General features: G+C 71.7%; 40 protein-coding genes and 1 pseudogene (2 of these 41 only partly in view). 18 read left to right on the top strand and 23 right to left on the bottom strand.

Features of this window, described 5'->3' with window-relative positions:
- Positions 1-48 carry the 3' end of a hypothetical protein gene (locus ABZS66_RS03780; RefSeq protein ID WP_354754805.1) on the top strand. Its footprint begins 282 nt before the window's first position, so only the last 48 of its 330 coding nucleotides appear in the window; its start codon lies beyond the left edge, outside the window; its stop codon occupies positions 46-48.
- 153 nt (positions 49-201) lie between these two features.
- Here ABZS66_RS03780 and ABZS66_RS03775 read toward each other — a convergent pair whose 3' ends face one another.
- The 14 genes from ABZS66_RS03775 to ABZS66_RS03710 form a co-directional block, all read right to left on the bottom strand.
- Entirely contained in the window at positions 202-1260 is a 1059-nt protein-coding gene (locus tag ABZS66_RS03775) for a glycosyltransferase family 2 protein (protein ID WP_354754803.1), read from the bottom strand.
- Positions 1257-2099 (bottom strand): glycosyltransferase, encoded by an 843-nt coding sequence (locus tag ABZS66_RS03770; protein ID WP_354754801.1) that lies wholly within the window; start codon positions 2097-2099, stop codon positions 1257-1259. The genes ABZS66_RS03775 and ABZS66_RS03770 overlap by 4 nt, the downstream gene beginning before the upstream one ends.
- 44 nt (positions 2100-2143) lie before the next feature.
- On the bottom strand, positions 2144-3631 hold the full coding sequence (locus tag ABZS66_RS03765) for an O-antigen ligase family protein (protein ID WP_354754799.1): 1488 nt from the start codon (positions 3629-3631) through the stop codon (positions 2144-2146).
- Complete coding sequence (locus tag ABZS66_RS03760) at positions 3628-4620, bottom strand: hypothetical protein (protein ID WP_354754797.1); 993 nt, start codon at positions 4618-4620, stop codon at positions 3628-3630. The genes ABZS66_RS03765 and ABZS66_RS03760 overlap by 4 nt, the downstream gene beginning before the upstream one ends.
- A gap of 30 nt (positions 4621-4650) precedes the next feature.
- A complete protein-coding gene (locus ABZS66_RS03755) occupies positions 4651-5934 on the bottom strand; it encodes a glycosyltransferase family 4 protein (protein ID WP_354754795.1) in 1284 nt (427 codons plus the stop codon).
- A complete protein-coding gene (locus ABZS66_RS03750; protein ID WP_354754793.1) occupies positions 5931-6758 on the bottom strand; it encodes a sugar transferase in 828 nt (275 codons plus the stop codon). The genes ABZS66_RS03755 and ABZS66_RS03750 overlap by 4 nt, the downstream gene beginning before the upstream one ends.
- 63 nt (positions 6759-6821) lie before the next feature.
- Positions 6822-7949 carry a DegT/DnrJ/EryC1/StrS family aminotransferase gene (locus tag ABZS66_RS03745; protein WP_354754792.1) on the bottom strand — a complete coding sequence of 376 codons (1128 nt, stop codon included), beginning with the start codon at positions 7947-7949 and terminating at the stop codon, positions 6822-6824.
- A 32-nt stretch (positions 7950-7981) separates the two neighbouring features.
- On the bottom strand, positions 7982-8998 hold the full coding sequence (locus ABZS66_RS03740; RefSeq protein ID WP_354754791.1) for a Gfo/Idh/MocA family oxidoreductase: 1017 nt from the start codon (positions 8996-8998) through the stop codon (positions 7982-7984).
- A 405-nt stretch (positions 8999-9403) separates the two neighbouring features.
- On the bottom strand, positions 9404-10684 hold the full coding sequence (locus tag ABZS66_RS03735) for a hypothetical protein (protein WP_354754790.1): 1281 nt from the start codon (positions 10682-10684) through the stop codon (positions 9404-9406).
- A gap of 38 nt (positions 10685-10722) precedes the next feature.
- Positions 10723-12033 carry a glutamate-1-semialdehyde 2,1-aminomutase gene (locus ABZS66_RS03730; RefSeq protein WP_354754788.1) on the bottom strand — a complete coding sequence of 437 codons (1311 nt, stop codon included), beginning with the start codon at positions 12031-12033 and terminating at the stop codon, positions 10723-10725.
- 7 nt (positions 12034-12040) lie between these two features.
- Positions 12041-13618, bottom strand: a complete 1578-nt coding sequence (locus ABZS66_RS03725; RefSeq protein ID WP_354754786.1) for a lipopolysaccharide biosynthesis protein — start codon at positions 13616-13618, stop codon at positions 12041-12043.
- Positions 13619-13638: 20 nt separating this feature from the next.
- The gene (locus tag ABZS66_RS03720; protein WP_354754784.1) at positions 13639-14598 is read right to left on the bottom strand and encodes a glycosyltransferase; all 960 of its coding nucleotides are present in this window, start codon (positions 14596-14598) and stop codon (positions 13639-13641) included.
- A 3-nt stretch (positions 14599-14601) separates the two neighbouring features.
- Complete coding sequence (locus ABZS66_RS03715; RefSeq protein ID WP_354754783.1) at positions 14602-15786, bottom strand: class I SAM-dependent methyltransferase; 1185 nt, start codon at positions 15784-15786, stop codon at positions 14602-14604.
- The gene (locus ABZS66_RS03710) at positions 15783-16814 is read right to left on the bottom strand and encodes an NAD(P)-dependent oxidoreductase (RefSeq protein WP_354754781.1); all 1032 of its coding nucleotides are present in this window, start codon (positions 16812-16814) and stop codon (positions 15783-15785) included. Before ABZS66_RS03710 ends, ABZS66_RS03715 begins: the two co-directional genes overlap by 4 nt.
- A gap of 188 nt (positions 16815-17002) precedes the next feature.
- Here ABZS66_RS03710 and ABZS66_RS03705 point away from each other — a divergent pair, with 188 nt between their 5' ends.
- The 3 genes from ABZS66_RS03705 to ABZS66_RS03695 are packed head-to-tail and all read left to right on the top strand — an operon-like array spanning position 17003 to position 19718.
- Positions 17003-18271 carry a class I SAM-dependent methyltransferase gene (locus tag ABZS66_RS03705; RefSeq protein WP_354754779.1) on the top strand — a complete coding sequence of 423 codons (1269 nt, stop codon included), beginning with the start codon at positions 17003-17005 and terminating at the stop codon, positions 18269-18271.
- 8 nt (positions 18272-18279) lie between these two features.
- Positions 18280-19089, top strand: coding sequence for a sugar phosphate nucleotidyltransferase (locus ABZS66_RS03700; RefSeq protein ID WP_354754777.1), 810 nt, complete (start codon positions 18280-18282; stop codon positions 19087-19089).
- Positions 19086-19718 (top strand): PIG-L family deacetylase, encoded by a 633-nt coding sequence (locus ABZS66_RS03695; RefSeq protein ID WP_354754775.1) that lies wholly within the window; start codon positions 19086-19088, stop codon positions 19716-19718. The genes ABZS66_RS03700 and ABZS66_RS03695 overlap by 4 nt, the downstream gene beginning before the upstream one ends.
- A 91-nt stretch (positions 19719-19809) precedes the next feature.
- On the opposite strand, the gene ABZS66_RS03690 is transcribed toward ABZS66_RS03695, so the two are convergent.
- The 5 genes from ABZS66_RS03690 to mce all read right to left on the bottom strand — a co-directional run bounded on the left by ABZS66_RS03690 (position 19810) and on the right by mce (position 26575).
- A complete protein-coding gene (locus ABZS66_RS03690) occupies positions 19810-21171 on the bottom strand; it encodes a hypothetical protein (RefSeq protein WP_354754774.1) in 1362 nt (453 codons plus the stop codon).
- Between the two features lie 79 nt (positions 21172-21250).
- Positions 21251-23026 carry a hypothetical protein gene (locus tag ABZS66_RS03685; RefSeq protein WP_354754772.1) on the bottom strand — a complete coding sequence of 592 codons (1776 nt, stop codon included), beginning with the start codon at positions 23024-23026 and terminating at the stop codon, positions 21251-21253.
- Positions 23027-23150: 124 nt separating this feature from the next.
- Positions 23151-24392 carry a cell division protein DivIVA gene (locus ABZS66_RS03680; protein ID WP_354754770.1) on the bottom strand — a complete coding sequence of 414 codons (1242 nt, stop codon included), beginning with the start codon at positions 24390-24392 and terminating at the stop codon, positions 23151-23153.
- Between the two features lie 222 nt (positions 24393-24614).
- The gene (gene ccrA, locus ABZS66_RS03675; protein WP_354754768.1) at positions 24615-25964 is read right to left on the bottom strand and encodes a crotonyl-CoA carboxylase/reductase; all 1350 of its coding nucleotides are present in this window, start codon (positions 25962-25964) and stop codon (positions 24615-24617) included.
- 149 nt (positions 25965-26113) lie between these two features.
- The gene (gene mce, locus ABZS66_RS03670; protein ID WP_354754767.1) at positions 26114-26575 is read right to left on the bottom strand and encodes a methylmalonyl-CoA epimerase; all 462 of its coding nucleotides are present in this window, start codon (positions 26573-26575) and stop codon (positions 26114-26116) included.
- A 72-nt stretch (positions 26576-26647) separates the two neighbouring features.
- Here mce and ABZS66_RS03665 point away from each other — a divergent pair, with 72 nt between their 5' ends.
- From ABZS66_RS03665 to ABZS66_RS03610, 12 genes and pseudogenes are all read left to right on the top strand, one after another.
- Positions 26648-27835, top strand: a complete 1188-nt coding sequence (locus ABZS66_RS03665; protein ID WP_354754765.1) for an acetyl-CoA C-acetyltransferase — start codon at positions 26648-26650, stop codon at positions 27833-27835.
- Positions 27832-28836 (top strand): methylmalonyl Co-A mutase-associated GTPase MeaB, encoded by a 1005-nt coding sequence (meaB, locus tag ABZS66_RS03660; RefSeq protein ID WP_354754763.1) that lies wholly within the window; start codon positions 27832-27834, stop codon positions 28834-28836. The genes ABZS66_RS03665 and meaB overlap by 4 nt, the downstream gene beginning before the upstream one ends.
- A 97-nt stretch (positions 28837-28933) precedes the next feature.
- Entirely contained in the window at positions 28934-31966 is a 3033-nt protein-coding gene (locus ABZS66_RS03655; protein WP_354754762.1) for an FtsX-like permease family protein, read from the top strand.
- Positions 31963-32805 (top strand): ATP-binding cassette domain-containing protein, encoded by an 843-nt coding sequence (locus tag ABZS66_RS03650; RefSeq protein ID WP_354754760.1) that lies wholly within the window; start codon positions 31963-31965, stop codon positions 32803-32805. The genes ABZS66_RS03655 and ABZS66_RS03650 overlap by 4 nt, the downstream gene beginning before the upstream one ends.
- The gene (locus tag ABZS66_RS03645; RefSeq protein ID WP_354754758.1) at positions 32802-33452 is read left to right on the top strand and encodes an ATP-binding cassette domain-containing protein; all 651 of its coding nucleotides are present in this window, start codon (positions 32802-32804) and stop codon (positions 33450-33452) included. The genes ABZS66_RS03650 and ABZS66_RS03645 overlap by 4 nt, the downstream gene beginning before the upstream one ends.
- 83 nt (positions 33453-33535) lie before the next feature.
- Positions 33536-34252 (top strand): Asp23/Gls24 family envelope stress response protein, encoded by a 717-nt coding sequence (locus ABZS66_RS03640; protein WP_354754756.1) that lies wholly within the window; start codon positions 33536-33538, stop codon positions 34250-34252.
- A gap of 129 nt (positions 34253-34381) precedes the next feature.
- Positions 34382-36055, top strand: a complete 1674-nt coding sequence (locus ABZS66_RS03635) for a methylmalonyl-CoA mutase family protein (protein ID WP_354754754.1) — start codon at positions 34382-34384, stop codon at positions 36053-36055.
- A gap of 86 nt (positions 36056-36141) precedes the next feature.
- Positions 36142-39105 (top strand): FtsX-like permease family protein, encoded by a 2964-nt coding sequence (locus ABZS66_RS03630; RefSeq protein ID WP_354754752.1) that lies wholly within the window; start codon positions 36142-36144, stop codon positions 39103-39105.
- A complete protein-coding gene (locus ABZS66_RS03625) occupies positions 39102-42128 on the top strand; it encodes an FtsX-like permease family protein (protein ID WP_354754750.1) in 3027 nt (1008 codons plus the stop codon). The genes ABZS66_RS03630 and ABZS66_RS03625 overlap by 4 nt, the downstream gene beginning before the upstream one ends.
- Entirely contained in the window at positions 42125-42997 is an 873-nt protein-coding gene (locus tag ABZS66_RS03620) for an ATP-binding cassette domain-containing protein (protein WP_238008176.1), read from the top strand. The genes ABZS66_RS03625 and ABZS66_RS03620 overlap by 4 nt, the downstream gene beginning before the upstream one ends.
- A gap of 4 nt (positions 42998-43001) precedes the next feature.
- Positions 43002-43898, top strand: a complete 897-nt coding sequence (locus ABZS66_RS03615; protein WP_354754747.1) for a tetratricopeptide repeat protein — start codon at positions 43002-43004, stop codon at positions 43896-43898.
- A gap of 11 nt (positions 43899-43909) precedes the next feature.
- A pseudogene (locus tag ABZS66_RS03610) lies at positions 43910-44809 on the top strand (arginase family protein); the annotation flags it as partial.
- Between the two features lie 980 nt (positions 44810-45789).
- Here the strand turns inward: ABZS66_RS03610 and ABZS66_RS03605 are convergent.
- The gene (locus ABZS66_RS03605; protein WP_354754746.1) at positions 45790-50664 is read right to left on the bottom strand and encodes an NAD-glutamate dehydrogenase; all 4875 of its coding nucleotides are present in this window, start codon (positions 50662-50664) and stop codon (positions 45790-45792) included.
- A gap of 194 nt (positions 50665-50858) precedes the next feature.
- Between ABZS66_RS03605 and ABZS66_RS03600 the strand changes: the two genes are divergently transcribed.
- Positions 50859-52748: a penicillin-binding transpeptidase domain-containing protein gene (locus tag ABZS66_RS03600; RefSeq protein WP_354754744.1), complete on the top strand. Its 1890-nt coding sequence runs from the start codon at positions 50859-50861 to the stop codon at positions 52746-52748.
- Positions 52749-52811: 63 nt separating this feature from the next.
- Here the strand turns inward: ABZS66_RS03600 and ABZS66_RS03595 are convergent, their stop codons facing one another.
- Both ABZS66_RS03595 and ABZS66_RS03590 read right to left on the bottom strand, forming a co-directional pair.
- Entirely contained in the window at positions 52812-53759 is a 948-nt protein-coding gene (locus ABZS66_RS03595; protein ID WP_354754742.1) for a type IV toxin-antitoxin system AbiEi family antitoxin domain-containing protein, read from the bottom strand.
- 544 nt (positions 53760-54303) lie between these two features.
- Positions 54304-55755 carry a glycoside hydrolase family 3 N-terminal domain-containing protein gene (locus ABZS66_RS03590; RefSeq protein ID WP_354754741.1) on the bottom strand — a complete coding sequence of 484 codons (1452 nt, stop codon included), beginning with the start codon at positions 55753-55755 and terminating at the stop codon, positions 54304-54306.
- Between the two features lie 183 nt (positions 55756-55938).
- Between ABZS66_RS03590 and ABZS66_RS03585 the strand changes: the two genes are divergently transcribed.
- Positions 55939-57111 carry an ROK family transcriptional regulator gene (locus tag ABZS66_RS03585; protein ID WP_354754739.1) on the top strand — a complete coding sequence of 391 codons (1173 nt, stop codon included), beginning with the start codon at positions 55939-55941 and terminating at the stop codon, positions 57109-57111.
- Here the strand turns inward: ABZS66_RS03585 and ABZS66_RS03580 are convergent.
- Positions 57108-57671: the 3' portion of an ABC transporter permease subunit gene (locus ABZS66_RS03580; RefSeq protein WP_354754738.1), read on the bottom strand. Its footprint extends 435 nt past the window's final position; 564 of the gene's 999 nt are visible here — the last part of the coding sequence; the start codon falls outside the window, past its right edge; it ends in the stop codon at positions 57108-57110. The genes ABZS66_RS03585 and ABZS66_RS03580 overlap by 4 nt on opposite strands.

Raw genomic sequence — 57671 nt, 5'->3', positions numbered from 1 at the left:
CGCACGCCCAATATCCAGCGGTCCCGCAGCGCTCCCCGCTACGGCTGAGCTGCGCCGGCGATCGTCTTGGCGGCAGCGCCGCGCTCGGGGGCGTGCCGCGGGGTTGGCAGTCGAACGGCGGGCGAGCAAGGGGAGTGCCGTCGGAAGGTGACGGCAGTCCCCTTGAGCTGCCTCAGGTGGTGTGCGTCCGATTGAGCCGCCTCAGGGGCGGGGTGCCTCCGACGACGACGCGGCCGGGGCCGCCGGGGCCGTCGGGGCGGCTGGTGCGGCCGAGATCGGGGACGGCAGGGACTGGGTCGGCAGGGACTGGGCCGGCACCGTTGCCCGGGCCTGCGCGGGCTGCGGGGAGTGTGCCGGGGCCGGCCAGCCGGCCAGCCACGTGGCGCGCTGGCGCCAGACGTCGCGCCAGCTCTTGCCGGCCACGGCGCGCAGGAGTACACCCGCGGACAGCAGCAGGCGGGCGGTGCGGGCGCGGCCGGCGGGCCAGCGGAGGCGGACGTACGTGGTCTTGCCGCGCAGGACCATGATGCGCTTGTTGACCGTGCTGGAGGCGGCGCCGCCCACGTGCAGGAGCTGGGCGTCCGGGACCAGGAACGGGCGGGCGCCGAGAGCGCGGGCGCGGGCGCTGAGGTCGATGTCCTCGCTGTACATGAAGTAGTCGGGCGTGAAGCCGCCCAGCTGCTCCCAGAAGGGGCGGTCGACCAGCAGGAGGCAGCCCGAGACCGCCGGGACCTCGCCGCCGATCGCGCGGTCCAGGCCCGGCAGCTCGTCCGGGTTGAAGCGCGGCGACTTGCGGAGGACCGACGAGAGGGCCGTCGCGAAGCAGACGTAGCCCCACAGGCTGGGCAGCGCGTGGACCGAGTGGCCGTCGTCGGTGCGGTCGGCGCGCAGGGTGCGGCCGGTGTAGATGCGGTGGTCGGGGTGCGTCGCTGCGAACTCGACCAGGGTGCGGATCACGTCGCCGATCGGCTCGGTGTCCGGGTTGATGAGCAGGATCCAGCGGCCGCGGGCGTGCGAGGCGCCCAGGTTGACGGCGTTGCCGAAGCCGACGTTCGTCGGGTGCTGGATGACGCGGACCTCCGGGTACGCGTGCTGGATCGCCGCCGCCGAGTTGTCGGTCGACGCGTTGTCGACCACGATCACCTCGATCGGGACCACCGTGCCCGCCTGCAGGGCGGCGAGGTTCTTGAGCGTGTGTTCGCGGGTGTTGTACGAGACGAGGACGACGCTGACGAGCGGGTCCTGCTTGCTGGTGTTCACTGCGAGACTCCGACGCTTGTACGGGTGGACGAGTCGTGGCCCCAGCCGACCTGGCTCCGGCGGGCGGCACGCGAAGCGGCGAAGGTCAGAGCGACGTAGCCGACGGCCGCCGGCAGCAGCCAGGGCCGGGGAAGGACCACGTCGCGCAGCCACGAGGAGCGCGCCGCCGGGCGGGCGGCACCCGCGGCGCGCAGGGCGGCATTACCCGCGCGCACCCGGGCCAAACGTCGAACCAGATCGGACGTGCGGCGCGGGGTCTCGACCACCGCCACCACCGCCGGCGTCTCGGCCTTCTCGCCCGGCCCGAAGAGGCCGTCGAGGAACAGGTCGTCGGCGACGACCTCAGGGAAGGCGCCGAAGCGGGCGCGCCCCTCCTCCGAAAGCATCGCCACACCGCGGCCGTAGAGGGCGTCCTTGTACACCGGGAGCCGCCCGTTGACGGCGCTGTGCGCCTTCACGAGCAGCGGCCGCCCGCGCGTGTCGAGCTTCCGGCTCGCGGTCGCGGCCAGCAGGCCCGGCGTCGACGTCAGGAACGCCGCCAGGGCGCGGACGTCGTCGGCGGTCAGCGGGATGTCGGCGTCGAGGTACACCCGGGGAAAACCGACGGCGACCGCGTCACCGGCGTTGAGGGCGGCCGACTTGCCCGGCTCGGGACGGTCGACCACCCGCACCCCCGGGCGCGACGCGGCCACGGCGGCGGTGTCGTCGGTGCAGCCGTTGGCCACGACCGTGATGTCGAGGTCGGGGGCGAGCAGCCCGTCGAGGCAGCGGCCGATGACGGCGGCCTCGTTGTGGGCGGCGATGACAACCGAGATCGAGGGCCGCAGGCTGCGATCCAAATTGGAAGGATCAGCGATCACTGGGAGGCTCCAGGGGAAGAGGGTCAGCGACGATTGAGCGCGCCCACCGCAGCGCCGCGGGTGGTGCGCGCCGGGTGGGTGAACCGCCACATCGCGCCGGCGGCGCCGAGCTGCAGGCCGAGCACCACGACGAACGTGCTGAACGAGAACGAGTCGAACGTGAGGCCGGTCAGCGCCGCGACCAGCGGCACGGACGCGATCGCCGCGCACAGGTGCCGGTCCACCTCGGTCTCGGCCCGGCGGAACGCGATGATCGCCAGGAAGACGCCGGCGAAGTGCAGGACGACCATCGCGGCGATGCCGATGTAGCCGTTGTTCATCAGCGTCATCAGCCACTGGTTGTCGAGGTAGCGGTACAGCTCGGGGATGAACGTGCCGGTGCCCCGGCCCAGCCACGGCCGCTCGGACGCGTACTGGAAGACGACGTCGTAGTCCTCTGTGCGGCCCTTGATGGACGGATCGTCCTCCGCGTTGCTGAACAGCGAGCGCAATGTGCCGAGCAGCCCGGGCCGGACCACGGACAGCACCGCCAGCAGGCCCATCGTCACGACCACGACGTTGAACCGGAAGCGCCAGTTCCAGGCCGGCCACATGCAGACGATGGCGACGACCACGGCCAGGATGCCGGTGCGCGACAGCGCCAGCGGGATCGACCCGGCGATGATGATCGTGCAGAGCAGGAACAGCCGGCGCTCGAACTGGGTGGCGGCGTAGCGGGCGTAGTGGATGCCCAGCGGGACCGCGAACGCCATCACCACACTGAACTCGATGTAGTGCCCGGTGGTGCCGGCGACCCGGATCAGGCCGCCGCCGCCGCGGTCGGCCAGGCCGACCAGCTCGCCCTGGAGCGTCAGGCCGGGGATGACGATGTTCTGGGTCAGGTCCTTCTTGGTGATGAACTGCAGGATGCCGAGCACCGAGTTGATCGCAGTGCAGTACACCAGCACGCGCTGCACGTCGTCGAGCCGCTCCCGGGTGGGCACGCCGTCGGCGGTCATGAAGATGATGCCCATGAACGCGAGCGCGCCGAGCAGGGCGCGGTCGGCCGAGTTGGCCTCCAGCGTGGGCATGCCGCGGAACTGGCCGGCGGCATACGACAGCAGCAGGGAGAGCAGGTAGACGACGAAGGCCCAGCGCATCGGCTGCGGGCCGATCATGGCCAGCCGCGGGTGCAGCTTGGACAGCAGCCACCAGACCGCCAGCAGCAGCCCGACGAGCAGGCCGGGCCGCCCGACCGAGGTCAGGTCGGGCACCACCAGCCGGGACGGGAGCAGTTGGATGAGCACGATGACCAGGATCAGCAGCGACGCGGCGTCGACGTGGCTGTGCCGCCGGCGCGACGCGTAGGTGCGGTCGTCGACGAGGACGGGCAGCAGGTCCGGGGACGGACGATACGCGGCCGGCCGCTTCCGCTTCGGCTTGCGCTTGAAGATGCGCAGGTCGTCAGGCGCCACCGGCGTCGGCGGCGCCTGAGCGGTGCGGGTCTGCCCGGCCATCGTGCTCGACGTCAACGCTTGCGCGCCTCGGCGTCCGCGTCCCGGCCCTCACGGCCGGCCCACGGGGTGTTGCCGAGCGGCAGGATGATCGTCGCGTCGTCGGGCTCGACCCCGCGGCGGTCGTCGTCGGGCTCGGCCGACTTGTACGAGACCGTGAGGCCCGAGCCGTTGGTGTCCGTGACGGCCTTGGACGGTGTCTTCTTGGCCTTGGTGCCGTTGGTCGTGACCACGGTCGTCGGCTCGTCTGAGACGTTGATCGCGCGGCGTGGCTCGTTGCCGTTGACCGGTCCCGGTATCCGGTTCTTGCCCGTCCGGTCGGTGTCGGCGATGACGTCGGTGTCCGTGTCGGGCTCCAGGTCGCCCTGCGCGGCCAGCGCGGCGGCGATCTGGCGGGCCCGGGCCCGGCGGCGCAGGATGTTGTCGCCCACGATGGTCACCGCGGCGGTGAGCAGCAGACCGACACCGACGATGACGACGGCGGCGCGCTTCACCTTCGACGAGACGACCTCGATCGTGTCACCCGGGTCGAGCACCTGCGTGGTGATGGCGCGGCCGGGCTTCGGCTTGTAGCGCGCCTGCATGTTCTCGACCTCTTGGGTGATCTGCTTCTGCAGCCGCTGCACGGCGGCCTTGGCGGTCTCCGCGGTGGCGGCGGTCGCGGTCACCGTGAGGATGCTGGAGCGGTCCTCGGCGACCACCTCGAACGCGGGGGAGAAGCCCTCTGTCGCGATCTCCTTCTTGGTGGCGTCGGTGTTGAGCGAGATCGCCACCGCCGTGGCCATGATGTCCTCGCCGACCTCGACCCAGGTGTTGGTCGAGGCGAGCTCAGCCTGCGTCAGGGGCGTGCGGTCGGCCGGCGGGATGAGCATGATCGTGCCGGTCGACGTGTAGTCGGGCTTGATCGTGACGAGCGCCCATGTGGTGGCGGCCAGGGTCAGCAGGATCATCGGTGCCATCAGGTACCACCGGCGACCCATGAGCTTGGCGAGATCCCAGAGGTCCACGTCATCCCCTCACACAAGCGCTGGCGCTCGTCACTGTCGGTGCTCTGCCTGACTGACCTCGACGGGTCCGCCGGGCCCAGCTTGCCGAACGATTGAAGTCGTTTTGTACCTGGCCCGACGGGTCGACAGCAAGTCGTCCCAGAGCCGGATGTAGGCAGCCGCCTGATGTTCCCAGGCGAGAGTGTTACGGAACCGGGCCAGCGCGACATTTCGCATCGACGCGCGAGCTACGGGGTCGTCGAGGAGGCGGTGCAGGACGGCGGCGAACTCTTCGGGGGTGCCGTGTTCAACGTAGACCCCCGCGTCTCCGGCGCTGCGGCGGGTCTCCCGCATGTCAACGCCGACGACCGGGAGACCGCGCGCCAGATATTCGACGGTCTTGGCCATTGTCGACACCTCGGCGTGGGCACTGCGCGGATCTGGCTGCAATCCGACCGAAGCAGTGCGCAACAACCGATCGATCTCCTCGACTCCGAGCCACCCGGTGAACTCGACCACGTCGTCGAGCTTCCGTTCGGTGGTCAGTGCCCGCAAACTCTCCAAACATTCCCCGTCGCCCGCGACAACCAGGCGCCAGCCGAGCCGGCCGCGCAGCTCGACGAGCTTCTCGGCGGCCAGGATCGCGTTGTCGACGCCGTCCTGCGCGCCGAGGACCCCGAGGTACACGATGGTGTGGTCGTCGACGTCGGCCGGCGCGCTCTCGACCGGCTTGACCTCGCTCGCGGAGGGGCCGTTGCGCACGACCACGACCCGGGCGGGGTTGCAGCCGCCGCGGCTGATGGCGAGCTCACGGTAGGACTCGTTGGTGGAGACGACGGCCGAGGCGCTGCGCTGCGACCACTTCTCCAGCTTCAGCAGGATCCGGTCCAGGGCGGAGCCGGGGCGGCCCCCGCGCGCCTGGTAGACCTCGGGCGACAGGTCGTGGTGGTCGAACACCCACGGCCGGCCGATCGCGCGCATGGCGAGGGCCAGCGGCCAGAAAACGTCCGGCGGGTTGCAGACCTGGGCCGCGACCGCGCGATCCCGCAGTACCGCCGCCGCCAGATGCCAGCCGATGCACATGAACGACCAGGCGAACTCGACCGCGAACGAGACGGCACCGCCGGTGGACTCGTACATCTTGTAGGAGCGGATGCGCGCGTCGAGCGTCCCGGGCACCTGGGTGAGCTTCTGCTTGCCCCGCGGGCAGATGACCGTCACCCGGTAACCGGCCGCCTCCAGCGCCTTCACCTCGCGGATGACCCGCCGGTCGCGCTCGACCGGCAGGTTCGCCACCGCGATGACGACGTGGAGACGAGGATCCTTCTTGCTCACCGGGCCACCGATCGGTTGAAGACCACGCCGACCGTTCGGCAGAGGATCTTGATGTCGTACCACAGCGACTTGTTCTCGACGTACAACACGTCGAGGTCCAGCGCGGCCTTGAAGTCCAGGGTGCTGCGGCCGGACACCTGCCAGAGCCCGGTCATGCCGGGGCGGGCCGCGAAGCGGCGCTCGGCCTCCGGCGGGAACAGGTCGGCCTCCCAGGCCAGCACCGGGCGGGGGCCGACGAGCGACATCTCGCCGCGCACCACGTTCCACAGTTGGGGCAGCTCGTCGATGCTCGTGCGCCGCAGGAAGCCGCCGATCGGGGTGATCCGCGGGTCGTTCACGAGCTTGTAGACGCCCTGCTCGCCACCGTTGACGTCGTCGTTGGTGGTGAGCATCTTCTTGACGAACTCGCGGTGCTGGGCGTCGCTGTTCTTGTTCGACATGGTGCGGAACTTGATGATCTTGAAGGTGCTGCGGTGCAGGCCCAGCCGTTCCTGCCGGAACAGGACCGGTCCGGGGCTGGTCCACTTGACCGCCAGCGCGACCACGATCAGCACCGGCGACAGCGCGGCGAGGATGCACAGCGCGGCGAGACCCTCGACCAGCTGCCGCAGCGACCGCCGGGGGATGAGCGAGCGGCTGTCGCGGTGGCCCTGGATCAGGCCCCACCCGCTGCCCACGACGCGCAGGACGCGCTGCGGCATCGGGATCTCGATGGTCGCGTCGTCGGCGAGCTCGACGGCGGGTTGCTTGGGAAGAGACGAGATCTCAACGGTTGCGTCGGCAGTGTCGACGACTGAGTCGGGAACAGCCTGGGGCGCTGTCAACAGCGAACCTCCTCACTGTGCGTTGGTGCGACAACGAACGAGCGAGCACATTGGAGCCGGCGGCTAGACGGTGGCGATCGCCTTCGCGAGGTTCTCCGCGACGTAGGCGACTTCGTCGTCCCGCATATGTGGGAAGAACGGCAGGGACAGGATCTCGGTGGCGGCCCGTTCGGCCACCGGCAGGTCAGGCGTACGGTCAGTCAGGTAGGCGAGCTGGCGGTGGCACGGCACCGGGTAGTGCACGCCCGTGCCGATGCCGGCCTCGTTGAGCAGGCCGCGAACGGCCTCCCGGCCCGGGACGCGGACGACCAGCAGGTGCCAGGCGCTGTCCACGCCGGGCAACGGCGAGACCAGCGGAATGCCGTGCGCGGCCAGGGCCTCCGTGTAGACCGACGCGACGCGCCGGCGCTGCACGTTGGCCTCCGGGAGGTCGGTCAGCTTGCGCCGCAGGACCATCGCCTGCAGGGCGTCGAGCCGGCTGTTCCGCCCGATGTACCGGTGTTCGTAGTGGTCCGTACCCTCGGTGCGGCCGTGGTTGGCCAGCGACCGGATCCGCGAGGCGAGGTCCGCGTCGTCGGTGACGACGGCGCCGCCGTCTCCCCACGCACCGAGGTTCTTCCCGGGATAGAAGCTAAACGTCCCGGCGACGCCGTACGAGCCGGCCCGGACCTTCTCACCCGAGCCGTCATTCGGGGCGTCGGCGCCGTGCGCCTGCGCCGCGTCCTCGACGATGACCAGGTTGTGCCGCTGGGCGAACGCGAGCACGCCCGCCGGCGGCACCATGTGCCCGAAGAGGTGCACCGGCAGGATCGCGCGGGTGCGCTCGGTGAGCCCGGCCTCCAGCGTCTCCGGCGTGACGAGCAGGCTCTCGGGGTCGACGTCGACGAAGATCGGCGTCGCGCCGGCCGCCGCCACCGCCGAGGCGGTCGCGATGAACGTGTTGGCCGGGACGAGGACCTCGTCGCCGCCACCGACGCCGAGCGCCCGCAGGGTCAGCTCGATCGCGTCGGTGCCGTTGGCCACGCCGACCGCGTGCGCGGTGTTGCAGAAGGCCGCGTACTCCTGCTCGAAGGCCTCCACCGCCGGACCGCCGATGAACCGCGAGTTGGCGGCCACGGCCCGGACCTCGGCGACGACCTCCTCGACGATCGACGCGTGGGGGGTGGCGAGGTCGTTGAACGGGATGCGCACGAAGAGGGGTCCTTTCCAGCTGGATCAGCAGATTACGCGAGGACGGTTTCGGTCGCCGGAGTGAGCTGCACGGTTCGGCCGGTCGCCATCGACTCGGCGGCCGCCTCCAGGACCTCCACCACAGCCAGCCCGCGCTGCCCGTCGACGGCCGGCCGGCGGCCGGTGACGGCCGACTCCACGAAGTCGCGGTCGACCTCGGCGAGCGGCTCGGTCATCGGGATGTGCGGCGAGACGATGCCGCCGTAGCGGTACGACATCGGCACGGTCCCGTCGAGCGGCGCACCCTGGACGCCCTTGTCGTAGATGCGCAGCCGGCCCTCGTCGAGCATGTCGTCGTAGACGGCCATCCGCTGGCTGCCCACGACCGTCACGCGCCGCACCTTCGAGGGGTCGAGCCAGCTGACGTGGATGTTCGCGGTCGCACCGATGTTGCCGTACTCCAGGCGCAGGTAGGCGACGTCCTCGAAGGGCGTGCCGGCGTGGCTGGTGCCCCAGGCGCTGACCGCGGTGGGCGTGCTGCCGAGGACCATGTTGATGATCGAGATGTCGTGCGGCGCGAGGTCCCAGACGACGTTGACGTCCGGCTGGTACAGGCCGAGGTTCAGCCGCGCGGTGTCGATGTAGTAGATCTTGCCGAGCTCGCCGCCGGTGACCATGTCACGCAGGTGCTTCACGACGGCGTTGTGCTCGAAGGTGTGGCCGGTGGCCAGCGTCAGGCCGTTGCCGTCGGCCAGCGCGACCAGCTCCCGCGCCTCCGCCGCCGAGGCGGTCATCGGCTTCTCGACCATGACGTGCTTGCCGGCCTGCAGCAGCCGCTTCGCCAGGGGTGCGTGCGACCGCGGCGGCGTGGCGATGATCGCCGCGTCGATGAGGTCGATGACCTCGTCGAGGCTGGTGACGCAGAGGGCGCTCGGATACATCCGGCGCAGCGGCTCGATCCGCTCGGGCTGGGCGTCGATCGCGACCACCAGTGACACGTCTGGCAACGACGACAGCACGCGAACGTGCTTGGCTCCCCAGTAACCGCAGCCGATGACGCCAACCTTCATGACCGACCCTGCTCCCGAAGAAGAAATCATCGCGCGCCCCCCACGGGCAGTCGCCTAGGAACCCTCGCGGATGTGGCACTCGCGAGGCAAGTGGGCACCGGCAAACTTGCCGTGTCGCATTTTTTACAACCCGTCTTTTAACGGAGCATGAAATGCGGCGAGCGCCTTTCAGATCGTCCAACACCGACAATTTACATTTTTGTTACCTACGCCTCGAACCGGACAGACGCGATCTTTCTCCGCGCTGCTCAGGCCGCCTGTGGCCCACGGTTCACTCTTGTTCCGTCGGGTTGGCGTCGCCTCGATCGTTCCGCCGGTCCGGACTGACCGAACGGACGACTAAATGAAGGCTTTAACCGCTGGACGCCGTTCGAAAGGATCATAACGGGACACGGAAATGTCACGTCAATTTCTGTCTACATGGTCACAGGGCAGGATCACGTGCCAGCCGGGCGGGGCCAGCGGCGGCGTCTCGATCTCCACCGTGCCGCCGGGCCGCTGCTCGCAGGCCACCCGAGCCGATTCAAGCCCGTCGTCCCACGCCGGTCCGTCGGCTCGGGCGTTGTCCACCCGGAAGTTCACCACGAGCACGACCGCGAACAGCAGCGCGAACACGGCCAGCGGCGTGCCCTCGCCGGTCTCGTGCGGCAGCAGCAGGCTCACCACGGCGACGAGCAGCAGCAGCGCGGGCGCCACGTTGTAGCGGGGGGTGGCGATGCCGCTCAGCGTCACCGGCAGCACGTACAGGCCGACGCTGTGGACCGCGGCGGCCAGCGCGAACCACCAGCGCGCGGTCGTGAACCCGCGCCAGGCCAGCAGCAGCACGGCCGCGAGCACCAGCAGGGCCAGGCCGGTGAAGATGAGGCTGCGCGTCGTGACCTGGGTGCCGACCCACCGCTCGCCGAAGAAGGCGTTGGGGACGGCCCGGAACACGTAGCCCTTGACGCCCAGCACCGGGTCCGGCTCGAGCCCCTCGCGCTCGCTCTGCCCGGTGAGCAGGCCGAGGACCTGCAACCCGAACGGCACCGCGAAGGCGACGGCCTTCACCACGGCGTAGCGGTCCCGGTGGAACCAGATGACGAACGCGGCCAGCGGCACGTAGATCGCCGTGAGGATGTCGCTGCCGGCGACCAGGACGATGCCGGCGCAGGCGAGCACCTTGCCGGTCATCGTCGGCGGGCGCGACACCAGGAGCCAGAACAGCAGGTACAGCCCGGTCCAGTGCAGGTTGGCCGGCGAGTTCAGCACGTCGCCCTGCGACATCGGCAGCAGCGCGACCGGCGCCGCCACGAGCACCCGGGCGAGTTGGGACGGCAGGTACTCGGCGCTGAGCCGGTAGACGGCGACCGCGAACAGCGTCGTGACCAGCGCGGCACCGAGCGCGAGCGTGGCCGCCGCCCAGCTCGCCGGGAGCACCGCCGCGATCCCGGCGACGATCCGCGCCACGAGGTGGTAGTAGCCGGCGTACGAGGTGGTGAAGGCGCCGACGCCCTTGTCGACGGCCTGGGTCAGGAAGATCTGGCCGTCCTCGGCCCAGATCGTGTTCAGGGCTCCGGCGCCGCCCTGACGAAGGATGCCGGCCGCCGTCCCCACGACGGTCACGGCAGCGATGCCGAGCGCCGTCCGCCAGGGCTGGCGGGGCGGCGCGGTGGTCGATTGGGCCTGTTCCCGCTCGGTCAGGGCCATCTGCACCAGTTCCTTACGTTTCCTCGGGCCACGGCCTTCTAGACGTACGGGCGGAAGACCGGCTTCACCGGCCGACCGACGAGGTACCCCTCCACGCCGTCGCTGAGCGCCTTGGCGTAGACGGCGAGCGCGCCGTCGACGGCCTCGATCGTGCGGTCGATGTCGGCGTCGGTGTGCGAGTAGCTCATGACGAACGAGGGCGCGATGACCCCGCGGCGGATGAGCTCCTGGAGGAACAGCGTCCGGAACGGCTGCGACCGCTCGCCGCCGGCGTCCTTCGTCAGGTAGATGAGGTTGCTGTCGCGGCCGGCCACGTCGACGAACTCGGCGACGCCCTGGGCCTCGGCCGCCGCGCGGACCCCCGCGGCCAGGCGCGCGCCCTGCCGGTGCAGGTGCTCGATGACCGGCTCCTGTTCGTACACGTCGAGCACTGCCATCGTCGCGGCCAGCGTGTGCGTGTCGGCACCGTAGGTGGTCGACAGCAGGAACACCCGCTCGCGGTCGGTGCGCAGGCCGCCGAGCTCCATCAGCTCCGGCCGGCCGACCAGCGCGGCCACCGCGAAGCCGTTGCCGAGCGCCTTGCCGTACGTCGTGAGGTCGGCCAGCACGCCGTGGACGTGCGAGGCGCCGCGGACGTGCCAGCGGAAGCCGGTGATGATCTCGTCGAAGACGAGCACGATGCCGTGCCGGTCGCAGAGCGCCCGCAGGCCCTCCAGGAATCCCGGCGCCGGCGGCTCGGTCGTTTCGACCTCCTGCACCAGGCAGGCGATCCGGCCGGGGTGCTCGTCGATGAGCGCTTCCACGCTCGCCAGGTCGTTGTAGCGGTACTTGAGGGTCAGCGACCGGATCGCGTCCGGGATGCCGGCGGGCATTCCAGTGGTACCGATGAACCAGTCGTCCGTCGAGAAGAACGGGTGGTCGCCGCAGATCGCGACCAGGTCGCGACCCGTCGCCGCGCGGGCGAGCTTGACCGCGGCGCTGGTCACGTCGGAGCCGTTCTTCGCGAACTTCACCATGCGGTCGCCTTGGCCCAGCGTGCTGCGCAGCCGCTCGGCCGCGGTCAGCTCGATCGCGCCGGGGCGGCTGAAGTTGAGGCCGTGCTCCAGCTGCGCCGCCGCGGCGGCGACGACCGGCGCGTAGGCGTGGCCGAGCGTGACCGCGCGCAGCCCCATGCCGTACTCGACGAACTCGTTGCCGTCCACGTCCCACACGTGGCAGCCGGAGCCGCGGACGATGAACCCCGGTGCCTCCTCCGGGAACTGGTCGTCGCCCTTGGCGTAGGTGTGGGCGCCGCCGGGGATGACCGCGTGCGCGAGTGGCCGCAGCCGGTTGGACTCCTGGAACCGCAACGTTCTCCTACGCTTTCTTCAGCAGGGGCCGGATCTTGCCCATGACCATCCCCGACAGACGCCGGTCGAGCGCCAGCAGCACGCCGCCGGAGATCGCCGTGGCGAGGACCCCGTAGACCACGAACTTGAGCGTCCACGGCCCGCCGACGAGGCCGAAGCGGTCGACGCTCCAGGTGATACCGAAGCCGAGCAGGCTCGCGAACAGTGCCGGCAGGGTCGGCCGGAAGACCCGCCAGCTGCTGACCTTCAGCACGCGGTTGAAGGTGATGTACGCCATGACGACGGTGATCGTGAACTCCAGCCCGGCCATGCCGAGCGCGATCGCGGCCACCTGCTTCCGGTCGTCGGCCGAACCGTTGAGCATCTGCCCGATGACGTAGAAGGTGACGATGCCGACGGCGAGCTGGGTCCAGGCGAGCGCGGTGTTGATCCCGACCCGGCCGACGGCCTGGAGGGCCGGGCCGAGCAGCACGCCGTAGACGTTGACCGCGCCGACGATGCACAGCAGCTGCATGCCGACGCCGGCCGGCGACCACTCCGGGCCGAGCAGCGCGACGAGCGGCTTGGCGTCGGCGGCGAGGATGCCCAGGGCGGGCAGGCCGACGACGGCCGAGACGTGCAGCATCTTGGCGAGCCGGTCGGCGAGCACGTCCGGCTCGCGCTGGAGGCGGGCCAGCTCGGGCAGGGACACCTGCTGCAGGGAGCGGCTGGTCACCTCGGTGAGCATGTCGGGCAGGCGCTGGGCGATGCGGTACAGACCGACCGCGACCGGGCCGAACCACTTTGCGAGCACCAGCAGGTCGATGCGGATGGCGAGGAAGACGCCGATGCCGCCGAGCGCCGACTGGGCGGAGAAGCCGCGTAGATCCCGCCAGGCCTGCCGGGGGAAGCGGAACCGCGGCCGCCAGTCGGTGACCGTCCACAGCACGATTGCGCCGATGACCCCGGTGACGAGCTGCTGCGCGACCAGTGCCCAGGCCTGGAAGCCGCCGAACGCCAGGGCGATGCCGACGACGCCACCGATCGCGGTCGCGATCAGGGTCCGGATCGCCAGCGGCCGGAACGTCATCTTCCGGCGCAGGATCGCCTCCGGCACCACCGTCAGACCCTGCAGCAGGATCATCGGGGTCAGCGCGATGCAGATCCAGGTGATCTCCGGCTGGTCGTTGAACGCCGCCCACAGCGGCGCGGCGCCGGCGGCCAGGGCGGTGAGCCCCACGCTGCCGCCGATCACGACCCAGAAGCCGGCGTCGAGGTGGTCCTCGTCGAGCTCCTCGCGCTGGATGATGGTCGTGAGCAGGGTCTGCTGGAGCAGCATCTGCGTGATCATCACGAAGAGCAGCGCCGTGGCCACGACACCGAAGGCGTGCGGGCCGAGCATGCTCGCGAGCACGAACGTGACGATCGTGGTGGTGCCCAGTCGTCCCGCGGTCAGCGCGTACGACCAGAAGATGGCTGACTTGAGCCGTTTCCGCGGCGCCTCTTCGCGCTCAGGCTGGTGCTCGGGTGCCTTGATCTCGACGGTGCGGTCCAGTTCGACGGTCCGGTCGAGTGGATCGACGGACTGGTCGACGGTCTGGCTCATGCAGGCTCCGCTCGGAGAGGTCAGGACTGCGGGGACTCGTCCGCCCGCGGCTGTTCCCACGGGGGTGGCGCGATGGGCGTGCGGGTGATGGTGCGCCGGATCCGGCCCAGCTTGGCCCGCCCGCGGCGGGAGCCCCACGAGGTCAGGAACGCGGCGGTGCCGGCCGCCCGCTGGGTCACCGGGAGCTCGTTGCTCATGAGCGCCTTGGTGATCTCCCAGGTCATGCGGGTGTGGTGGCTCTGGTCGGAGGAGGGCTTGCGCTTCTTGGACTTCTTCGCGCCCGGCTCCAGCCACTCCAGCACCTCGTCGGTGTCGCGGCTGGCGCCGAAGGTGTTCGTCGCGTGCATGCGCCGGTAGAACAGCCGCTCCGGCACCTGGACGAACTCGCCCCGCAGCGCCAGCTCGTGCAGCATCCGCACGTCACTGGAGAGGAACGGGCCGAGCAGCCGGGTCCGGCGCAGCACGTCGGTGCGGACGACGCCGAAGACCTCGTTGCAGAGGTTCCACTTCCTGGCGTACCACGAGACGCGGTTGCGGGAGCGCAGGTCCGCGGTGTTCATGTTGTCGTCCCACGGGCCGATCTCGTCGCCGTCGCTGTCGATCAGCATGGTCTGCGGGAACGCCAGGATTGCCGTCGGGTGCGCGTCGAGCGCGGCCACGCAGCGGCTGATGAGGGTCGGCGCGGCGAGGTCGTCGTGCGCGGCCAGGCGGAACAGCTCGCCCCGGGCCAGCGACACGACCCGCCGGAAGTTGCCGGCTTCGCCCAGGTTCTCCGGGTTGCGGTAGATCCGCAGCCGGTCGTCCTTGCGGGCGTAGGTCTCCAGGATCTCCCACGTGCTGTCGGTCGACAGGTTGTCGCACACGACGATCTCGAAGTCGCCGTAGTCCTGGGCGAGCATCGACTCCAGCGCCAGCGCGAGGTACCGCTCGACGTTGTACGTGGTCATGCCGATGGTCACTCGGGGCGTGTTCTCAGCCATCGATCAGGCCACCAGGATCTCTGCCGTGACGCCGAGGTCGGCGAGCGACTTGGCGATCTCTTCCTTGTACGCGGGGTTCGTGATGACCACGGCCTTGGGCTGCAGCGCCGTCAGCGTCGACGGCGGGTCGACCCGGTGGCCGGTGACCGGCAGGAACCGCCCCCACTTGCGCGGGTTGAGGTCGACCACGCCGTGCAGGCCGAGTTCGCGGTCGGCGAGCGTCAGGAACTGCACGCCGCGCGAGCCCGCGCCCCAGAGCACCGGCTTGGCACCTTCGGCGTTGAGCCGCTCGATCGTCGACCGCCAGCGCTCGCGCTCGGCGTGGTGGCGCTCGGCGAAGCCGGCGATCGCGGCCAGTTGCTTGTCACGGGCCCGCAGCGACGGCAGCTCACCGGTGTGGGCGACGTGGCCTCCTGCCCGCGGGCGGTTCGCCGAAACCTCGATGTAGCGGAACATGCCCTGGAACAGCGTGCCGGTCGACTCGACCGTCCAGCCCGCCCGGCCGAAGATGCTGGCCAGCGAGTAGGCGTCGAAGTACGACACGTGCGGGTAGATGACCTCCCAGCCCGCGGTGGCCAGGTCGTAGACCGCGTCCGGCACCTCGACGTAGCCGAACACCTCGCGACCCTTCGCCTGCTCGCGCAGGTCGACCAGGAACTCCTGGGGATCGTCGAGGTGCTCGAACCAGTGCCGGGACGTGAAGAAGTCGTACTCCGGGAGCCCGCTGCCGCGCGGCGCCAATCCACTGTGGAACGTCGTGACGCCCTGCTCGCCGACCTCGCCGCCGTACATCGCGTCGTAGCCGACGCCGCGGGCGCCGCCGATGTGGGTGAGCTCGCGGAGGAACTCGCCCTGCCCGCAGCCGATGTCCAGCACAAGCTTGCCGCTCAGGTCGTACCGCTCGCTCAGACTGTGCACGAGGTCAGTGGAGAACCTCTGGAAGGCGGGGGAGAAGTGCAGGTTGGTGTCCATCGTCGTGTCGTAGACGAGCTTGTCCTGCTCGAACGCGACATTGCGGACGTAGGCACAGGTCGGGCAGCTGGCCAGCACCATCTTGCCGACCGGCGAGGCCACCGCGTCGCCGTGGTCCTCCCAGTGCACGCCGCACAGGACCGGGATCTCGCCCAGGTCGGCGAACTCGACCAGCCGGTCCTCGCCGCAGGCGTCGCAGATACGCCCGGTTGTCACGCGTTCACCCACCGCAGGTTGTTGTCCAGCTTGCCCTGCTCCATCAGCGACCGGATGCGCTTGATCCGCATGTGGTTCTCGCTGCCGAACTGCTCGATGGTCAGCCCGTGCCGCTGATAGGCCTCGACGAGCTGCTCGACGCCGAGCTTCACGGTCCACTTCGGCTGGAACTCGGGGACCTCGGTCGCGATCAGGTCGCAGGTGACCCGGTAGTTGCGCAGGTCGGTGCCGGCGCCCTCGGCGAACGTGACCTCGCTGCCGGGCACGACCTCGGCGACCAGGTTGGCCACCTCCCGGATCAGGTAGTTCTCGGTGGACCGCCCCACGTTGTAGGCCTTCGCGTGGACCCGCTCGCGCGGCACCTCCAGCAGCGCCAGGAAGGCGGCGGAGATGTCCTCGATGTGCGCCAGCGGCCGCCAGGCCTTGCCGTCCGACAGCAGCCGGACCTGGCCGGTGAGCAGCGCGTGGGCGGCGAGGTCGTTGACCACGAGGTCGCCGCGCAGGCGCGGGGAGAACCCGTACGCCGTGGCGTTGCGCAGGAACGTCGGCGAGAAGTCGTCGTCGGCGAGCTCCAGCAGGCCCTGCTCCGAGAGGATCTTGGACTCGCCGTAGGGGGTAACGGGCTGGAAGCCGGCCGTCTCGTCGAGCGGGGTGTCGTCCTCGCCCTTGCCGTACAGCGAGCACGACGACGAGAAGAGGAACCGCTGGACGCCGGCGGCCTTGGCGGCGCGGGCCAGGCGGAGCGTCGAGCGGTGGTTGATGTCGTAGGTCAGGTCCGGGTTGAGGTTGCCCAGCGGGTCGTTGCAGAGGGCCGCGAGGTGCAGCACCGCGTCGAAGCCGGTGACGTGCTCCGGCTCCACGTCCCGCAGGTCGACGCGGAGGGTCTTGACCTCCTCGGGGGCCGGACCGAGGACGCAGTCCGCGAACAACCCGGTGTCCAGACCGACCACCTCGTGCCCGGCTTGACGGAGTATCGGCACCAGCACGCTGCCGATGTATCCGTCGTGACCAGTGACGAGTACGCGCATGGCAAAGCTCCCGAACGCTCGGCGGGTGGAAGGCGAGTCTATGAGGACGGCAAAACGCCCTCGGTGGTGTGTCGGACTTCTTACTCTGGCGTTTACCGGAAGGACCCGGTGACCGCTAGCTTCTTGCCTTGGATTTTGCCTTAGGCTGACGCGTCGGTGACCTGATCAGAGAATCTGTGGTTTCCGTGATGGAGCCTAGCGCCAGCGACAATTTGGGGGGACGCATGCCCGTAGTCTCGTGCCGGCTGTGTGGGGCCGAGCTGACCGAGACCTTTGTCGACCTTGGGATGTCCCCGCTCTGCGAGAGCTACGTCCCCGCGGAGAAGGTCGACGCGCCGGAAACCTTCTACCCGCTGCACGTGCGGATCTGCTCGGAGTGCCTGTTGGTGCAGCTCCCGGCGTACGTGGCGGGCGAGGAGATCTTCTCCGACTACCTGTACTTCTCGTCCTACTCCACGTCGTGGGTGGAGCACGCGCGCCGCTACGCGGTCGCGATGACGGAGAAGCTCAACCTAACGGCCGACAGCCTGGTCGCCGAAGTGGCCAGTAACGACGGATACCTTCTCCAGCATTTTGTGGCCGCGGGTATCCCGGTCATCGGCGTTGAGCCAGCCGGAAATGTCGCAGCGGTTGCCCGGGAAAAGGGCGTCCGGACCGAGGTGTGCTTTCTCGGACCGGAAACGGGCGCTTCGGTCGCGGCCCAATACGGCCGCGCTGATCTCGTGGCGGCAAACAACGTCTATGCCCACATTCCGGACATTATCGGCTTCTCGCAAGGACTGGCGAACCTGGTCAAACCGGACGGCTTGGTCACGCTGGAGTTTCCGCACCTGCTCCGCCTGATCGAGCGCCGCCAGTACGACACGATCTACCACGAGCACTACCAGTACCTGTCGCTGCTCACCGCGTCACGGGCGCTGGCCAAGGGGGGCCTCAGCGTCGTCGATGTCGAGGAGCTCGGCACGCACGGTGGGTCGCTGCGGGTACACGCCAAGCACACGGAGACCGCCGGCGAACCTTCGGTGGCCGTCAAGGCCCTGCTGGAGGCCGAGGCCGCGGCCGGCCTGCACACGTTCGAGGGGCACAAGGGCTTCGCCGACGCGGTGTTCCAGATCAAGAAGGACCTGCTCGACTTTTTGATGACGGCCCGGGCCGAGGGCAAGCGGGTCGTGGGTTACGGCGCCCCGGGGAAGGGCAACACGCTGCTCAACCACTGCGGCATCCGCGAGGACCTGCTGGAGTACACGGTCGACCGCTCGCCGCACAAGCAGGGCATGTTCCTGCCCGGCACCCACATCCCGATCCACGCGCCGGAGCGCATCGCCGCCGACCGGCCCGATTACGTCCTGGTCCTGCCGTGGAACCTGCGCACGGAGATCAGCGCACAGCTGTCGTACGTGCGCGACTGGGGCGGCAAGCTGGTGTACCCGATCCCCGCACTCGATGTAGAGGGGTAGTTCGCTCCATGAAGGTTGTGCTGTTCTGCGGCGGTCTCGGCATGCGGATGCGCGAGGGCACCAACAACGCGCCCAAGCCCATGGCCATGATCGGCGACCGTCCGCTGCTGTGGCACGTCATGCGCTACTACGCACACTTCGGACACACCGACTTCATCCTCGCCCTCGGCTACGGCGCCGCCGTCGTCAAGGACTACTTCCTGCACTACGACGAGACCCTGTCCAACGACTTCACGCTCGTCGGGGGCAACCGCGACGTGCAGCTGTTCTCGACGGACATCACCGACTGGAACATCACGTTCATCGATACCGGCCTCAAGGCCACCATCGGCGAGCGGCTCATGCGCGTGCGCAAGTACGTCGAGGACGAGCCGGTGTTCCTGGCCAACTACGCCGACACGCTCACCGACGCGCCGCTGCCCGAGATGGTGGAGCGGTTCCGCAACTCCGAGGCGGCGGTGAGCATGCTGGCGGTACCGCCGGTGTCGACCCACCACGTCGTGGAGATGGGCGCCGACGGCGCGGTGTCCCGGGTGCGGGACTTCCGCGAGCTGATGACGTGGGAGAACGGCGGCTACTTCATCATGCGGCCGGAGATCTTCGACGTGCTGCGCGAGGGCGAGGACATGGTGCCGCACGCCTTCGACCGGCTCATCCCCAACCGGAAGCTGATGGCCCAGCAGTACGACGGGTTCTGGCGCGCGGTCGACACGTTCAAGGACCGCGCGGAGATGGAGGAGGCCTACAACCACGGCAACTGCCCGTGGATGCTGTGGGACTCCGCCCGCCGCCCGATCGTGCCGGCGCAGCGCGCATGATCGGTTTCAGCCTCGCCGGCGTGCGGTCCGTCGTCGCCCTGGGTGCCCACCCGGACGACATCGAGATCGCCGCCGGCGGCCTGCTGCTGTCGCTGCCCACAGGCGTCACGGTGGACTACGTCCTGGCGACCGGCGTGCCGGCCCGCCAGGACGAGGCCCGCGCGGCCGCGACGGCGTTCCTGTCACAGGCGTCGTCGCTGCGGTTCCATCTCAACGATCTCCCCGACGGCCGCCTTCCCGCGCACTGGAACGCGACGAAGGAGATCGTCGAGGCGGCGGCCCGGCTGGGCAAGCCGGACCTGGTGCTGGCCCCGTCGCGGGACGACGCGCACCAGGACCACCGGCTGCTGGGGCAGCTCGCGTCGACGGCGTTCCGGGACTCGCTGGTGCTGCACTACGAGATCCCGAAGTGGGACGGCGACCTGTCCCGGCGCAACGTCTACGTGCCGCTGACGGTCGAGCAGGGCCGCCGCAAGGTGGCGCTGCTGCACGAGCACTTCCCGTCGCAGAAGGCCCGCGACTGGTGGGACGACGAGGTCTTCCTGGGCCTGGCGCGGGTTCGCGGCATGGAGTCCCGCGCGCACTACGCCGAGGCCTACACGGTCGACAAGGCGCTCCTGACCTTCTGACCCCCGCGATCTTGGACTTGTGGTCCCGGACTTGTCACGCTGTTTCCGACAAATCCGGGACCACGACTCCAAGATCGCCGTGGTTCGGGGGTCAGCCGTGGGTTACCGGCTTGCCTGATTCGGCGTAGATGTTCGACGCGGCCCAGGTGACGCCCGGCAGATCCTCGTTGGACGCCGCGCCGTAGCGGGAGTTGTGCACGAAGACGTTGTTGCGGAAGACGACCTTCTCGGCCTTCGTGTCCGGGCGGAGGTTCACCGTGTAGTTGCCGCCGGTGAAGAGGTTGTCCTCGACCAGCAGGTCGCTCAGTATCGGCGCGGTCTCCGAGCCCAGCTGGAAGCCCGCGTTGAACGGGTCGTTCGAGGCCGGGTTGAAGGCCTCCAGGGTGTTGTGGCGCACCACCATGCCGGTGCCGCCGGTCGTCTGGAGGACGTCCTGGTGGTCCTTCTCGTCGGTGAAGATGAGGTCGTGGATCCAGCTGTCCTCGATGACGGCGCCGTCGGAGACGCGGGGGCCCTCGTTCAGCGTGTGCATGTTGACCCGGCGCATCGTGTAGTGGCCGAAGCCCAGCCCCAGGCCCTCGGCCTGGCCCTGGATCTCGGTGTCCTCGACGAGGAGGCTCGCGTCGGGCACGACGTCGTCGAACACCCGAATGATCATGCCGCCCTTGTTCTTGCAGGTGATCTTCGAGCGCTTGATCGTCACGTTCTTGGCCCTGATGTCCAGGCAGTCGGTGAGGATCTTGCCGTCGATGACGGTGTTGGGCTGGGTGATGGCGTAGGGGCCGGTGTACGGGGTGAGGTCGGTGCCCACCGGCACGCCCGTGTTCTCCGGGCCCGGCCAGGCCTTCCCGGACGACGACGCCTTCACCGGGCCGGTCAGGCCCGCGCCCGCGGTCGGGTGCGCCTTGCCCGGCTCCTCGAAGTTGTACCGCGCCTTGTAGGGCTGGTCGTCGACGGACGAGTCCGCGACGATCGCCGGCGCGGCCGCGTAGTGCGCGAAGCCCTTCGTGCAGCCGTGGACCTTGACCTTGGTGGCCGTGTAGTTGCCGTTGCCCACCCCGGTCATCTCCGCACGGCCGCAGAACACCTCGGTGTTCTCGATGACCGTGCCCGTGAAGCCGGCGAAGACCCTGATCCCGAACGCGCCGGAGTGCCGGACGGTCGTGTTGGTCACCTTGACGTTGTTCGCCTTGATGTACAGCGCGGTCGTCAGCTTCTGACCGTCGACCGTGGCGCCGTCGGTGCTGATGACCGTGGCCTGCTCGCCGCCGCCGGCGTCGCCGTCGACCTTGCGGTCGTCGCCGGTCAGGTTGAGCACCACGACGATCGCGCCGCCGATGATCGCCAGTCCCCCCGCGATTGCCGTCGGCAGCAGCCAGCGGCGTCGCCTGTTGGTGGATTGCCCTGAGGCGTGGCGTCCGGGTCTGCGCCGTTCGACCTGCTCAGTGCTCACACCGCCTCCGCTTCGCTCCGGCGGCGCTCGCTGAGCAGAGCCTCTGAACCGCTCACGCCATCTCCCCCCTGGGCCCGCCTCAGCGCGGGCTGCTGTTCGCCTCCACGGTCACCTTGCCGTTCGACGCGGTCGCCGCGGCGGGCTCGTCGAGCTCTTTCACCTTTTGTTCCGCCTCGCGGAGGCGCTCCTCGGCGGCGGCCGCCTTCGCCGCCAGGGCCTCGGCGTTGGCCGCCTGCTGCTGGAGCTCGGTCAGGCGCATCTCGGCCGCGGTCACCTGGCTGGTGAGCTCGGTCTCCTGCTCGCGCAGCTCGGTGAGCTGGGCGCTGAGCGCGGACTCCGACTCGCGCAGCTCCGCGGTGCGGGCCTCGGCGGCCTCCATCTCGGCGATGCGGGCCTCGGCCGCGGCAGCCTTGTCCAGCAGCTCGCGGGCGGCGGCCTCCTTGGCCTCCAGGTCGGCGACCTGCTGCTTGAGCCCGGCGAGCCGGGCCTCGGTGGCGGCGGCCTCCTTGAGCTGCTCGCGCAGCGCGGCCTCCTCGGCCTTGGCCCGGGTGACCCGCTCCTCGGCGTCGGACGCCTTCGAGGTGGCCTCGGTGGCCGCGGCGACCTCGACGCGGGCCGCGGCGGTGAGCGAGTCGGCCTCGGCCCTGGCGGTCGCGCGCAGCTCGTCGGCCTCGGTCGTGACCGCGGCGCGGGCCTCGGTGACCTCGCGCTCGGCGGTGGCGCGCAGCTCGGTGAGCTGGGCCTCGTGGGCCGTGCGCAGGTCGCGCAGCTCCTGCTCGACCAGCGCACGCTGGGCGGCGGCCTGCTCGCCGGCCGCGGCGCGGGCCTGGCCGGTCTCCTGCTCGAGCTGCTGCTGCGCCTGGGCCGCCTGCTGCCGGGCCTGCTCGGCGAGCGCGGCGGCGGACTGCTGGGCCTGGGCGGCCAGGGCGTTGGCCGCCTCCTGGGCCTGCTGGGTGACGGTGGCGGCGTGGTGCTCGGCCTGGGCGGCGACCGTGCTCGCGGCCTCCTGCGCCTTGGCCGCCACGACCGCGGCGGAGTTCTGGGCCTGGGCGTTGACCGCATCGGCCTGCTGCTGGGCCTGGGCGACGACCGTGGCGGCCTGCTGCTGGGCCGCGACGACCTGCTGGTCGGCGTGCGCCCGCACCTGCGCCGCGTGCTGCTCGGCGTCGGCGCGGTGGGCCGCGGCCTGCTGCTCGGCCTGGGTGCGGACGGCGTGCGCGTGCTGCTCGGCCTGCTGGCGGGCCTGGTCGAGCTGGGCGGTGGTGGCCTGGGTGATCCGCTGGGCCTCCGCGTGCGCGGTGGAGACGATCTGGTCGGCCTCGCCGCGGGCCTGGGTGGCCCGCTCGTCGACGGCGCGGGCCTCGGCGTCGATCGCCCGGCGTCGATCACCGACGTTCCGCTCCTCCTCGGCGCGGCGGGCGGCCAGGGCGAGCTCGAAGTCCTCGTTGGCCTTGGCGGCGCGGCCGCGGGCCTCGGCGAGGAGCCGCTCGGCCTCCCCGCGCAGGCCGGAGATCTCCTGCACGGCGGTGGCGCGGATGTCGGCGGCCTGGTCCTCGGCGAGGCCGAGGATCTGCTCGACGCGCGGCCCGAGGTGCCGGAACGAGACCTCGCCGCGGTGCCCGCCGTGGCGGCGCAGCTCGGCGAGCTCCATCTGGAGGTCCTGGACCTGGGAGGCGAGGGCCTGGACCTGACCCCAGACCTCCTCGTTCTCCAGTTTGAGGGCCTGGATCTCGTTCTCGGACCGGGTCCAATACTTGTCGACCTGGTCTCTGCGATACCCGCGGATCGCCGTCTCGAAGTCGGGCTCCGAAGAGACCCCCGAACCGGTCCCGAAGAGATCGCCGCCGTCATCCATAGCACCCATCCTCACACGCAACGTCCCGCCACGCGCAATTACACACTGCGCGTGACGGGACGTGCGATCGAACTCCCCGTGAATGATTCAAGGAAGCGGCACGACCGCCGCGACCCGCCGAACGTCAGGCGGAGACCTTCTCCCCGTCTCCGGACTTGCCCTTCTTGGCGTCGCCGCCGCCCTGCTGCTGGCCCACCGCCGGCATGATGCCGGCGAGGCCGGAGAGCATCTGGCCGAGCTGGGAGGTGACGGCGTCCTTCTGGCGCGTGAGGTCCTCGACCTCGCGCCGCGCACGCTGCGTCGTCTCCTCCGCCTCGGCGCGGGCCTCGCTGAGCACCCGGTGCGCCTCGGCGCGAGCCTCGTTGACGGTCTTGTCGGCGAGTGCCTTCGACTTGTCGATCGTGTCGGCGGCGTTGCGCTCGGACTCGACGCGGCGGGTCTCGGCGCGCTGCTCGATCTCCTTGGCGCGGTCCTCGGCGGCCCGGGCGCGACCCTCGGCCTCGTTGACCAGCTTCTGGGTCGCGGCGACGGCGGAGGCGTGGCGGGCGGACTCGTCGCGCTCGGCCTTCTCCTGCCGCTCGGCGATCTCCAGCGCGAGGGACTGGAGGTCCTTGTCGCGCTTGTCGCGGGCGTCGGTCAGCAGCTTGGTCGCCTCGGCGCGCTTCTCCTCCGCCTCGCGGGCGGCCTTGGCGCGCAGCTGGGTGATCTCCCGCTCGGCGGTGGCCCGCAGCGTCGCGACCTCGCGCTCGACGGTCGCCTTGAGCTCGGCGACCTCGTGCGCGGTGGCGGTGCGCAGCTGCTTCGTCTCGCGCTCCGCGTCGGCCCGCAGCGTGTCGGCCTCGCGCCGGGCCTGCACCCGGACCTCGGCGGCCTCGCGCTCGGCGGCGGTGCGGAGGTTGCCGGCCTCGCGCTCGGCGGTCGCCTTCATGGCGGCGGACTCGGCCCGCGCCTTGTCGGTGATCTCGCGAGCCTCGAGGCGCGCAGCGGAGATGATGCCCTCGGACTCCCGCTTGGCCTCGCCCCGGTGGTCGTTGGCCTGCTCCTCGGCCAGGCGCAGGATCTGCTCGACCCGCGTGCCCAGGCCCGACAGCGTCGGCCGGTTGTTCTCTTCCAACTGTTTGTTGGTGTCGCTGAGCTTCTGCTCCATCGTGCCGAGCCGCTGCTCGGCCTGACGGACGCGACGCTGGGCCTCGGCGAGTCGGCCCTCGGCCTCTTCGCGGGCCTGGTTGGCCTGCTGGAGCTGCGCGTTGATCCGCTGCAGCTTGCTGTCGACCTGCTGACGGTCGTAACCGCGCAGGACGACGCTCAGCTCTTCGTGATCCGAGCCGTTTTGGAAGAAGTCGACCGAGGACTGAGGCTGGGGCATTGGCACATACTTGCAGACCACCCGGGGGACTTCGCAAGGGTGCAAGGGGTAACTTCCTCAGCCCCGGCATGGTCAACTTCACCGGCCCAGGACACGCCACGTTTTTGTCACGCTTTGCGGGCGTGTCGCCTGGCCCGTTCGGACATCGCCCGAGCGCCGAAGGGTGGGCATGGAAGCCGCTGCGGGGAGGCCACCCCTTCGTGGCCGCCCCGCAGCGGGGCTCTAGCGGTCGCGGAACCGGTTGATCGCCTGCTCATGCCGGGCGCGGAACTCCGGGTTGCGCACGCCCAGGCCCTCGGACGGGGCGAGGCACAGCACGCCGACCTTGCCCTGGTGCAGGTTGCGGTGGACGTCGTACGCGGCCTGCCCGGTCTGCGCGAGCGGATACGTGCGGGACAGCGTCGGGTGAATTCGGCCGCGCTCGATGAGCCGGTTGGCCTCCCACGCCTCGCGGTAGTTGGCGAAGTGACTTCCGACAATGCGTTTGAGGTTCATCCACAGGTATCTGTTGTCGTACTGGTGCATGAAGCCGGACGTCGACGCACAGGTCACGATCGTGCCGCCGCGCCGCGCCACGTAGACGCTCACGCCGAACGTCTCGCGGCCCGGGTGCTCGAAGACGATGTCGGGATCGTCGCCCCCGGTCAGCTCCCGGATCTCCGCGCCGAAGCGGCGCCACTCGGCGACGTCCTGGGTGTCCTCGTCCTTCCAGAACCGGTACCCCGAGCGGTCGATCACCAGCTCCGCGCCCATGCTGCGGCAGATGGCCGCCTTCTCCGGGCTCGACACCACGCACACCGGCGTCGCGCCGCCGTTGAGCGCGAACTGCGTCGCGTAGGAGCCCAGGCCACCCGAGGCGCCCCAGACGAGCACGGTGTCGCCCTGCTTCATCTGCGCGCCGTGGTGCGAGACGAGCTGCCGGTACGCCGTGGAGTTCACCAGCCCGGGGCAGGCCGCCTCCTCCCAGGACAGGTGCGCGGGCTTCGGCATGAGCTGGTTGGCCTTGACCAGGGCCAGCTCGGCCAGGCCGCCGAAGTTCGTCTCGAAGCCCCAGATGCGCTGCTGCGGGTCGAGCATCGTGTCGTCGTGGCCGGCCGCGTCCTCCAGCTCGACGCTGAGGCAGTGCGCGACGACCTCGTCGCCGGGCTTCCACTTGCTCACGCCGGGGCCGACCTTCAGCACGACGCCGGCCGCGTCCGAGCCGACCACGTGGTAGGGCAGGTCATGCCGCTTGCTGAGGTCGTTGAGCCGCCCGTACCGCTGGAGGAACCCGAACGTCGACACCGGCTCGAAGATCGAGGTCCAGACGGTGTTGTAGTTGACCGCGCTCCCCATCACGGCGATGAGCGCCTCGCCCGGCCCGACGGACGGGGTGGGCACCTCCTGCACGTGCAGGGACTTGCGCGGGTCCTTGTCGCGGGTGGCGAGGCCGTCGAACATGCCGGTCTCGTCGGCCCGCACCACCACGCCCCGGTAACTCTCGGGCACCGGCAGGCCGGCCACGGCGCGGAGCTCGGCCGCGGGGTCGGCCGCCCCTTCCGCCTGCATGATCGCGTCGAGGATGTGCTGCACCGCTACGGCTCCTTACGTCCACGATTTCCAAGGGGAGCGTCGCCGCAAGAAGAGGGGACGACTATGGGGATCGGCGACACATTCACGTGTGCCAACGCGGACGTTACTGAAGAGTAGCTTGATCGGGAACCGGCTTGTGAAAAGTTGCACTAGCTCGGTCGATGCGGCTCCACCAGCTCGACCAGCACGCCGCCCGCGTCCTTCGGGTGCACGAAGTTGATCCGTGAGTCGGAGGTACCCCGCCGCGGCTCGTCGTACAGCAGACGCACGCCGCGGGCGCGCAGCTCGGCGCAGGTCGCGTCGACGTCCTCCACGGTGTACGCGAGCTGCTGCATGCCGGGCCCGCTGCGGTCGAGGAACCTGGCGATCGTGGACGCCGGCGAGAGCGGCGCGAGCAGCTGCAGGCAGCCGCCCTCGGGCGTCGGCCCGACCGACAGCATCGCCTCACGCACCCCCTGCTCCTCGTTGACCTCCTCGTGCACGCAGCGCATGCCGAACACCCGGCCGTAGAACTCGATCGCCGCGTCGAGGTCGGCGACCGCGATGCCGACGTGGTCGATTCTCAGGATGCCGATGGGTGATATATCCAACTTCTGAGTGGCGGACTCCATGGCGATAGTCTGAACCGAACAATCGTTCAGGTCGCGACGACGCGATGTGAACCTTCTCTCGGAGGCCTCCGGATGACTCAGTCGGTGATCGTCAACGGCGCCCGCACGCCGATGGGGCGCCTGCTCGGCGCGCTCAAGGACTTCCCGGCGACCAAGCTGGGCGAGATCGCGATCAAGGCGGCGCTGGAGCGCTCCGGCGTCGCGCCCGAGCAGGTGCAGTACGTGATCATGGGCCAGGTGCTGCAGGCCGGCGCCGGCCAGATGCCGGCCCGCCAGGCGGCCGTCGGGGCGGGCATCCCGATGAGCGTGCCCGCGCTCACGATCAACAAGGTCTGCCTGTCCGGCCTCGACGCCATCGCGCTCGCCGACCAGCTCATCCGGGCGGGTGAGTTCGACATCGTCGTCGCCGGCGGCATGGAGTCGATGACCAATGCGCCGCACCTGATGCTCGGGCAGCGCCAGGGGTACAAGTACGGCGACGTCGTGATCAAGGACCACATGGCCCTCGACGGGCTCACCGACGCGTACGACCAGGTCTCGATGGGCGAGTCGACCGAGCGGCACGTGGCCCGCCTCGGCATCAGCCGCGAGGCGCAGGACGCGTTCGGCGCCGCGAGCCACCAGCGGGCCGCCGCCGCGCAGAAGAACGGCCACTTCGCGGAGGAGATCGTCCCGGTCGAGATCCCGCAGCGGAAGGGCGACCCGCTGCTGGTCACCGACGACGAGCAGATCCGCCCCGAGACGACCGTCGAGTCGCTGGCCAAGCTGCGCCCGGCGTTCACCAAGGACGGCACGATCACCGCGGCCACCTCGTCGCCGATCTCCGACGGCGCCTGCGCCGTGGTCGTGATGAGCCGCGCCAAGGCCGAGGAGCTGGGCCTGACCTGGCTCGCCGAGATCGGCGCCCACGGCAACGTGGCCGGCCCGGACAACTCGCTCACCAGCCAGCCGTCCAACGCGATTCAGCACGCCCTGGGCAAGGCCGGGCTGAGCCCCGCCGACCTCGACCTGGTCGAGATCAACGAGGCGTTCGCCGCGGTCGGCGTGCAGTCGACCGCCGACCTGGGCATCGACCCGGCCATCGTCAACGTCAACGGCGGCGCGATCGCGCTCGGCCACCCGATCGGCATGAGCGGCGCCCGCCTGGCCCTCACCCTCGCCCTGGAGCTGCGCCGCCGCGGTGGCGGGCTCGGCGCGGCCGCGCTGTGCGGCGGTGGCGGGCAGGGCGACGCGCTGCTGCTCCGCGTCCCCAAGCAGTGACGGATCCGAGTCCTGAGGCGGTGCCACGGGCCGTGCCGGTCCGCCGCTCCCGCGACGTCCCCGCGCTGGTCGAAGCGGCCCGCGCGGGTGACCCGCGGGCCGTGGCGCGCCTGATCACGCTGGTCGAGGACGGCGACGAGGTGCTGCCGCAGCTGGCGGCGGCCCTCGCGCCGCTCACCGGCACCGCACAGGTCATCGGGCTCACCGGCGCGCCCGGTGTGGGCAAGTCCACAACGACGAACGAGCTGGTCCGGACCTTCCGCAAGGCCGGGCGGCGGGTCGGCGTGCTCGCCGTCGACCCGTCCAGCCCGTTCACCGGCGGGGCGATCCTCGGCGACCGGGTCCGGATGCAGGACCACGCCACCGACCCCGGCGTGTACATCCGCTCCATGTCCAGCCGCGGCCACCTCGGCGGGCTCTCCGCCGCCACCCCGCAGGCCGCGCGCGTGCTGGAGGGCGCCGGCTGCGACCCGGTGATGGTCGAGACCGTGGGCGTCGGGCAGGCCGAGGTCGAGATCGCCGGGCTGGCCGACACCACGCTGGTGCTGCTCGCGCCGGGCATGGGCGACGCCGTCCAGGCCGCCAAGGCGGGCGTGCTGGAGATCGCCGACATCTTCGTGGTCAACAAGGCCGACCGGGACGGCGCCGACGCCACGTACCGCGACATCCAGGGCATGATCGGCCTCGGCGAACGGGCGCCCGGCCAGTGGCGGCCCCGCGTCGTGCGCTGTGTCGCCGCCCGCGCCGAGGGCATCGACGACGTGGTGACCGCGATCGACGAGCACCGTGAGTGGCTGGAGCACTCCGGTGAGCTGCAACGCCGCCGCGAGCAGCGGGCCGCCGCGGAGGTCGAGGCGATCGCCCTCGGCGCGCTGCGGGCCCGCATGAAGGACCTCCGCAGCGGTACCGAGCTCGCCGCGCTGGCCGCCGAGGTGGCGCAGGGCCGGCTGGACCCCTACGCGGCGGCGGCCGCCCTGCTGGCGCAACTCGACCTCGCGTGATCCGGCTGGCTAAGGTCTGCGGGTCAACCGTTCAGTTGCTTTGGTCGGGGCCTATCGGCTCTGGACCGATCTAGCTAGACCAGCACAGGGGGCTCACTTGACGGCCTGGACCGTCATGTTGCGCGGCATCAGGTACCGGGCCGGCCGGTCGTTCGTGGTCTTCATCCTCGCCGTCACGGCGACCACGGCGGCCGTCCTCGCGCCCGCGTACAGCCGGGCCGCGCAGCAGTCGGTGCTCACCGACGGGCTGTCCGCCGCGTCCACCGACGCAACCGGGCTGACCGTCGGCGCCAAGGGCACCGGCGACAGCGCCGCCTTCATGGACCTCGCCGAGATCCGGCTCGCCATGAACGCGGTACTCGACAAGGACGCGCTGCTCGCCGACCGGCTCGACCGGCCGGTGGCGGCGATCGACACGGAGGTCACCTTCGGTGAGACCGGGGCGAAGCTCGCATACCGCGACAACGCCTGCACCCGGCTCACGATCGAGGGCGCCTGCTCCGACAACCCCGGCGAGGTGGTGGTCAGCAAGCGCACCGCCGCCGCGCACGGCCTCAAGACCGGCGACCCGCTGACCCTGCACCTCGGCCCGCGCACCGCCGGCCGGGACAAGACGTTCACGATCACCGGGCTGTACACGCCCACGGACGCCAACGCGCCCTACTGGGGCCGGACCGCCTACTTCAGCGGCTCCGCCGAGACCGGCGACGCGCTGTTCACGATGTCCGAGGAGGACGTCCGCGCCGACCCGTCGGCGACGGTGTCGACCCGGCTGGAGTACCCGCTGCTCGCCTCCCGCGTCCACCTCGACGACGTCGCCAGGCTGCGCGAGGGCGTGCAGATCCTCGGCGACCAGCTGCGCGGCCAGGAGCTGGAGGTGACCACCTCCCTGCCGGCGGTGCTGCGCGACGTCGACGCGGACCAGCGTGCGATCGCCCGCACGGCGCCGATCATCGCGGTACCGCTGCTGCTTCTGTGTTGGTTTGTTCTTTTCCTCCTGGTGGCATCGCTCACCGAGGAGCGCGGGCCGGAGATCGCGCTGGCCAAGCTGCGCGGCTATCCGGCCGGGCGGGCCGCCCGCTTCGGCCTCGGCGAGGTCGTGCTGCTGACGGCGGCCGCCCTGCCGGTCGGTCTCGTGGCCGGCCTGGCGCTCGTCGAGGTCGCCGCGGACGCGCTGCTCGCGCCGGGCGTCGGCGTCGAGGTGCGCCGGCCGGTGTTCGCCGCGGCCGGCATCGCGTTCGCCGCCGGGCTGGTCGCGGCACTCCTCGCCGCCCGGCAGACGCTCGCCCGGCCGGTGCTCGGCCTGCTGCGGCGGGTGCCCGAGCGCGGCGGCTGGCGGGCCGGCGTGGCCGAGGGCATCGCCGTGGCGCTCGCCGCGGCCAGCCTCGTCGCCGCCGTCAGCGACCGTGGCTCGCCGCTCGCACTGCTCGCCCCGCCGCTGCTCGCGGTGGTCGTGGGCGTCGGCGCGGCCCGCCTGCTGAGCATCTGGTCCGCGGCCCGGCTGCGCATCGCCCGCCGCCGCGGCCGGATCGTGCCGCTGCTCGCCGCGGCCCAGCTGGCCCGCCGCCCCGGCGGCCAGCGGCTCGTGGTCGTCGTCACGGTCGCCGTGGCGCTGCTGTCGTTCGCCGCGACCGCCTGGGACGTCGCCGCCACCGCGCGGCGCGCGACCGCCGAGGAGACGGTCGGGGCGCAGCGGGTGCTGACGGTCAACGCCGCCCACCCGTCCGCGCTGGCCGAGGCGGTCAGCCAGGCCGACCCCGGCGGGCACTCGATGGCCGCGGTACGGGCGAGCCAGCGCTTCGACAACAGCCCCGTCGAGCTGATCGGCGTCCAGGCCGACCGGCTCGCCGACGTGGCCGTGTGGAGCGGGCACTCCCGCGCGCAGGTCGCCGACCTCGCCGGCCGCCTGCACCCGCGGGCCGCCGACCCGCTGCGGCTCGGCCGGGACCTCACCGCCGAGGTGTCGGTCGACACGCTGCCGCCCAAGCCGGCGCTGCGGCTCGCCGCGATCGTCGCCAACCCGGGGCAGCCGCCGCGGACGGTGACGCTCGGCGCGCTGACCAAGGGCACCCGCAGCTACCACGCGACGCTCACCGGCTGCACCGCCGAGTGCCGGCTCATCGGGCTCGCCGTCGGCCGCGCCGCGGGCGGCAGCGACCCGTTCTCGGTCACCGTCGCGGTGCGCGCGCTCACCACCGACGCCGGGCCGCTGGCGCCGGGCTTCGACCTGGCCGGTCGTTGGCAGGCCCGGCACTCCGCCGGCGGGGCGCAGGTCACCGTGCGGGCGGGCGCCGCGCTCGGCATCGACGTCTCGGGCAGCGACCCGGCGGACGCCGTCGTCGAGCACGTCGACACGCCCGACGCGCTGCCGGCGGTGCTCGCCGGCGGGGCGCCCACCGACGACGCGGAGGCGGCGACGTTCGCGCTGCCGGGCTTCTCGGAGCAGCCGCAGCCGTTCACCGTCGCGGCGCGGGCCGACAGCCTGCCCCGCGCCGGGCGGCACGCGGTGCTGTTCGACCTCGACTACGCGACCCGGATGGCCGAGCGCTCGGCGAGCCTGGCCGACAACGGCAGCCTCCGCTACGAGGTGTGGGTCGCCTCCGGGGCGCCCGCCGATCTCGACCAGCGGCTCGAGGCGGCCGGCGTCCAGGTCCTGGGGACCGAGACGATCGACGGCGCACTTGATCGGCTGGCCCGGCGAGCTCCCGCTCTCGGGCTCTGGCTCTACCTGTTGGCCGGGGCCGCGGCGATCCTCCTGGCGCTCGGTGTGGTGCTGCTGACCGCGTACGTCGGGGTCCGTGCCCGCCTCTACGAGCTCGCCGCGCTCCGGGTCGCCGGAGTGCGGTCGGGGCAGTTGCGACGGTCCGTTTTCCAGGAGTATCGAGCCCTGCTCGGGCTTCCGTTCCTGGTCGGCCTGGCGGCCGGCGTCGTGGGTGCGTTCGTGATGCTCCCCGGCATCCCGCTGGTGACGGTCGGCCAGCCCGCCGGGTCGTTCGACCTGCGGCTCGGCCTGGGCGCGCTTCCCGTCGCGGTCGGCGTGACCCTGTTCGGCCTGCTGCTCACCGTCCTGCTCGTGCTGCGCCTGCTCGGGCGGGCGACCCCGCTGCGGCTCAAGGACGGTGCGCAATGAGTCTCGCTGTCATGTGCCGCGGGCTGGTGTACATCTACCGGCTCGAGGGCTACGACGTGGTCGCGCTGTCCGGCGTCGACCTGGACATCTCGCCGGGCGAGTCGGTCGCGCTGCTCGGGCCCTCCGGCTCGGGCAAGTCGACGCTGCTGTCGCTGCTCGCCGGGCTGCTCCCGCCGTCGGCGGGCCGGCTCACGGTCGGCAACCACGACCTGGTGCGGGCCTCGCCGGCCGAGCTCCAGGCGCTGCGCGCGAGCGATGTCGGCGTGGTCCTGCAGGGGGCGTCGCGCAACCTGCTGCCGTACCTGACGGCGGAGCAGAACATCCGGTTCGCCCAGCGCGGCGTGCGGGGCCGCGACCTGCCCGACCCGCGTGAGGTGCTCGCGATGGTCGGCCTCTCGGCGCGGGGACGCAACCGCCAGCGGCCGCAGCGACTCTCTCCTGGTGAGCGTCAGCGGTTGGCGCTCGCTGTGGGGCTGGCCGCCCGGCCGGGCCTGCTGCTCGCGGACGAACCGACCAGCCAGCTCGACACCCGGGCCCGCGACGAGGTGCTCCTGGCGCTCGACGCGGTCCGGCGGGCGGGCACGACCGTCGTGGTCGTGACCCACGACCCGGAGGTCGGCCTGCGCATGGGGCGCACGGTCACCATCCGCGACGGCCGGGTCGGCGCGGAGGGCCGGCGCGGAGAGGACTACGCGGTGGTGGGTCGCGACGGTACGGTGCACCTGCCGCAGGAAGTCCTGCGCATGCTGCCGCCGGGCACGCTGATAAGCGTCGAACCCCAGCCCGACGGCACCGTCCTGCTGGTACCTAGTCCGGTTTCTGTGGAGGGTGTGCAGTGAAGACGCTGACGGTTGACGGCGTGACGGTCGCGTATGAGCGCGACCACCCGGTGCTGCGCGACGTGTCGGTCGTCGTGTCGCCGGGCCAGATCCTCGCCGTGACCGGCCCGTCCGGCGCCGGCAAGACGACGCTGCTGTGGGCGATGGCGGGCCTGCTGCGCCCGGCCGCCGGCACGGTGGCGGTCGACAACAACACGCTGCGCGACCGCGACCACGCGGTGGCCGAGCGCGTGGTCCTGATTCCCCAGGACAACGGCCTGGCCGCGATCCTGACCGCGCAGGAGAACATCCAGGTGGCAATGATCGCCGGCGGTGCGCCCCCGGCCGACGCCCGCCGGGCCACGGTCGCCTCCCTGGAGCGCCTGGGCCTGGCCGGCCAGGCGGACCAACTGGTGGAGGAGCTCTCCGGCGGCCAGCAGCAGCGCACGGCGATCGCCCGCGGCCTGGCCCTGCACGGCGACGTGGTCCTGGCCGACGAGGTGACGAGCGAGCTCGACGCCACGAACCGCCAGCGGGTCATGGAGATCCTCCAGGAGGAGGCCCGCCGCGGCGCCGCGGTCGTCTTCGCCACCCACGACCCGGAGGCGGCGGCGGCCTGCGACCGTGAGCTCCACCTCTCGGACGGCGCCGCCCAGCTGGTCCGCTGAGGACGGTTGGGGGAGTCCCGAGGCTGGCGGGGCGCGAGTACGCTCGGCCCCGCCTACGAACCGGGACAGGGGAGAGAACTGCCATGACCGAGGCGACCGCGGGCTTCCCCGCGCGCACCGATGTTGACGATCCTGACATGACCGGCGACGCGCTCGCCGCGGTCGAGCCGGCGGCTCCCGCGGCGGTCGTGCCCGCCCAGGGGACCGCGCCGGCCGCCGAGCAGTCGCGGCTGCGGGCCGCGGCCGACGACGCCGCCGAGCGGGTCACCACGTTCGCCACCGAGACGGCCGAGAAGGTCGGGGAGTTCGCCTCCAGCACCGCGGCCGCCTCCGGGCGGATCGCCTCGCAGGTGGTCGACCGGCTGCGCAACAATGCCGAGCTGGCCGCCGAGCGCGGCACCACCACGATCGCCGACGAGGTCGTGGAGAAGGTCGCCGGGATCGCCGCCCGCGAGGTCCCGGGCGTGTACGACCTGGGTGGCGACGTCGCCCGGGTGTTCGCCGCCGTGCGCGACCGGATCGGCCTCGGGGGCGAGGACGGCGAGTCGTCGAACCGCGGCGTCCAGGTGCGGCTCGAGGGGCGCACGGCCACGGTGCGGGTGACGCTGGTGATCGAGTACGGGTTCGTCGTGTACTCCGTCGCCGAGAAGGTGCGGACCAAGGTCATCAGCTCGGTCGAGAACCTGCTCGGGCTCGAGGTCACCGCCGTGGACATCGTCGTCGACGACGTGCACGTGGACGAGAAGGACGCCAAGCGGGTGGGCGACGACGAGGCGCGGGCCGCCGACTACGCCGGCTGAGCACGGACTGGGACGAATCTGGCAGGCGGTGCCCGGCGAAATCCGGGCACCGTACCTTAGCGATCGTTCAGGTTGCCGATAGCATCGGAGAGGACGGAGAACCCGCCGACCCGAGGAGCGCCGACACCCATGGACGCCCACGAGATTGCCGAAGGCCGCGACCGCTGGCAGCGCCGCTATGACGAGGCGCGCAAGCGCGACGCCGACTTCACCACCCTGTCGGGGAGCCGGGTCGAGCCGGTCTACGGGCCGCCCGAGGGCGCCGACGTGCCCGGTTTCGAGCGGATCGGCTGGCCGGGGGAGTTTCCGTACACCCGCGGGCTGCACGCCACCGGCTACCGCGGGCGCACCTGGACGATCCGCCAGTTCTCCGGGTTCGGCAACGCGCAGCAGACGAACGCGCGGTACAAGATGCTGCTCGGCGCGGGTGGCGGCGGCCTCTCCGTGGCGTTCGACATGCCCACGCTCATGGGCCGGGACTCGGACGAGCCGCAGTCGCTCGGCGAGGTGGGCCACTGCGGTGTGGCCATCGACTCCGCGGCCGACATGGACGTGCTGTTCGACGGCATCCCGCTGGCGGATGTGACCACGAGCATGACCATCTCGGGCCCGGCGGTCCCGGTGTTCTGCATGTACCTCGTCGCCGCCGAACGCCAGGGCGCCGATCTCGGCCGGCTCGACGGCACCTTGCAGACCGACATCTTCAAGGAGTACATCGCGCAGAAGGAGTGGCTGTTCCCGCCCGAGCCGCACCTGCGCCTCATCGGCGACCTGATGGAGTACTGCAACCGCCACATCCCGAAGTACAAGCCGCTCTCGGTCTCCGGCTACCACATCCGTGAGGCCGGCTCGACCGCGGCGCAGGAGCTGGCGTTCACGCTCGCCGACGGGTTCGGCTACGTCGAGCTCGGCAAGAGCCGGGGGCTCGACGTCAACACGTTCGCGCCCGGGCTGAGCTTCTTCTTCGACGCCCACGTCGACTTCTTCGAGGAGATCGCCAAGTTCCGGGCCGCGCGGCGGATCTGGGCCCGCTGGATGCGCGACGTCTACGGCGCGACCAGCGAGAAGGCGCTCTGGCTGAAGTTCCACACGCAGACCGCCGGCGTGTCGCTGACCGCCCAGCAGCCGTACAACAACGTGGTCCGCACCGCCGTCGAGGCGCTCAGCGCCGTGCTGGGCGGCACCCAGTCCCTGCACACCAACGCGCTCGACGAGACGCTCGCCCTGCCGACCGACGAGGCGGCCGAGATCGCGCTGCGCACCCAGCAGGTGCTCATGGAGGAGACCGGCGTGATCAACGTCGCCGACCCGCTCGGCGGCTCGTGGTACGTCGAGGCGCTCACCGACCGGATCGAGGCCGAGGCCGAGGCCATCTTCCAGCGGATCCGCGACATGGGCAGCGACGGCACGATCACCAGCGGCATCCTGCGCGGGATCGAGGACGGCTGGTTCATGTCGGAGATCGCCGACAGCGCGTTCGTCTACCAGCAGGCCGTCGAGAAGGGCGACAAGCGGGTCGTCGGGGTCAACGCGCACACCGGCTCGGTCACCCGCGACCTCGACATCCTCCGCGTCTCGCACGAGGTCGAGATCGAGCAGAACCGCCTGCTCGGCGCCCGCCGGGCCGGCCGCGACAACGCCCTCGTGAAGGAGCGCCTGGAGCGGATGGTGGCCGCCGCGCGCACCGACGGGAACCTCATCCCGGCCATGCTCGACGCGGCGCGGGCCGAGGCGACCCTCGGCGAGATCTGCGGGGCGTTGAAGGACATCTGGGGCGTGTACCGCGAGCCGGCCCGTTTTTGATCTTAACGTTACCTATTCGCAATGCAACCGGCTCCTCTCCCGGCAGGTCTACCTACGAACGACCTTGACCACACGGGGGAGGGGCCTTGCTGGCACTCGTGCTCGCGGCGTTGCGGGCGAGGCGCGCGCAGGCGCTGACACTGCTCGTCCTGAGCACGCTCGCCGCGGCCGCCGCGGCGGCGGCCCCCTGGTACGTGCTGGCCTCCACCGAACGGGTCGCCACCCGGCACATGGAGACCGCGCCGATCCAGGAGCGGTCGCTGGAGACGATCGGCGAGGGCAAGATCGAGGGCGGCTCGATCACCGACATGGTCGCGGCGCAGGCCGAGCTGACGCAGCAGGTCGTCGGGCTGGGCGGGTTCACCGTCTACACCCAGGCCCACGTCACCGGCCAGGCGTCGACGGTGCCGGCCACCGCGACGAGCGAGCAGCGCTCCACCGGCTCGCCGCTGGTGATGCGGACCGGCGCGTGCGAGCACGCCGTCGTCGAGGGCCGCTGCGCGACCGCGGCCGGCGAGGCGATGGTCAGCTACCGCACCGCCCGCTTCCTGCGGCTGAAGGTCGGCGACCAGATCGTCTTCACGTCGAGCAACCTCAACGAACCGGCCCCGCTGACGGTCGCGGGCATCTACCGCCCCGACGACCCGGCCGACCCGTTCTGGAGCAGCAACTCCCAGCTCATCGCGAACTCCCTGCCGACCAGCCCGGCCCCCGAGATCACCGAGCCGGTCGACGACGCCGTGCTCGTCGGGGCGGCCGCCCTCGACGCGATCAAGCCGAAGACCGTCCGCACGATCACCGACCTGATCGCGCAGCCGGCGCTGCTCGTCGACCACCAGCCCGACGTCGTGCGGGCCTACCTCAACGTCGCGACGGTGGACGCCGCCAACAACCGGCTCACCCTCACCACCTCGATCTACGAGGTCATCAAGGACATCGAGCGGGACCGGCAGCTGGTCTCGCTGGGCGTGCCGGTCGGCGCCTTCCAGCTGCTGATCCTGTGCTGGTTCGCGCTGTACCTCGCGGTGAAGTACACCGGCGAGGAGCGCCGGCCCGACATCGGGCTGGTGAAGCTGCGCGGCGCGACCCGCGGACGCACCTGGAGCCTGGTCGGCGGGCAGAGCGGGCTGCCGATGCTCGGCGGGGCGGTGCTCGGCCTCCCGCTCGGCTACCTCGTCGCCACCGCGGTCAACGGCGCCATCCGCGATCCGGCCGTACGCGATCAGGCGTTCCAGCTCTCGCTCGGCGCCGTCGCGCTGGCGGTCGTCGGCGCGCTGCTGGCCGCCCTGCTCGCCGAGCGCCGGTCGCTCGGGGCGAGCGTCGCCGAGCTGCTGCGGCAGAGCCCGGCCCGGGCCGGCGCCTGGCGCGACCTGCTCGACCTGGTGCTGGTCGTCATCGCGGTCGCCGCGCTCTGGCAGCTGCGCAACCGGGCCGAGGGCGACGTGGCCGGCCTGGCGCTGCTCGCCCCGGGCCTGGCGGCGCTGGCGTTCGCCCTGGTCGCCGCCCGGCTCATCACCTTCGGCGCCGGCCGCCTGGTCGAGGGCGCGCTCCGGCACGGCCGTCCGGCCCGGGCCCTCAGCGCGATCTACCTCGCCCGGCGCCCCGGGGTCCACCGGCTGGCCGCGCTGATCATCGTCACCGTGGCCCTGCTGTGCACGTCGTTCCTGACCTGGAACACCGGGCAGCAGGCCGGCCGCACCCGGGCCGAGCTGGAGGTCGGCGCCGACCGGGTGCTGACGGTGCGGGCCGAGAACCGGCTGGCCCTGCTGGAGGCGGTGCGCCGCGCCGACCCCGGCGGCACGTCGGCGATGGCCGCTGTGCAGTCGCTGTCCAGCGGCAACGACCGGGTGCTGCTGGTCGACAGCCCACGGCTGGCGGCGGTGGCGGCCTGGCGCCCGGAGTACGGCCTGAGCGCCGCGCAGACCGCGGCGCTGCTGCACCCGAAGGCCCCCGACCCGGTCTACGTCACCGGCGGCCAGCTCACCCTCGACGTCACCAACCACTACACCGTGGCCGACCAGCAGCGGGTGGTCGTGCTGGACGTCGTGATGGCCGACCCGACCGGCACCCGCACCGTCGTGCGGCTCGGCCCGCTCACCGAGGGCCCGCAGCGGCTCACCGCGCCGGTGCCCGCCTGCACGACGGCCCCCGGCTGCCGGCTGAGCTCGCTGAACATCATGCAGAGCACGCTGGAGCAGAAGATCTTCTTCGCGTCGCGGCCCGGCATCGAGGTGACCGTCCACGGCATCACCCAGAGCGGCCCCGACCAGACGGTGGTCGGCCGGGAGGTGCTGGCCGACCGGTCCCGCTGGCGGCTCGACGTCAACGGGGTGCCGCCCAACCTGATCATCGTCCCGGCCACCGACGGCCTGCTGCTGAAGGTCGCGCCGATCCGTACCGGCGGCGCGACCGACCCGGGCGTCTACCCGATCGACGCGCCGGCCCCGATCGTGTCCGTGCGGGCCCGGCCGCTCAAGCCACGGCTCCTCGGCGACCAGCGGGTCAGCTACGGCTCCACCGCGTTGACCGAGACGATCGGCGCCACCGCGGCCCGGCTGCCGCGGCTGGGCGAGCAGGGTGTGCTGATCGACCTGGAGTACGCCGACCGGCTCGGCGGCGACTTCGGCTCCGGCGAGTCGCTCCAGGTCTGGCTGGCCCGCGACGCGCCGCCCGACCTGCCCGACAGGCTGCGCAAGGAGGGCCTGATCATCCTCGGCGAGGAGTCGATCGACAGCGTCGCCGAGCGGTACGCCGCCTTCGGGCCGCCGCTGACGCTGCAGTTCATGCTGCTCTCCGCCATCATCGGCGTCGCGCTCGCGGCCGGGGCGACCACCATCGTCGCCGCCGTCGAGCGCCGGCCACGGGCCCGCGAGCTGGCCGCGCTGCGCCACCAGGGCGCCTCGGCCCGGCTGGTCAAGCGGGTGAGCATCGAGGGGTACCTCGTCCTGGTCAGCGTCTCGGTGCTGCTGGGCCTGGTGCTGGCCGCGCTGATCCACGCGTACGTCGGAGACGTCATGCCCTACTTCGCCGACGGATGGAGCGCGCCGTGATCGGGCTGGTCCTGTCGATGATCCGGGCCCGTCCGGGCCAGGCGGTCACGGCCTTTCTGATCGCCATGTTCGCGCTGGCGGCGGCGGTGAGCGCGCCCGTCTACACCGCGACGGCCGACCGCGCCGTCGTGGCCAGCGAGGTCGCCGCGGCACCGATCGCGGAGCGGGTCGTGCAGGCCCGCCGCCAGTCCGAGGCCAACGACCGCGGCTTCGAGGACCTGGTGCCGGACATCTTCCGCGTGCCGGGCTTCACGAGCGTCTTCAGCACCGAGATCAACACGTACATGGGGACCGGCGGACCGGACGTCGACGACGTCGCACCGCGGCTGGTGTACCGCGACAACGCCTGCGCCCACCTGCGCCTGGTCGCCGGCCGGTGCTTCATCAGCGAGACCGAGGTCGTCGTCGGCAAGGCGACGTTCGACCAGCTCAAGCTGTCCGTCGGCGCCACCCTGGAGGCGAGCTACGCCACCTACGACAGCGAGGGTCAGGAGTGGATCCGCAACGGCCCGATCCTGACCCTCACCGTCGTCGGCGCCTACGAGGTGCTCGACACGTCCGAGCAGTACTGGTCCGACCTCGACTACTTCGACCCGCGACCGAGCGACCGGAAGGTGATCGAGCCGGTCCTCGCCAGCCGCCGCACCATCGAGGCGATCGAGCACCCGCGGGAGTCGCAGGCGCTCGACGTGGTGATCGACGACGACGCGATCACCGGCGAGACCCTCCAGACGGTCAACGACGCGGTGACCCAGGGCCGGGACAAGCTCGTCGGCCTGCCCGGCGGGCCGACGGTCGCCACCCAGCTGCCCGCCCTGATCGAGCGGATCGACAAGAACCGGTCGCTGGTCGGCGAGGTCGTGCCGGTGGCCGCGGTACCGCTGGTGCTGCTCTGCTGGTTCGTGCTCTTCATCGCCGTCGCGTCGGCGACCCAGGAGCGGCGCCTGGAGCTGGGCCTGCTCGCCCTGCGCGGGGTCAGCGCCCCCCGCCGCTGGTGGCTCGCCGCCGGTGAGAGCATTCTGCCGATCCTGGCCGGCGCGGCCGCCGGCTTCTTCCTCGGCCACTACCTGGTCCGGCTCACGGCCTGGCTGCTGCTGTCCAGCTCGGCGAGCGTGCCGCTGTCGTCCGGGGCGAACTGGTGGGCCCTGACGGCCCTCGCGGGCGCGCTGTTCGCGGCGCTGCTCGCGCAGCGGGGCGAGCTCGCCAAGCGCACCGTCGACCTGCTCCGCAACGTGCCGAGCCGGCTGTCGCGCTGGGGCGCCCCGGTGTTCGAGGTCGCCGTGATCGCGCTGGCCGTGGTCGCTGTCGTGCAGCTGCGGCAGGGCGGCGGCGGGTTGACCGGGTTCGCCGTGTTCGCGCCGTCGCTCATCGTCATCGCGCTGGCCCTGGTCGCGGCGCGGGGCGTCCTGCCGATCGCCGAACGCGTCGGCCGGCGCGCCATCCGCGAGGGCCGCATCGGCCGCACGCTGGCCGCATACGCGATGTCCCGCCGGCCGGGCAGCCAGCGCGTGCTCGCGCTGCTCGTGGCGGCCGTCGCGCTGATGTGCTTCGCGGCGACCGCCGCCAGCGCCTCCAGCGACACCCGCGACGAGCGGGTCCGCGTCGAGCTCGGCGCGCCGCGGGTGCTCACCGTCGAGACGGTCAGCCGCGCGGCGCTGCTGGCCAAGGTGCGCGCGATCGACCCCGACGGGAAGTTCGCGATGGCGGCCGCCGAGATTCCGGTCTCGGAGGACACGGGCGTACCGCCGATGCTGGCCGTCGACAGCCGGGCGCTGGGCGCGACGGCGCTGTGGAACGACCCGCACCTCAGCGCCGCCGAGGTCGGCGCCCTGCTGCACCCCGAAGGGCCGCGCGACCCGATCATCGTGAACAACAAGGAGCTGGCGCTCGACGTCACCATCGACAAGACGGTGGACGCGTTCCGGGTGCGCTGGACCGCGGTCGTGGTGCCGCTCGACGGCTCGACGGCCGGCCAGGTCGACCTCGGCCCGGTGCAGCTCGGCCGGCACACGTACATCCGCAACCTCCCCATGTGCGTGGAGGGCTGCCGCCTCGTCTCCCTCCAGATGGACCAGCCGGAGGGCCGGGGCTTCGACGTCGCGATGACGCTGCACAGCCTGAGCCAGGCCGGGAAGGTCATCGCCGACGCGGCCGGCTTCGCCGACACGACCCAGTGGCGGGTGCCGGAGTCGCCGGGCGCGAAGCTGCTCGTGCCGAAGCTCACCTCGGCCCAGGACGGCCTGCGCGCCGAGGTCGCCAACTACCGGGGCGCCGACGTCGCGGTCAAGATCATGCCGACCGACGTGCCCTCGCCACTGCCGGTGGTCATCGGCGGCCGGACCGCCATCGGCGACCACATCAGCGCCTTCGACGGCGGGCAGCTGTCGACCACGGTCGCCGGCGAGGCGGGCATCCTGCCGCGCGTGGCCGACCGGGGCGGGCTGGTCGACCTCGACTACGCCGAGCGGATGTCGACCGACGCCGGCGACGCGCGGCAGCCGCAGATCTGGCTCGGCCCGGCCGCCCCGCCCGACATCCTCGACCTCGTCCGCCGCCAGGGCCTCACCGTCGCCTCCGACCGCTCGATCGAGCCGCTGCGGGCCGCCCTCGACGAGCAGGGTCCCGCCGTCGCACTCCGCTTCCACCTGCTGGCGGGCGGTCTGGCGGTACTGCTGGCGGTCGGTGCGCTCTGGATGGTCGCCAGCCTCGACCGCCAGCGCCGCTCCGGGGAGCTGCGGGCGCTGCGGGCCCAGGGCGTGGCCCGGCGCGACGCGGCCACCAGCGGCTACCTGGCGCTGGTCGGCACGGCCGTGCTCATCGGGCCGTTCGCCGCTCTGGTCAGCTGGCTGCTCGTACGGGAATATCTCCCGGTGTTCACCGACGACCCCGGCACCTTCGAGGTGTCGTACTGGCCGTCGCCGATCCCGGTCGCCGTCACCTGGCTGGCGGCCGGCGTACTGCTCACGGGAGCCGCCGTCGTCGCCGGCGCCCGGCTCCGTGCCGCAACGAGGGGGAAGCGATGAACGGACTGGCGGTCGCCTGCCGGCGGGTGGTGCACATCTACCGGGCCGAGGCCGGTGACGTGGTCGCGCTGGCGGGCGTCGACCTGTCGATCGGGCCGGGCGAGACGCTCGCGCTCGTCGGGCCGTCCGGCTCGGGCAAGTCGACGCTGATCGCGCTGCTCGCCGGGCTCATGCGCCCCTCGGCCGGCCGGGTCAACATCGGCACCTACGACATGGGCAAGCTCTCCGACAGCGAGATCGCCCGGCTGCGGGGCACGGAGATCGGCGTGGTGCTCCAGGGCGCGGCGCGCAACCTCCTGCCGTACGCGACGCTGCACCGCAACATCTGGCTCGCCCAGCGCCGGGCCGCCCGCACCGAAGGCATCAAGCTCGACGACCCCGACCGCATCCTCGACCTCGTCGGCCTGCCCGGCCTCGGCCGCTCGCGGATCGACGACCTCGCCCCCGGCGCCCGCCAGCGCGCCGCGCTCGCCGTCGGCATCGCCGCCGGCCCCGGCCTGCTGCTCGTCGACGAGCCGACCAGCCAGCTCGACACGCACGGCCGCGACGAGGTGCTGGAGGCGCTGGAGACGGTCAACCAGGAGCGCAACACGACCATCGTCGTCGTCACCCACGACGGTGAGGTGGGCACCCGCCTGGGCCGCGCGGTGACCATCCGCGACGGCCGCGTCGGCGCCGAGGGCCGCGACGGCCAGGACTTCGCCGTGGTCGCCGGCGACGGCACGGTGCAGCTGCCGCCCGAGGTGCTCGGCGACTTCCCGCCCGGCACGCTCTTCACCGTCGAGCACATCGACGGACAGGTCACGCTGGTCGCGGGTGGATCCGACCGATCACTTGCGGCGGATCACCTGGGGCACGTGCAAAACTAGGGCCATGAGCGACCCACGGCAGAGTCAGTCGATCTTCACCCGCGGGGCGGTGGACCTCGGCGCCCTGGCCCGCAGTAACGCGGCCGCCGCCCAGCGAGCCGCCCAGCCGGCCCAGGCCCCGGCCGCGAGCGGCGCCAACGTCGTCGAGGTCAGCGAGGCCACGTTCCAGAACGACGTGTTGCAGCGGTCGCTGACCACGCCGGTCGTGGTCGACTTCTACGTCGCCGGCAGCCAGCCCGACCAGCAGTTCTCCCCGCTGCTGCAGAAGCTGGCCGCCGAGGGGCAGGGCACGTGGCTCCTGGCCCGGGTCGACATCGAGCAGAGCCCGCGGCTCGCCCAGATGTTCCGCATCCAGGGCATCCCGTTCGTGGTCGCGATCGTCGGCGGCCAGCCCGTCGACGCGTTCAACCAGATGCTCCCCGAGCCGCACCTGCGCCAGTGGATCGACGCGGTGCTCAAGGCCGCCGGCGTCGAGGTCGAGCACCAGGACGACCCGCGGCTGCTCGCCGCCGACGACGCGCTGATCGAGGGCGACCTCGACGGCGCCGAGGCGGCCTACCGCAAGCTCCTGGCCGACACGCCCGGCGACCCGATCGCCGAGGCCGGCCTGGCCCAGGTCGGCCTCATGCGCCGGATCACCGGCGTCGACGTGCCGGCCGCGATGGCCGCCGCCCAGGCCCAGCCCGACGACCTCCCCGCCCAGCTGCTCGCGGCCGACATCGAGGTGGTCTCCGGCGAGGCCGAGCAGGCCTACCAGCGTCTCGTCAACCTCATCCGCCGCACGGCGGGCGACGACCGCGAGACGGTGCGCAAGCATCTCGTCTCGCTGTTCACCGTCGCCGGCCCTGACGACCCCGCGGTCGCCAAGGCCCGCCGGGCGCTGGCGAGCGCGCTCTTCTGAGCCGGGCGCACATGCGCCGGATCGCCGTCGTCGACGCACCGAGCAACCTGGGGTTGCGGCCACCGACCGCCACCTCCGTTCCCGGCTGCGCGAAGGCGCCCGGCGCTCTGCGTGACCACGGCCTGCTCACCCGCCTGGGCGCCCGCGACGCGGGCTGCATCACCCCGCCCCGCTACGACCCGGCGGGCTGGCAGCCCGGCGACGGTGTCGCCCAGGCGGCGGAGATCGTGGTCTTCGTCCGCCGCCTGGCCGACCGCATCGGCTCGATCCTCGCCCAGGGCGACTTCCCGGTCGTCCTGGGCGGCGACTGCTCGATCCTGCTCGGCGCCGGCCTGGCCATGCGCCGCCACGCGGCCACCCTCGACGGCCGCGTCGGCCTGGTCTACGTCGACGGCCACTCCGACTTCCGCCACGAGGGCAACGCCTCCTACGTCGGCGCGGCTGCGGGCGAGGCCCTGGCCCTGGCGACCGGCCGCGGCCAGGCCGACCTGGCCTCGATCGAGCAGCGCCGCCCCTACTTCCGCGACGTCGACGTGGTCCTGCTGGGCATCCGCACCCACGACGAGTACCGCCTGGACCTCCAGGCCGCCGGCATCGTCGCCCGCGCCGTCCCTGAACTGCGCTCGCACGGCGCCGCCCGCTCGGCCCAGTGGGCCCGCGACCAGCTGCGCGACTGCGCCGGCTACTGGGTCCACGTCGACGTCGACGTCCTCGACCCGGCGGTCATGCCGGCTGTCGACGCCCCTGACGTGGGCGGCATCGCGTACCGCGAGCTGGAGATCCTCCTCAGCAACCTGGTCGCCGACCCGCGCTGCGTGGGCGTTCAGGTGACGGTCTTCGACCCCGACTACGACCCGGACGGCCGCTATGCCGCCGAGGTGACGGACGTGCTGGTGGCCGGCCTGGAGCCGCTGGTGACGTCGACGGCGCTGGTGGCGTCGGACACGATGTTCCCGGTGTCGGGCGGCCCGGTGCCGGGCTTCCCGGTCTCGGCGCCGCCGGTCTCGGCCCCGCCGTTGCGGGTCCCGGCCCCACCGACGGTGGCCCCCCGCCCCCCGGCCGAGGCGTTCGCCGCTCTGGAGGACACGTCACCCGCCGATCTCGATCCGCTGGATGCCGACGAGCCGGACATATCGGACGGACTGGAGGCCCGGGTCGAGCCCGACGCGGACGCCGATCCCGAGTTCGAGCCGGTTGGTTTCGAGCCGGTCGGTTTTGAGCCGGTTGAGCCCTCCCCGATCGGAATTGAGCCGGTTGGGTTCGACCCGGCTGGGCCCGACCCGGCTGGGTTTGAGCCGGTTGGGTTTGAGCCGGTTGGGGTTGAGCCGGTTGAGCCTGAGCCGCTTCGCCCGGAGCCGGAGATTCGCCAGGAGCCGGAGGAGCTGAGCGTCGTGGCCCGGACCCGCGGCCGCGTGTACGGCACCGAGGAGCGCACCAACGCCCTCGCCGGCCTGGACCTGGCGCTCCCGGCCGGCCTTCGAGGCGCGGCCGCCGTGCCGAACGCGACCGACGGCGCACCCGAGAACGCCCGCGGCCGCACGAAACGCCGCACCAGCCCGCTCCTCTCGCCCTTCGTGCCCGCCCAGCCCGCGCCACGCGACTCCGGCGACGACAGCCCGGAGTCACCCGTCGCCGATGTCGTCCCGGCCGCCCGCACCCCCGTCGACGACGAGGACTCCAAGCCGACCCGTTAGTGCGGAGTCCATGAGCGTCGGCCGGCTGTGGGATGGCACGCGCGACGCGGGGCGGGGCGATGCCGGGTCGGCGAACGTTGGTGGACACCGCACTGGACGCCGCACTGGCTGTACTCCACCCAGGCTTCCCCCAAAACCGCGCCGCCCCCGGGCCGGGGGGCTCGGGGGCGGCGCTTCGGAACGGTTGTCGGGCCGGGTCAGGCGGCGCTGGCGCGGACCAGCGTGCGGATCTGGCGCAGGAGGACCGACAGCGCGGCCAGGTCGCCCGGGGAGTCGCCGAACTCGCCGATCGAGTTGCGGGTCCGGGCGATCGACGTGGCGTTGCTCTGCTCCCACTCGTGGACGCGGGACTCGGCGTCGCCGTCGGGCGAGGTTGCGTTGAGGACCTCGCCGGTGAGGGCGGCCAGTGCCGCATACAGGTCGTAGCGCAGCGCCATGCGGGCCAGGGTCTGCCAGCGGTCCTCGCGCGGCAGGTCGGAGATGCGTGACAGCAGGTCGTCGACCCGGAAGCGCTCCGAGAGGACGTAGTAGACCGTGGCCACCTCGTTGACGTCGCGACCGGTCTGGGCGGCGACCTCGACGATGTCCAGGAGGCCGAAGCCGTACATGATCCGGGTGGTCGTGTCGGCCAGCTCCGGCGGCAGGCCCAGCTCCTGCAGCTTGACGATGTTGGCGTGCAGCGCCTCGCGCTCGCGGCCGCGGAACAGCGTGTCGAGCTGCGGCAGCAGGCGGGCGACGCCGGGGCGCAGACGGGCGATCTCGCCCGGCACGTCGATCGGCAGCCGCCGGTTGGACAGCAGCCAGCGGACGGCGCGGTCGAGCAGGCGGCGCGACTCCAGGTACATCGTGGTCTGCGCCTCGGTGCGGACCTGGTTGTCGAGCGACTCCACGGCGCGGCGGAACTCGCCCAGCCCGTACACCTCCCGGATCGCCACGGATGCCCGCAGGACGTCCGCGGCGCCGGCGCCGGTCTCCTCCGAGGCGCGGTGGAAGAACGACGTGCCGCCTCGGTTGACGGCCTCGTTGACCACGGCCGTGGTGACGATCTCGCGCCGCAGCGGGTGCTCGGCCATCGCCTCCACGAACCGCTCGCGCAGCGGGGTGGGGAAGTAGTTGACCAGGACCTCGTTGGTCCAGTCCTCGTCGGGCAGCCCGGAGTCGAGGATCTCGTGCTCGAGGACGATCTTGACGTAGGACAGCAGGACCGCGAACTCCGGCGACGTCAGCCCGACGCCGGCCTCGGCCCGCATGTCGAGCTCCTCGTCGGTGGGCAGGCCCTCGAGCGCCCGGTCGAGCTGGCCGCGGCGCTCCAGGTCGGCGATGAGGCGCTTGTGGACCGGCAGCAGCGACCGGGACTGCGCGCGGGCGTTGCCGAGCGCGGTCGCCTGGTCGTAGTTGTCCCGCAGCACCAGCTCGCCGACCTCGTCGGTCATCTCGGCGAGCAGCGGGTTGCGCTCGGCGGGGTCGATCTCGCCGGCCGCGACCGCCCGGTCGAGCAGGATCTTGATGTTGACCTCGTGGTCGGAGCAGTCGACGCCGGCCGAGTTGTCGATGAAGTCGGTGGCGATGCGGCCGCCGCTCAGTGCGTACTCGATCCGGCCGCGCTGGGTCAGGCCCAGGTTGCCACCCTCGCCGACGACCTTGGCCCGCAGCTCGCGGCCGTTGACCCGGATGTAGTCGTTGGCCTTGTCGCCGACGTCGGCGTGCGACTCGCTCGTCGCCTTGACGTAGGTGCCGATGCCGCCGTTCCAGAACAGGTCGACCGGGGCCGACAGGATGGCGTGCATGAGCTCGTTGGGCGTGAGCGCGTTGACCGAGCCCGGGATGCCCAGCACCGCGCGGGCCTCGTCGGTGATCGGGATCGACTTGGCCGTGCGCGGATAGACGCCGCCGCCCGCCGAGATCAGCGACCGGTTGTAGTCGTCCCACGACGAGCGGGGCAGCGCGAACATCCGCTCGCGCTCGGCGAACGAGGCGGCCGCGTCGGGGCTCGGGTCGATGAAGATGTGCCGGTGGTCGAACGCGGCGACCAGCCGGATGCGCCGCGAGAGCAGCATGCCGTTGCCGAAGACGTCGCCGGACATGTCGCCGACGCCGACCACGGTGAACTCGGTCGTCTGCGTGTCGACGTCCATCTCGCGGAAGTGCCGCTTGACCGACTCCCAGGCGCCCTTCGCGGTGATGCCCATCTTCTTGTGGTCGTAGCCGGCCGAGCCGCCGGAGGCGAACGCGTCGCCGAGCCAGAACCCGAACCGCAGGGAGATCTCGTTGGCGATGTCGGAGAACGTCGCCGTGCCCTTGTCGGCCGCGACCACCAGGTATGGGTCGTCGGGGTCGTGGCGCACGACGTCGGGCGGCGCGACGACCTTGCCGCCGTCGAGGTTGTCGGTCACGTCGAGCAGGGCCGAGATGAACAGCCGGTAGCAGGCCACGGCCTCGTCGCGGTCGCCCGGGTTCTGCTTGAGGACGAAGCCGCCCTTGGCGCCCGTCGGCACGATCACCGCGTTCTTCACCATCTGCGCCTTGACCAGGCCCAGGATCTCGGTGCGGAAGTCCTCACGCCGGTCGGACCAGCGCAGGCCGCCGCGGGCGACCGAGCCGAACCGCAGGTGCACGCCCTCGAACCGCGGCGAGTACACGAAGATCTCGAACCGCGGCCGGGGCGCCGGCAGGTCGGGGATGGACTGCGGGTCGAGCTTGAACGCCGTGTACGACTTGGGGCGGCCGCCCTCGCCGCGCTGGTAGAACGAGGTGCGCAGGGTCGCCTGGATGAGGTGCAGGAACGAGCGCAGGATCCGGTCCTGGTCGAGGCTGGTCACCTCGTCGAGATCGGCGTTGACCGCCGCGACCATCTCCTTCGACCACTCCGACCGCGCCGTCTCGGACAGCTGCAGTCGCGGGTCGAAGCGTGCCGTGAACAGGTCCACGAGTTTCGAGGCGATGGTCGGGTACTGCAGGAGCGTCGTCTCCATGTAGTCCTGCGAGAAGACCGTGCCCGCCTGGCGGAGGTACTTCGCGTAGGCCCGCAGGACGACGACCTCGCGCCAGGTGAGGCCGGCCTTGAGCACCAGCGTGTTGAACCCGTCGACCTCGGCCTCACCGTGCCACGTCGCCGAGAACGCGTTCTCCAGGTGGGGCCGCACCTCGGTGATCGCCCGCGCGTCGGGCGGCAGCTGCAGCCCGAAGTCGTAGAGGTAGATCGTGCCGTCGGCGCGGACGATCTCGTAGGGCCGCTCGTCGGTGACCCGCACGCCGAGGGAGTGGAGCACGGGGAGGACGGCGCTGAGGATCATCGGCTCGCCATACCGGAACACCTTGAACCGGATGTCGGACTCGTCCTTGCGCCGCCGGTAGACGTGCATGACCAGCTGCCCCGGTTCGTCGAGCAGCTCCAGCTTGGCGACGTCCATCACCGCTTCGTTCGGCGTGTGCTCGTCCTTGTAGGTCTCGGACAGTGCGCCGCCATACCGCTGATACAGCGCCTTGGCCTGGTGCTCGTCGTCGAGCTTGCGCTCGAGGACCAGCCGGAAGTCGTCGTCCCACAGGCGGGTGGCGTCGCTGAGGCGCTCGGTGAGCCGGTCGACGTTGATGTCGTCCGGCGGGTTGCCGGGCTCGGTGCGCACGATGAAGTGCACGCGGGCGAACTTCGACTCGCCGACCCGGGTGGTGTAGTCGACGCCGATGCCGTTGAGCTCGGCGAGCAGGATCTGCTGGATCCGCAGCCGGTTGGCGGTGGTGAACCGGTCGCGGGGCAGGTAGACCAGGCAGGAGATGAACCGGCCGTAGGCGTCACGGCGCACGAAGAGCCGCAGCTGGCGGCGGCCGGCCAGGCGCAGGACGCTCATCACCGCCCGATACAGCTGGTCGGTGGTGATCTGGAACAGCTCGTCACGCGGGTAGGTCTCCAGCGTGTCCATCAGGTCCTTGCCGGAGTGGCTGCGCGGCGACAGGCCGGAGCGCTCGACGACCTCGGCGACCTTCCGCTTGACCACGGGCAGGTCGCGCACGCTGGTGCGGTAGGCGGCGGAGGAGAACAGCCCGAGGAAGCGCTTCTCGCCGATCACGTTGCCGTCGGCGTCGAAGGTCTTGAACCCGATGTAGTCGAGATACGCCGCGCGGTGCACGGTGGCGCGCGAGTTGGCCTTGGTGATGATCAGCAGGCGCTTCTCCAGCACCTTCGCGTAGGCCTCGGCGGTCATCGACGACAGCACCCGCGGCGTCGGCTGGTCGGCCCGCAGGATGCCGAGGCCGGTGCCGAGCACCGCCTGCAGCAGCAGCTCACCCGAGTCGGACTCGATCAGCCGGTACTCCCGGAAGCCGAGGAACGTGAAGTGGTCGTCGACCAGCCAGCGCAGCAGCTCGACGGAGTCCGTGATGTCCTTGTCCGGCACCGGCAGCTGCGCGCTGCCCAGCTCGTCGGCGAGGGCCAGCGCCTGCGTGCGCATCTTCGGCCAGTCCTCGACCGCCTCGCGCACGTCGTTGAGCACCCGGGCCAGGTCGGCGCGCAGCGCCTCCAGGTCGTCCTGGTCGCGGATCCGGTCGACCTCGATGCGGATCCAGCTCTCGACGATGTCGCCGGGCGCCGCGTCCTCGGGCTCCAGGCCGACGCGGACCTCCTCCAGCGCGCCCAGCGGGGCCCGCCGGACCACGACGAGCGGGTGCACCAGCAGGTTGATGTCGATGTTGCGCGACGAGAGGGCGCTCGTGACGGAGTCGACCAGGAACGGCATGTCGTCGGTGACGATCTCCACCGAGGTGCCGCCGGTGACGCTCAGGCCGAGCCGCAGCTTCAGCTCGCCGGGCACGCGCTGCTGGGCCAGCTCCAGATGCGACAGGGTGGCGGCGACCATCTTCGCCACGTCGCAGGCGGCCAGCTCCTCGTCGGGGACGAGGCGCCAGTAGTGCGCGACCAGCTGAGGCTTCGCGTCCTGGGCCGTAGCCAGAACGACCGCCTCCGCGACCAGATGCTCCGCGTTGGGCACGTGCTGGGCTAACTCGTCGTCCTCGACCGTGGGCTCGGTCGTCGGCTTCGTCGTCCGGACGCTCGCCGGGGTGGCCGTAGGCCGGTTCATCGGTTGTTCTCCCCTCACCCACGACGCTGTGGGTTGTCCTCGGACAGCCTAAGACGTACCCCTGACAATTCCTTCGGCCGCACGGTTCGGCAACGTCGGCTACCCGATCGACCCGCCCATCCAGATATCAATTGTCCAACTTATGCGATCTTGGGGCGTGCGGATCCTGGCTTTCATGACGCAGAATCGCCCCCATGGCCGTTTCACTCCGCCGCGCCACCGCACTCCTCGCCGCACTGGCGTTGGTCGGCACGCTCCCCGCGTGCTCGAGCAAGCCGCCGGACGACTCGTTGAAGACTTTTCTCGGTGCCTGGGAACAGGGCAACATCGCCGGGCTGAAGTTCTTGAGTCCGGATGGCAAAGCGCTCAGTGGCGACGCGGCGCAGAAGCTCCTGACCACCGTCGAGGGCGATCTCGCGGCCGAGCAGCCGAAGCTGTCGCTGAAGGGCGCTCCCGCCGTCAAGGACGACGAGTCCAGCGCCATCGTGGCCGTCCAGTGGCCGGTCTCCGGCTCCACCTGGGAGTACGACACGACGATCAAGGCCAAGCGGGTCGACAAGCAGTGGACGGTGATCTTCAGCGCGAAGACCATCCACCCCGACCTGGAGAACACCGACAAGCTGGCCGTCAAGAAGACCTCCGGCACGCGGGGCAGCATCCTCGACGGCGCCGGCCAGCCGATCGTCAGCAGCAAGCCGGTGGTCACCATCGGTGTCGAGCCGCGCCAGGTCACCGACATCAACCTGGTCGTGAAGAACCTCGGCGACGCGTTCACCGCGGCCAAGGTCTCCGTCGACCTGTCCACGCTGCCCAACAAGGTGAAGTCGGCCAAGCCCGACGCGTTCGTCGAGATCATCACCCTCCGCAAGGAGGTCTTCGACCCGATCGCCAACAAGCTGAACTCGACGCCGGGCGTGGTCACCCGCAACTCGACGCAGTCGCTCGCACCGTCGGCCCAGTTCGCCCGGGCGCTCCTCGGCACCTCCGGCCAGGTGACGAAGGAGATCATGGACAAGAACCCCGGCAAGTACAAGGTCGGCGACGTGGTCGGCCTGTCGGGGCTCCAGCAGAAGTACGACGAGATCCTCCAAGGCAAGCCGGGCGTCTCCGTGGTCATTCCCAAGCCCACCGGTACCCCTGACGTCAAGCTCTTCTCGGCCGACCCCTCCGAGGGCGCCAAGATCAAGCTGACGCTCGACGTCAACATCCAGAACGCGGCGGAGGCGGCCCTGGCGCTCGACACCCGCCGCTCGGCCCTGGTCGCGATCCGGATCAGCGACAACTCGATCGTCGCCGTCGCCAACGGCCCGGGCGCGGCCGGCAACAACTTCGCGCTGGTCGGCCAGACCCCGCCCGGCTCGACGTTCAAGACGATCACCGCGCTGGGCGCACTGGACAAGGGGCTGACGGGCGACTCGATCGTGGCCTGCCCGAAGACGCTCACGGTCGACGGCCGTACGTTCAGGAACTCCCACGACATGGAGCTCGGCAACGTTCCGTTGCACACCGACTTCGCCAAGTCGTGCAACACGGCGTTCGCGTCGCTGGCGCCCCAGCTCGGCCCCGACGGCCTGGCCAAGACCGCCCAGTCGGTCGGCATCGGCATCCCGTGGGACCTCGGCGTGGACGTCTTCACCGGCAAGGTGTCGGCGAACGGCTCGAAGTCGGAGCAGGCCGCGGCCGCCTTCGGCCAGGGCACGACGCTGGCGTCGCCGGTGATCCTGGCCGGCGCGGCGGCGGCCGTGGCCCGCGGCCAGTGGAAGCAGCCGCAGCTGGTGCTCGACCCGGCCCCGAAGAGCCCGGCGGCGGACGGCCCGCAGCTCAACCCGGCGTCGCTGGACGCGCTGCGGCGGATGATGCGGGAGGTGGTGACGGTGGGCACGGCCGACCAGCTGAAGAACCTGCCGGGCGACCTGCGCGGCAAGACGGGGACGGCGGAGTACGACAACGACCCGGCCCACACCCACTCGTGGTTCATGGGCTACCGCGGCGACATCGCCTTCTGCGTCTTCGTGGAGAACGGCGGCGCCAGCACGGCGGCGGCGGTCCCGATCGCGGGCAAGTTCTTCCAGACGATCGGCTGACGCCCGGGGCTTCACCATGATCACGAAGCGTTCTTGGTACCTCCTCCAGGTACGTCTTCGTGATCATGGTGGCCGGCGGGCCCGGCGGCGGACCGCGCACGACTGCCGCCGGCAGCGCTGCGGGTGCCCGCGCCAGCCGCCGGCGCGCAGCGCACGGCCCACCTGGACCGCGGTGCCGCAGGGACGCGCGAGGTCCAGCCACCCGTACCGGAGCGTGCGCCGCCCAGCGGCCGCCGCGGCGTTGTCCCGCCGCTGATCAGCCCGCCGGCGCTCCTCGGGGTGCCAGGCGCGGCCGTCGAGCTCGACGGCGGTCGCGTACCCCGGGTACTCGACGTCGTGGTAGAGCCGTTCCGTAGGTCGTCGGTGCTGGCGGCGCCCGCGGGGGAGATGGTGGTCGCGCTCGACGTCGCGGAGGTACCGCCGCTCGAGCACCGAGACGGCGCCCACCGCGGTGTCGTCGAGCACGGCCGTGAGCAACCGGCGGAACCGCAGCTTCTTGCGCCGGCCCATCGCATCGAGGAGCCGCTCCGGGGTGGTCAGCCGGCGTCCGCAGGCCGCGGTGGCCCAGCCGACGGCGGCGTCGAGGCTGCGCGCCAGCTCGCTGAGGTCGAGCACGGTGTCTTCGATGCGGGTGCGCCGGAGCAGGGGACCCGGGTGGGTCGCCTCGGCGGCCCGTGCCGAGATGTGCACGACGACGCCCGGTATCGGCGTGATCCGGCGGTCTGCGGGCACCGTGACGTGGATCAGCCGGTCCGGCTGGTCCGTGAGTCCGTGCAGCTCGGCGGCCGTGTGGTGGCTCAGGACCGCCCGATCGCCCGCGCGGAGGAGGACCGCCCACAGCTGCGCCGCCCGGGGGACCTCGCCGGTGAAGGTGCGATAGATGCCGCGAAGCATCCGGAGCCATCGCCCGGCGCTGAGATGCGCTTCTATGGCGCCGTCGGTGAGTCCGGCCGCGAGTGCCTGGCCGCGCGAAATGACGCCGGCCTGGTGGTGGAGGAGTTCGTCGAGCATGCCCCACCCTCGACCACGCCGAGCGCGCTCCGGAAGCACGGTTCGCGGGTTGTGGACAACTCGCCCATGATCCCGAAGAGTTGTCGGGCCCTCCGGTGGATGGCCGCCCGATCCGGGCCGTCGGCTGCAGGCGGCTGGCTGGGCGCGGCTGGCTGCCGGCCCGCCGTTGGGCGCCGCTGGCTAGGTGCTGCTGCCTGGGCGCCGCTGCCTGGGCGCCGCTGCCTGGGCGCCGCTGCCTGGGCGCTGCTGGCTGCGGGCTGCTGGCTGCGGGCTGCCCTTCATGATCGCGAAGAGTTTTGCCATCCAGGGGTGCCAGAAGTCTTCGCGATCATGAAAACGACGGGCTTCTCTTCGCGATCATGAAGACGACACGCTTCTTTTCGCGATCATGACGACGATGGGCTTCTCTTCGCGATCACGGGAGTCAACGGCGGCGCCGCGGGCGGAGTGCGACGGCCCCGAGGCGCGAGCTGGCCGTGGAAGTTTCATGCAGCCCCGGTGGGCAAGCAGCTTCCACGGTCAACTCGCGGAGTAAGCCGACAGGTCAGGCGGCGAGGCCCAGCGTTTCGGCGGCCGCGCGGCCGTTGGCGTGGCTGGCGCCCCACGTCGTGATGAAGGCCCGCGCGCCCGTCGGGCGCCAGGACGACGGCCAGCCCATCTCGACCACCGTCACCGGGTGGGTCTCCGTGAGGGCCTCGACCAGCGTGCGGGCCCCCGCCAGGCGGTGGACGTTGCGGCCCACGACCACGATCGGGCGGGTGCCGGCCCGGTCCCGGAGCTGGGCCACGTCGGCGCGGTCGGCCACCACGCGGACCTGCTCGGTGCCGTTGATGTGCGGGCCCAGGCCCCACGGCACCCGGCCGGCGGCGATCGACGACTCCGACTCCAGCTGGACGATCAGCGGCGCCGCGGCGCGGTCGACCGAGCCCTCGATGCGGATCGCGCCCAGGGCCGCCGGGTAGCCCAGGCCGGGCTCCTCCCGGTCGGTGCGGGCGCCCGAGCGGGTCCAGGCCGCCAGCGCCTGCACGCGAGCGGCGGCCTCCTCCAGGCGGGCCGCGGGCAGGCGGCCGTCGCGGACCGCGGCCACGATCTCGTCGGCGCAGGCCAGGGTCAGCGCCTCGTCGACGTCGGCGCCGATGCAGAGCAGGTCGGCGCCGGCCGACAGGGCCAGCACGGCGCCCGCGGGGACGCCACCGGCGTAGCGGGCGGCGCCGAGCATCTCCAGGGCGTCCGTGACGACCACGCCGCCGAAGCCGAGCTCGTCGCGCAGCAGGTCGACGAGGACCGCGCGGCTGAAGGTGGCGGGGGCGTCGCCGGTCAGGGCCGGGACGCGGATGTGGGCGGTCATGATCGACTTGGTGCCCGCCTCGATCGCGGCGACGAACGGCGGCAGCTCGCGCTCACGCAGTACACCGGTGGAGATGTTGACCGTGGGAAGTTCCAGGTGGGAGTCCGCGAGCGTGGCCCCGTGGCCGGGGAAGTGCTTCGCGCAGGCGGCCACCCCGGCGCTCTGCAGCCCCAGCACCGCGGCGGCGGCGTGGGCGGCCACGGCCTGCGGGTCGGCGCCGAAGCTGCGCGTGCCGATGATCGGATTGTCGTCGGCCGTGTTCACGTCGACCGTGGGCGCCAGGTTGAGGTTCAGGCCGAGCTCGTCCAGCTCGGCGCCGATCGTGCGGTACACACGCCGGGTGATCGCCGGGTCGCCCAGCGCGCCGAGCGCCGCGTTGCCCGGATACGGGCTGCCCAGGCGGTGGGCCAGGCGCGTGACGTCGCCGCCCTCCTCGTCGATGCCGATGAGCACGCCCTCGCGGGCGGCGTGCAGGCTCGCGCTCAGCGCGGCGAGCTGCTCGCGCTCGACGATGTTGAACCCGAACAGGACGTGCCCGGCCAGCCCCTCCGCGAGGAGATCCACGGCCCACGGCGGGGCCTGCTCCCCCCGGAAGGCGCTGAGCAGCGTGCCCAGGGCCAGCCTGCGGAGTCCGGGATCGGTCGACACGAGTAGTCCCCCCTCAGCGTGGACGAATGCTGCACACTCGTCCGATGCGCTATCCACGATCGTAAGAGCTTCTTGACCGGTTGTGCGTAGGCCGAGTGGTTGGCCCGACCGTACGCTTTCCCAATAGGTTGCTTGTGGCACGCTAATAGGAAAGTTTCCTAAATACTAGGGGTGTACGTCACGATGAGTTCCGCTCGACTGCCCGGCACGCCCCGGTTACTGCGCGCTCTCAACGACCGTGCCGCCCTGGAGTTGCTCCTGAGCCGCGGTCCGCTGACCCGCGCGCAGCTCGGCGAGCTGACCGGCCTCTCCAAGGTCACCGCATCGCAGCTGGTCGAGCGCCTGGAGGAGCGCGGGCTGGTGGCCCGCGTCGGCGAGCAGGCCGGCGGCCGCGGACCCAACGCCCAGATGTACGCCGTGGTGCCCGCGACCGCCTACGTCGTCGGCGTCGAGGCCGGCCCGCAGCACGTGGTCGCCGGCGTGGCGGACATCACGGGCAAGATCGTCGGCCGGACCGACGTCTCGATCGGTGACGGCGACGACCCGGTCAAGGTCGTCCACGCGGCGGTCGTCGAGGCCGCGTCGGCCGCCGGCGCCCCGATCGAGCGGATCCGGCGGATCGTGCTCGGCACCCCCGGCCTGGTCGACCCGAAGAGCGGCGAGATCACCTTCGCCTGGGACCTCCCGCGCTGGCACCGCGGCCTGCTGACCGCCCTGCGCGAGGACCTCGGCCGCCCGGTCATGTTCGAGAACGACGTGAACCTCGCCGCGATCGCCGAGCAGCACAGCGGGGCCGCCGTCGGCGTGCAGGACTTCGTGCTCGTCTGGCTCGACCGGGGCGTCGGTACCGCCGTGGTCCTCGGCGGCCGCCTCCACCGGGGCAGCGTCGGCGCCGCGGGCGAGATCGGGTACCTGCCGGTCACCGGCACCACGATCAGCCGCGACGCCTCCCGCAAGTCGAAGAGCGGCTTCCGCACCCTCGCCGACGCCGCGGCGGTCAAGGCGATCGCCAAGGAGCACGGCTTCAAGGCCACGGGCGCCGCCGACGCGGTCCGGTCGGCCATCGCCGCGGGCACGGCCGGGAGCCCGTTCCTCGACGAGCTGGCCCGGCGGATCTCGCTGGGCGTGGCGTCGGTGGGCCTGGTGCTGGATCCGGAGCTGGTGGTGCTGGCCGGCGACGTCGGTCAGGCCGGCGGTGCCGACCTGGCCCAGCGGGTACAGCACGAGGTCGCCGCGATCGCGGTGGTCTCGCCGCGGGTGGTGGCGACCGAGGTCGCCTCCGAGCCGGTGCTGAACGGCGCCATCCTGACCGGCCTCGACGCCGTCCGCGAAGAGGTCTTCGGAAGCACCGCCTAGCGGGGCGCGTCGCGGCGGTGCATCGCGGCGAACGCGGCGGCCAGCACCACGGCCACCACGACCGTGATGACCAGGCCGCCCTGCTGCCAGCTGCCCGAGAAGCCGGCCGCCGGCACACAGCCGCGGCCGGCGCAGGCAGCCACGTCGGCCTCGAACGTATAGCTCTTGGTCAGCCAGGCGGAGACGTAGCTCGACAGCCGGTACTTCTCCGAGTAGTCCGTCCCGATCAGGCCGAACAGGATCAGCGCGCCCAGCTCGTACACGACGAGGTACGCGATACCGACACCCAGGGCGGCCGACGTGTGCCGGCCCATCGAGGCGATGGCGAAGCCCAGCGCCGTGCCCGCCACGGCCAGCAGGATCACCCGGATGCCCGTGAGCAGCATCGACACGACGTCGCCGCCGGTGAGCGAGCTCACTGATCCGTTCCCGGCGGCGACGGCCAGGAACGCCAGCGTCCAGACCATGAGGTACGCGATGGAGATCAGCGTGACCCCGGAACAGACCGCGACCAGCTTGGCGCCCAGCACAGAGGTGCGGCGGGGCGCCCAGAGCAGCAG

The sequence above is a fragment of the Dactylosporangium sp. NPDC005572 genome (assembly GCF_040605515.1).
Lineage (GTDB): Bacteria > Actinomycetota > Actinomycetes > Mycobacteriales > Micromonosporaceae > Dactylosporangium.
Note: the sequence above shows the minus strand (reverse complement) of the source record. Positions and strands in the feature narration are given on the sequence as shown.

Excerpts from the sequence above, each read along its gene's own strand:
- ABZS66_RS03740 (WP_354754791.1), bottom strand. The coding sequence starts at position 8,998 with ATGAAGGTTGGCGTCATCGGCTGCGGTTACTGGGGAGCCAAGCACGTT.
- ABZS66_RS03735 (WP_354754790.1), bottom strand. The coding sequence starts at position 10,684 with ATGGCCCTGACCGAGCGGGAACAGGCCCAATCGACCACCGCGCCGCCC.
- ABZS66_RS03725 (WP_354754786.1), bottom strand. The coding sequence starts at position 13,618 with ATGAGCCAGACCGTCGACCAGTCCGTCGATCCACTCGACCGGACCGTC.
- ABZS66_RS03720 (WP_354754784.1), bottom strand. The coding sequence starts at position 14,598 with ATGGCTGAGAACACGCCCCGAGTGACCATCGGCATGACCACGTACAAC.
- ABZS66_RS03710 (WP_354754781.1), bottom strand. The coding sequence starts at position 16,814 with ATGCGCGTACTCGTCACTGGTCACGACGGATACATCGGCAGCGTGCTG.
- ABZS66_RS03705 (WP_354754779.1), top strand. The coding sequence starts at position 17,003 with ATGGAGCCTAGCGCCAGCGACAATTTGGGGGGACGCATGCCCGTAGTC.
- ABZS66_RS03700 (WP_354754777.1), top strand. The coding sequence starts at position 18,280 with ATGAAGGTTGTGCTGTTCTGCGGCGGTCTCGGCATGCGGATGCGCGAG.
- ABZS66_RS03695 (WP_354754775.1), top strand. The coding sequence starts at position 19,086 with ATGATCGGTTTCAGCCTCGCCGGCGTGCGGTCCGTCGTCGCCCTGGGT.
- ABZS66_RS03685 (WP_354754772.1), bottom strand. The coding sequence starts at position 23,026 with ATGGATGACGGCGGCGATCTCTTCGGGACCGGTTCGGGGGTCTCTTCG.
- ABZS66_RS03680 (WP_354754770.1), bottom strand. The coding sequence starts at position 24,392 with ATGCCCCAGCCTCAGTCCTCGGTCGACTTCTTCCAAAACGGCTCGGAT.
- mce (WP_354754767.1), bottom strand. The coding sequence starts at position 26,575 with ATGGAGTCCGCCACTCAGAAGTTGGATATATCACCCATCGGCATCCTG.
- ABZS66_RS03665 (WP_354754765.1), top strand. The coding sequence starts at position 26,648 with ATGACTCAGTCGGTGATCGTCAACGGCGCCCGCACGCCGATGGGGCGC.
- ABZS66_RS03650 (WP_354754760.1), top strand. The coding sequence starts at position 31,963 with ATGAGTCTCGCTGTCATGTGCCGCGGGCTGGTGTACATCTACCGGCTC.
- ABZS66_RS03640 (WP_354754756.1), top strand. The coding sequence starts at position 33,536 with ATGACCGAGGCGACCGCGGGCTTCCCCGCGCGCACCGATGTTGACGAT.
- ABZS66_RS03635 (WP_354754754.1), top strand. The coding sequence starts at position 34,382 with ATGGACGCCCACGAGATTGCCGAAGGCCGCGACCGCTGGCAGCGCCGC.
- ABZS66_RS03620 (WP_238008176.1), top strand. The coding sequence starts at position 42,125 with ATGAACGGACTGGCGGTCGCCTGCCGGCGGGTGGTGCACATCTACCGG.
- ABZS66_RS03615 (WP_354754747.1), top strand. The coding sequence starts at position 43,002 with ATGAGCGACCCACGGCAGAGTCAGTCGATCTTCACCCGCGGGGCGGTG.
- ABZS66_RS03605 (WP_354754746.1), bottom strand. The coding sequence starts at position 50,664 with ATGAACCGGCCTACGGCCACCCCGGCGAGCGTCCGGACGACGAAGCCG.
- ABZS66_RS03600 (WP_354754744.1), top strand. The coding sequence starts at position 50,859 with ATGGCCGTTTCACTCCGCCGCGCCACCGCACTCCTCGCCGCACTGGCG.
- ABZS66_RS03595 (WP_354754742.1), bottom strand. The coding sequence starts at position 53,759 with ATGCTCGACGAACTCCTCCACCACCAGGCCGGCGTCATTTCGCGCGGC.
- ABZS66_RS03585 (WP_354754739.1), top strand. The coding sequence starts at position 55,939 with ATGAGTTCCGCTCGACTGCCCGGCACGCCCCGGTTACTGCGCGCTCTC.